Here is a 57,671-nt window from a genome sequence, read left to right on the forward strand (position 1 = left end):
CAGACAGGGCACTGGAGTCGAGGCCCCCTGACAGAAGGGAGCAGACTGGAACATCTGAAGCGAGCTGACGCTCGAGCGTATCCTGCAGCAGACGTCTTACCTCTGCGGCAGTCTCATCCAGATCATGCTCGTGAGGCTGGCTATCCAACTTCCAATAAGCGTAGGTTCGGATTCCATTCCGGTTGAAGATGAGCGCATGTGCTGGTTTGAGTTCATTCAACGAGGAATAGACACCGTGTCCAGGCGTCCTGGCTGGACCTACGATAAATACTTCTGCCAGGCCCTCGGGGCCCACAGCAGCTTCGACATCCGGGTGAAGCAAAAGTGATTTGGGTTCGGAGCCGAATACGAGAGCGTCTTTTGCATTGCTGTAAAACAATGGTTTGACGCCAAGGCGGTCACGTGCCATGAAGACCTGTTCGCGTCCTCCATCCCAGATGGCAAAAGCAAAAATGCCATTAAAACGGTCTACACATGCCGGTCCCCATTCGATATAAGAGGCGAGCAGAACTTCCGTATCACATTGCGTACGGAAATGGTGCCCCCGTTGAAGCAGCTCTTTTTTCAATTCGGGTGCATTGTATAGTTCTCCGTTATACACGACGGTATAGGAGGTGTCTCCCTGTAACGCATGCATGGGCTGAGCCCCGTTCTCCGGGTCCATTACGCTGAGCCGGCGATGTCCAAATGCACAAGGATTGGAGATCCATGTACCTGAAGCGTCGGGCCCCCGGTTCGACAAACTGTCCGTCATTCGGAGCAGCAGTTCCGATTCCTGGGTCAAATCCCGATTCCACTGTATGAAGCCGGTTATACCGCACATGGTTGTTCATCCTTTCTTAGTCGATTCGTTGATCCTGTTGAGTGTTGCATGGCATGGAGCCAGCGAATGTTGTCTTTTTCGTCAGAAGTCGTAACAAATATATGCCGAAAGCAGGCATAAAATGTCTGTCCTCTTCGGAAACTATGTCTAGGAACAACGGCCTCAGCATGCCTGTGAAGGAGAGAATGGACTGTGGACAAAACAACCTATTATGTTTCTGTGGGTGGACGTTCCGTTTTACAGGATCAGCACGCAGCTGCTTATGAATGGGTTATTCAGGCGACACCTCAGGAAGTTGACCATTTAATGGGATTCCTCAACCTGATGCAGGAAAAAGAGGAAGAGGCCTTTCCAGGAATGGTATTCCCGTGGCCGGATACACCTGAAGAATCGGTGAATCGGGCATATGAAGCTGCTATACAGCAGGTGTATCAAGAGATTTACCGTTTGGGAACACCGGAGACAAGACGAGAGATCGAACAAAGTATATGAAATGATAAGGAGCGATAACAATGTATGCAATTCAGGATGCCAAGATCCGTAGATTAACCGAGGTGGATGGATTGTCTTGTGCAGAAGTGGAGGTACAGCCAGCAAACGCAGGAGATCCTTCTTTATTAGTATATGTAGCGGCAACACAGCCTGGAAGCACATTGGAAGTGGTAAGAATTGTACGCAACCATTCGGATGCTGTTCTGGATTGGTACAACAACAATATGCACACTGCCTTTGAGGATGCAACGGAGACAGCGTTTCAGAACAGTGAAGGTATAACCGCAGGAGAGGATAAAGCCCGATTCCAAAGTGAATTGTTTGCGTTTGGGCTGCTCGGTCCAACCCTTCAACGTTACTTAGTTGGTCAGGCGTAATCATCTTCCAGCATGGATAATGGAGCTAACCCGGAGCATACTACAACCAAGTTCCGGGGAGGTGATAGCAATGGCTTCCAAGTTCAAGAAAAACAAAGGAAACCTTTACGCGCATCATACCGAGTTTGCCGGGGAAGTGCTCGCCGTTAACAGCAAGCGTCCTACGCTTAGAAATCCATGGCGTAAGGGAAACAAGTAACCGGAATGAAGAACCCGCCGTTTTTTTGGAAACGGCGGGTTTCTGCATGTAATCTAATGGTAAGGATGGTGTAGAAGTCACGCATACTCACGAAGGACTTGAATCCCTTTGACGATATTATAAATAAAGCTTAATCCATAAATAACAAAGAACAGAATGACATAACCGATGGCGCCTCCAATGCTCTGAGAGGTAACGAAGAAATAAAAGAGGGGAATGGCAGCGAGAAACGGGAAAACGTGTGAAAACAAGGCCCGTTTGGCGTGTCCCTCAATATAATTGTCCCGCGCAACAATCCAAATGATAATCGGGAACAGAAAAGGAGCGAAGAAAATACTGAAATAGGATAAGGCGGACAAAAGCTGTCTCATAACAATTCTCTCCTTCTTTGAATGAATTTAGGTGTAAAGGTATGTATGCAAAAGATTACCCAGCCAAGCTGACAATGAATAGTCTATGTTCCGTATGGTGTATATGGGGTATAAACCCTGCCATCAACAATATTGCCTGCGAATCCAGATCGTATTCGATCGGTTGAGCAGCGTATGAAATTATACGTAAATGAATGTAACTGGATGCAACTTATTAATTTTTTTATAAAAGTATTGAAAAATATAGAAAACCGAGTATAATAGAAATCGCGCCAAAAATTTTATTTATACATACTTGTCTCAGTAGCTCAGCAGGATAGAGCAACGGCCTTCTAAGCCGTCGGTCGGGGGTTCGAATCCCTCCTGGGACGTTCAAGAAAGCTTCCTACGGGAAGCTTTTTTTACGTTCAGGGGATGAGAACCCCCATGGTTCGTCGGAGGATAAGCATCGGGAGGATTCCTTCGCAGTCTCGACTGGAAGGAGAGTATCCCTCCTGGGACGTTCAAGAAAGCTTCCTACGCGAAGCTTTTTTTACGTTCAGGGGATGAGAACCCCCAGAGGTTCGTCGGAGGCTAAGCTTCGAGAGGATTACTTCGCAGCCTCGACGAGAAGGAGAGTATCCTTCTGGGACAGAGGTTTATAGGTTATAACTATTAATGGAATAGAAATTATATATTTAAATAATAAGTCCGGATGTGCCACAATAAACTTATCATTACGAAAGCGACGGTGGTATCAATGAAATCAATCAACCAATGGCAGGCAGAGGAGTATGATCACAAATTGGCCTTTGTATCGGGATACGGAAAAAGTTTAATTTCATGGCTTCAACCTCAAAAGGGAGAACGGATTCTCGATTTAGGCTGTGGGACAGGTGATTTGACACACGAAATCGCCTTGTCACAAGCAGAGGTGGTTGGCATGGATGCCTCTCCGGACATGATACAGCGGGCAAGAGAGAAGTTCCCAGAAATCACATTCGTGGAAGGGGACGGACACCGATTCGAGGCCAGCAAACCCTATGATGCTGTCTTCTCCAACGCGGCATTACACTGGATGAAGTCCCCTGAACTTGTCGTAGAAAGCATATGGAATGCACTAAAGCCTGGCGGACGCCTCGTCGTGGAGTTTGGTGGAAAGGGTAACGTTCAGACCATAGTAACTGCACTGGAGACGGTGCTCGAACAAAAGACAGGAATTCATGCTGCAGATCGCAATCCCTGGTACTTTCCAACAATCGGTGAGTACAGCTCCCTCTTGGAAGAGAAGGGATTCCTGGTTCGGCAGGCCTATCATTACGATCGTCCTACCCAGCTTCAAGATGGGGAGAAGGGTATTGAGGGGTGGTTAGCTCATTTTGGAGGGGACTATTTTGCTGGTCTAAGCAAGGAACAAATTGAGGAAATTTGCCTTGAAACGAGTAAAATGGTAGTACCCAAGCTCTGGAAAGGTGATGCCATCTATGCGGATTATAAGCGTTTGCGAGTGGAGGCTGTAAAACTGGATAAGTAAAGTGAATGTATCATTTACTTTGTTAAATGAAATTTAAAAGGTCATTACTCTTTAATGTCTGTATCTTGCAGAGATCATGATTCTCATGCTTCAATGAGGATTGTGGTCTTTTTTCCTATGAACTAGTTTAAAATTCAATATCTTCATCGACAAATAAATACAATTTTCTTATTTTCCTCTTACTCAAGAACCATATAAGTAATTTTTATATCATATCTGTAATTATTTAGAAGGGAATTGTGATGATTTAGTAGAATAATTTACCATGGGTCAAACTTCTTGCGGAAGGGATGGTGACATTATACAAGTATTGCAGTACTTGTTCGGGACAAGACCCCAGTGATTGGTGAGGTATTCATATTAAGAAGGAGGGGCATCGCCTTGAATAAACGATTGATATCCATGCTATTAAGTGTCCTTATGATCTTTTCCATCATCATGCCTGCGGCTGGAGCCGCTCCAGCAGAAGTACAGCTTGACAGGAATTTGCCTACCAAGGCTGAAGCCGAGCAGTGGAGAGAGATTCTCGACCAGCGGGAAGAGAAACTTGCCGCAAAACCTTTTTTGGATCAGAGGCTGGAAGGTCTAGGTGGAGAGAAAACAAGAGTGATCGTTGAACTCTCAAACAAACCCGTAGCTGTAGCGCAAGGCGAATCAACCCTCTCAGGAAAGTCATTTACCTCCTCTATGGAAACAAATGCTGTGACGAAGGTCGAACAACAACAACAGTCATTTGTACATAGCCTCACTCAGAACAAAATCAATCACGAAGTATTGGAAAAGTACGCATATGCCCTGAATGGTGTAGCCATTGAAGTGAATGGAAGCCAGATGGGACAGTTGCTTCGCATACCAGGTGTGGTCAGTGTGTATCCTAACCTTGAAATCGCGTTAACGCCAGAGAATGATGAAGTTAATCCCTATATGAAGGATACAGCTCCGTTTATTGGTGCCCCGGAAGTATGGGATTTGGGTTACAAAGGAAATGGTATCAAAGTCGGCGTTATTGATACAGGGATCGACTACAAGCACCCTAATCTAACAGAAGGTTATAAGGGTGGATGGGATTTTGTGGATAATGATGAAGATCCTTATGAAGCAACAAGAGAAGAGTGGAAGGTGTCTGAACAGCCCGAGTTTAACGAAAAAGGCAGTTCCTACTATACATCCCACGGTACTCACGTAGCAGGAACAATTGCCGCTCGTGAAGCTGGAGATTATGGGGTGATTGGTATTGCTCCTGAAGCTGAAATCTATGCTTACCGCGTATTAGGGCCTTATGGCAGTGGACAAACCGCTTGGGTCCTGGGCGGAATTGATCGCTCGGTCAAAGATGGTATGGACATCATCAATCTCTCACTGGGGAATTTAGCAAATGATCCAAGTTACATTACTTCGGTTGCCCTCAATAATGCCATGCTGTCAGGTGTGACTGCAGTGGTAGCAAGTGGTAACGAAGGCCCGAACCGTTACACCCTAGGTTCTCCGGGAGCATCGGCTATGGCAATCACGGTCGGTAACTCTACGGGCCCTAGTCAGATGATCACAGCCGACACACATTTTTGGATCGATGAGGAAGGTGAAGGTACACTACCTGAAGAATTGCCTGCACCTGAGGTTGAGCAATCACCTGAACTTGGAGTAGCACCAGGAACTGAAGCTCCAGAAAATCCAGAGGAAGACATTCCTGCTAGCACACCAGATGAAGAAGAGCCAACCGTTGAAAAGCCTGAATCATTAGGCGAAGATGCGTTGCCACAAGTAGAGCAAGCAGAGACTACTTTGGAAACAACACAAGATACAACTATTCCTAGTACGGAAGAAGCAGCACCTGCTGAAGAGGAGGAAGTCGCAGCTCCAACTGAAACGGACACCAATCCACTAACCGTTACAGAGTCAGTCTATCGCCTGGATGTGATGGGCTGGAATCTAGCGGAGGATCCGGAAACGGTTTTGAATGGACAATACGATTTGGTGTACGCCGGCTTGGGCAAACCAACTGATTTTGAAGGAAAAGATATGAACGGCAAGGTTGCTTTCATCCAGCGCGGGGAGCTGGCTTTCGTTGATAAGATTGCCAATGCCAAAGCGGCTGGGGCGATTGCTGTTATTGTTTACAATAACATTCCTGGGCCAATTGGCGTTAGTTTGGGCGATGATTTTGAATTTATCCCTACCCTGAGCATGAGCAAGGAAGATGGAGAAGCTATCAAGGCGCAGCTCGACGCTGGTCAAGGTGTTGAAGTCAGCTTCAGTGATTTCGTCAAAGACATGACAGAGGGAGATGAGATGAACTCCTCAAGTTCCCGAGGACCAGCCAAGGTAACACTGGACATTAAACCGGACATTGTTGCACCAGGAACTAGCATCCTGTCAACCATTCCTGCGTATGGCAAGGATGAGCCTGAAGCGGATTACGATCAAGCGTATGGACGTAAATCAGGAACAAGCATGGCGACTCCGCATGTAGCCGGGCTGATTGCATTGCTGATCGAAAAACATCCGGATTGGACACCTTTCGATATCAAAGTTGCCCTTATGAACAATGCCAAAGTACTGAATACAGAGAATTATGATGTGTTCGATCAAGGTGCTGGACGTATACAGGCCACAGAGACGATTGATCCTGAGACTTTTGTTAAAGTCATGGATGTCACGAAATATACTGAAAACGGCGAGGCAGTAGAAAAAGAAAACATTACAGGTAGTGTCAATTTCGGCAACTTCCTAAGTACAGACGAAAAAACGGTCAGCAAAACGCTTAAAGTTCAGTCACTAAAAGGAACAGGCGGGGAATATTCTGTATCTGTTAATCCTACTCGTACCATTAATGGTGTCTCGGTTTCCGTTGATAAGGCATCCTTTGAATTGAATGGAGAAGAAGAGGTAACGGTAACGATTACGGTTCCAAAAGGCGTGACTACTGTTGGAGAAGCCCAAGGGTATCTTCAGTTAAGTCATGGAGCGAAAACATACAGCTTACCGTACGTGGCTCACTTCAATGTTACAGAGGCTGGCGTTAAATACATTGAAACGAAGTATGGTAATGAGACAAATCCATTCCATTATCCATTGAAGGAAGATGGCACGCTGGATACGCTTGATGTATTTATGGAATTCCATAATCCAATGAATTTTGCACTTATTGAAATTTTTGATGGTCTCAACCCAGAAGGTGGTTTCTATCAGGATGGGTACATTGGAAGTATCTTTGGAAATTACTACAACTTTAATGCCAATACCCGATATAACCTGGCTTGGACCGGAAATTACTTGGATTACGAAACAGAAGAAGCAACGAAAATACCAGATGGTTTGTACACCGTTGATATCACTGTTTTAGGTACAGACGGAAAAACGTATGTAGAAGATACTCCTCCTTTTTTGGTGAAAACAGAAGCACCAGTGGTAACTGCTCCAGAGAAGCTGGAATTTAAAAACGATGAGTCTGCAGTTATTAACGGAAACGTGGAAGATTTGTACTTCGTTGTCGCTCCTGCGCTCCAAGAAGGGTGGAACATTGAGTTTGACCCTGCAGCATCCCTCGAAGCATCGTATGTTGTGAAAAAAGAGGATGATTCGATTGTTAAAGAGGGTGACTTTGAAATACAACAGGATGGTAGCTTTGGTCTTGGTTTAGAGGACATTGAATCCGGCGAATATGTCGTTGAACTGACGGTGAAGGACCAGCAGGGGCTTTTAGGTACAGCCAACACATTGTTGAGCTTGGAATCTACGGAGCCTGAACCGGAGACTCCAGCTACCAAAGCACCTGGCACGCCTGTACTTTCTCACAATAATGGACATGCTAATGGTCTGCTCGAAGGCTCCTATACCGTGAGCATGAACTTATGGTGGGGCGAAAATGCGACCAGCTATAAACTTTATGAAGACGGAGTATTGATTGACACGCAGAAGTTGACATACAATGCGCCTATGGCACAGTTTGCTCAGACGAAGATTACAGGAAAAACAAACGGCACATATACGTATGTAGCTGAGCTAACGAATGACAAGGGAACAACACGGAGTCAAACGCTGACTGTGAGGGTTACCAATGCATCTCCTGGCAAGGCAGTACTTTCTCAGGACAATTGGGATGGCGATGGTAATTATAAGGTCACCATGAACTTATGGTGGGGAACCAACGCTACGGAGTACCGCCTTTACGAAAATGATCAGTTAATTGATACCCAAGCACTCAATGCGGCTACACCATATGCGCAAAGTGCGGTTAGTACGATATCTGGACGCTCTTCAGGCACGTATAAGTATCGTGCCGAGTTAAGTAACTCAGCTGGTATTACCAGTACCGAAACGATTACTGTAAAGGTCAAGTAAGTCCAATTATAAGATTCATGTAAGATAGCAGGCTTAATAAACTATCTATACACGTTGAGTGAAGTATATGTATAGAACTTTGTTCTTTCTCTTAAGAGGCCTTCATCCTGATTTAGTAGGGTGAAGGCCTCTTGTTTTGGATTTTTTAATAAACTGTTGGTTACCTGAAGTATTTATTCTGATTGGCAATACTGCATATACTTGTTGATATAAAAGACTCTCCTTACAGTGACTGGTGTTTTATCCTGTCATCACAAGGAGAGCAAAACCAAAAAGATCTGCACATCGAATCAAAATTTTATTTTGAATCACCAATTAATCGATTTTTACTGGCCATGATACCTGTAATCAGCAATACGATGGCGAGTGCAACCTGCAAAAGCAATGGAATGGTCCAGCCATGCGTCCAGTCATGAATTAGTCCGAACAACAAGGGGCCTCCCGCTGCCAGCATATACCCGAAGGATTGAGCCATTCCCGATAATCCTGCTGCTTGTCTGGCGTCCGCAGTCCGAAGCACAAAGAACATCGTAACCAGACCGAATGAAGCTCCGCCACCAATACCAGCGAGAACCACACCAACAGTAACCAGTGAGGAGATGCCGCTTAAGAGGAACGCATACCCCAATATGAGACACGTACAGGTGATAGCTGTCAGCACGCGTTGATCCTTCATCCGCCCAGCCAGGATGGGGATAACGAACGTCACTGGAACGCTGACCATCTGCATCATGGATAACATCAATCCTGCAGAAGATGGGTTAAAACCCTGCGTAGACAAAATTTCGGGCAGCCAGGTAATGGTCGAGTAAAAAATCAACGATTGTAATCCCATAAACAGCGTGATATACCAAGCGAGTGAAGAGGAGATGAGTCGTACCGGTTTCTCGGTATTCCGAGATGCTACATAGACTTCTCCGCGGCGTCCGTTACGAACGTGAGGCAGCCACAAGATAAGAGCCAGGATGGAGAGCACAGCCCACATTCCAAGTGAAGCATGCCAACCCATGGAGGTGAATCCTGCTGCCGGAACGCTAATTCCCGAGGCGATGGCACCCCATATATTCATGGATACGGAGTATAGACCAGTAACCAGTCCTACGCGTAATGGAAAATCCCGTTTAATCAAACTGGGGAGTAAAACGTTACTTAGTGCAATTCCACATCCGAGGATGGCTGTGCCTGCAAAAAGTGCAGGGACAGACGGCAAAAAACGCAGTGCAATACCACACGTTACAATAATGATAGCGGTCAGAAGTGCGGCCTCCAAACCGAATCTTTTTGCCAACTGCGGAGCAAAGGGGGAAATTGCAGCAAAAGCAAGCAGTGGCAGTGAAGTGAGCAATCCCGCCATCGTATGACTTATCCCTGTATCGGCACGAATTAAATCAACGATAGGCCCAGCCGCTGTAATGGGCGACCGCATCGTGGCTGCAATCAGGATGATGCCTGTAAGGAGAAGTCCGAGTTTCACGGACGCTGTAGAGTTATCCGCAACTGCATGATCAGGCGAATGTTGATGTAAAGAGGATGGCATAGTTAATCTCCTGTTATTTATTTTTTCTAATATGTATACTTTGATACATACGTGTACCAACAAGCATAACATTCGGTGTCAACATTGAGCAACGAAGTTGGGCGAGCATATCCCCTGAACGTAAAAATAGCTTCCCGAAGGAAGCTATTTTTTAATACGTCCCAGAAGGGATACTCTCCTTGCAGTCGAGACTGCGAAGTAGTGCTATCGAAGAGGATGCTTCGACGAACCATCCCCAGAACGCAAAAAAAAGCTTCCCGAAGGAAGCTCTTTCTTAATACGTCCCAGAAGGGATTCGAACCCCCGACCGACGGCTTAGAAGGCCGTTGCTCTATCCAGCTGAGCTACTGAGACATGAATTTTTTCAAGCAAAAATGATTTTATCATAAATAATGATGAATATCAAACATTTTATTTAAATAACTTATTCGTATATGATGTTTGGCGACAGGGGACGTTTTTTTCATTATATTTAAGGTTATGTTAGAATATCAGGAGAACTCAGAAAATAGATCGACATTCGTTTAATATACATCTATTTATGGTTGATTCCGACGGAGATTGAGGATATAGAGGAGGTGCTCCTATCAAGGAATCCACGACCCCGGAAAACGAGCACAGTAACAATATTGTTCTGTTTCCTAAGACGCTGGACTATTACCAGATTCAATTAACTGTCATGCTTGAAAACGAGCGATATGGGGAAGCCATGAATCTGCTCCGCTTCTTGCTGCAATGTCAGGGACAGGAAGAACGTCATTATGATGAATGGCGGGCTCTGCTGGAGTGGCTTGAAGCTGCGTTCCCTCATTATGCGGAAGATTCCTCTATTGCCCCAGATGTACAAGAAGAAGAGGAAATCAGTGAGGAAGATATGGCACGTCAGCACGCCAGGTCCAAGCTGGAGCAGGATAAAGGATATGCGGATAAGCTGCTTCGAACAGTAATGGAAGAACCACTATCCGAACAAACGATGCTTGCATTGGAGCAGCTGGCCTATCTTGAACTACCGGAGATCGATGAGGCACTCAGTAGCTGGTTGACCGATAAGTCTCTTCATCCACTGTTGCAGTTCCGGGTGTTGCAAACCTTGCGACGTCGCGGTACGCATGGCTTCATCACGTTTACAAGAGGGGAAGAGCAGGTTGAAGTGGAGATTGATACGGTCCCTCTGCGCCCGGAGGATTTTCCGCTTCAGATCGTGCGCATTCTCGAGCGAGTGGCCGATCAGACGGAAGTTCACGAACCGACACTCTTTTATTTTGCACAGGAACTTTGGATACAATTTGTCATGGCGGTGTATGGAACACGAGACTACGATTCCATGCTGGAAGATAATGATTCCATGACAGATATATGGGCAGCAGCACTACATATGACCGTTGCAGACAGTCTGGGAGGCTCCCACGACGAAGAAGATACCCGTTCAATGTATGCTGTAACTGGAGCGATGCGCTTCCGTTTGGAGCAGGCATATCGTTCAATGAAGCAGTTTGTTTCTGCAGGTTTGGGGGGCCAATAAGGGCCGGAAACGTTTACCTCAAACCGCATCAAGGGATTCCCCTTGAAAAAGAATGTAATCTTGTTTATACTAAAATGGTTATTTTGTACGTGATCGCCTACGTGAACATGTGAATTTTGGAGGGGAAAGTATACAATGAAAGCAACTTGGGAAAAGATAGAGAAGAACCTTGGGGTTCTTGAAGTTGAAGTTGGTGCAGATCGTGTAACTGCAGCACTCGACAAAGCTTTTAATAAAGTAGTAAAACAAGCGAACGTGCCTGGATTCCGTAAAGGTAAAGTGCCACGTCCAATTTTCGAAGCTCGTTTCGGTGTAGAGAGCTTGTACCAAGAAGCAATCGACATTTTGCTTCCTGAAGCTTACACAGAAGCTATTGACCAAACGGATATTTTCCCGGTAGATCGTCCGGATGTAGATATCGAACAATTCGCTAAAGGACAAGCATTCAAGTTCAAAGCGAAAGTAACGGTGAAACCTGAAGTTACCCTGGGTGACTACAAAGGAATCGAAGTTGCTGTAGCTAAAGGCGAAGTAACAGACGCAGAAGTAACTGAAGAGCTTGAGCGTCTTCAACAACGTCACGCTGAACTCGTTGTAATCGACGAAGGTTCTGCACAAAACGGTGACGTTGCAGTTATCGACTTCGATGGTTCCGTTGATGGTGTACCATTCGAAGGTGGACAAGCTGAACGTTATTCCTTGGAACTGGGTTCCAACACATTCATCCCAGGATTTGAAGAACAAGTTGTGGGTCTGTCCACAGGCGACTTCAAAGACGTTGAAGTAACTTTCCCAGAGAGCTACCACGCAGCAGAACTTGCTGGCAAACAAGCGGTATTCAAAGTGAAAGTACACGAAATCAAACGCAAACAACTGCCAGAACTGGATGATGAGTTTGCGAAAGATGTCAGCGAATTTGATACTCTGGAAGAGTACAAAGCTGATCTGAAAACACAACTCGAATCCCGCAAAGCAGATGAGTTCAAAGCAGCTCAAGAAAATGCGGTAGTAGAAAAAGTAGCAGAAAATGCTGAAGTGGACATCCCTTCTGCAATGGTTGACAGCGAAGTGCAAAACATGATGCGTGATTTTGACAACCGCCTGCGTAACCAAGGCATGAACCTGGAAATGTTCCTGAGCTTCTCCGGTCAAACACAAGCTGACCTGAGAGGACAAATGCAAGAAGATGCTTCCAAACGTGTTCGCAACAACCTCGTTCTTGAAGCTGTAGGTAAAGCGGAAAACATTGAAGTATCTGACGAAGAAGTGAACCAAGAACTCGAAAAAATGGCTGAATCCTACAAGCGTCCTGCTGAAGAGATTCGTGGCATTCTGGAGGGCAATGGTTCCCTCGACAGCCTTCGCGATGAAGTTAAACTGCGCAAAACGATCGATGTTCTCGTTGAGAACAGCAAAGTTGTAGAGCCAGTTGAAGCTCCTGTTGAAGAAGCTGCTGCAGAATCTGACGAAAAATAAGACAAGCTGTAAGGCAACAAGCAGCTGAATAAAGGATAAGGCACGTGAATCATTGCGTGCCTTATTTTTAAATTATGGCATCCATTTTATAGATGATTCAGTAATAATATGGATGGTTATAATGTTGGGAAGGGTTATTGCTGTTTCAAGCTCCTATGTACTTATGCAAATAAAATAAGGTTAAACGGCATAGGATTCCTTCGATTTGCACATACATAGAAAACATGGTTAAATATGATCAGGCTAAAAAGTAAACTAACTTATGCTTGACACTACTTGTGAAAAATGACATTGTCACAGGAACGTGTTAGAATGAATTTGGGTTTGCTTTACAGGTAGCCTATGTCTAATTACATGTAGAAAAGAGGTTGGTCTCATGAGTCTGGTGCCAATGGTTGTGGAACAAACCAATCGAGGCGAACGGTCTTACGATATATATTCGCGTTTGCTGAAGGATCGCATCATTTTTCTAACCAGTGCGATTGATGACGATGTAGCCAATCTTGTCATAGCACAGCTTTTATTTTTGGCAGCCGACGATCCTGAGAAGGATATCAGCTTGTACATTAATTCACCTGGTGGTTCTGTCACCGCAGGGATGGGTATATACGATACGATGCAGTATATCAAGCCGGATGTATCTACCATTTGCGTTGGGATGGCAGCAAGCATGGGTTCGTTGTTGTTAACGGCCGGTGCGCCTGGTAAACGATATGCGCTGACCAATAGCGAAGTGATGATTCACCAACCGCTTGGCGGCGTTCAAGGACAGGCTGCGGATATTAAAATCCACGCCGAATGGATTATTAAAACACGTCAGAAACTGAATCAAATATACGTCGATCGTACAGGTCAGCCCCTTGAGAAAATTGAGCGGGATACGGACCGTGACTTTTTCATGAGTGCGGAAGAAGCCAAAGCGTACGGCATTATTGACCAGGTGCTCAGCAGACCGATCAATTCCTAAAGGGGTGGTTTCATGTTTAAATTTAACGATGAGAAAGGGCAACTGAAATGCTCTTTTTGCGGTAAATCTCAAGAACAGGTGCGCAAGCTGGTCGCTGGACCAGGCGTGTACATTTGTGATGAATGTATCGAACTTTGCACCGAAATCGTTGAGGAAGAGCTCGGTCATGACGAAGAACTGGACCTCAAAGATATACCGAAACCAAAAGAAATCCGCGATATTCTGGATCAATATGTTATTGGACAGGATCAAGCGAAGAAGTCTTTGTCTGTAGCGGTTTACAATCACTACAAACGGATTAATACTCAAAGCAAGATTGAGGACGTTGAACTGCAAAAGAGTAACATTTTGCTTCTCGGACCTACAGGTTCCGGTAAAACGTTGCTTGCGCAAACGATGGCCAAAATCCTCAATGTTCCTTTTGCTATTGCTGACGCGACTTCATTGACTGAAGCTGGTTATGTCGGTGAAGACGTTGAGAACATTCTGCTCAAGCTCATTCAAGCTGCTGACTATGATGTGGAAAAAGCAGAGCGCGGTATCATTTATATCGATGAAATTGACAAAGTAGCCCGCAAATCCGAGAACCCGTCCATTACACGTGACGTATCGGGTGAAGGGGTACAACAAGCGTTGCTGAAAATCCTGGAAGGAACGGTTGCTTCTGTACCACCACAAGGTGGGCGTAAGCATCCACATCAGGAATTTATCCAAATTGATACAACAAATATCCTGTTCATTTGTGGTGGTGCCTTTGATGGTCTCGAGCAAATGATCAAACGCCGGATCGGTAAAAAAGTTATTGGCTTTAATACCGTTGCGGAACAAAAAGACCTCAAACCGGGTGAATACCTGGGTATGGTCCTGCCGGAAGACTTGCTGAAATTTGGTCTGATTCCGGAATTTGTAGGCCGTCTACCAGTCATCTCCACTTTGGAGCCACTGGACGAAGATACATTGGTACGGATTCTTTCCGAACCAAAAAACGCCCTGACCAAGCAGTATCAAAAATTGCTTGAACTGGACAATGTAAATCTGGTGTTTGAACCAGGTGCGTTGCTCGCGATTGCAAAAGAAGCAATCAAACGTAACACAGGTGCGCGGGGCTTGCGTGCCATCATTGAGGGTATCATGCTTGAAATCATGTATGAAGTGCCTTCACGTGATGATGTTACGAACTGTGTGATTACCGAAGAAGTCGTTGAGAAAAGAGTTGTGCCTGAACTTGGCCAATCGAAGGACGATAAGCAGGAAGAAAGTGCGTAACTGAAGGTAGCACTCTTGCTCAGCTCTGAAATATAGACTTGTCAGTTCTCCACTTTGGCAGAAGGCGAATTCATGTCTCTGTCAGGGTGGAGCTTTGACGTTGTGGGGAGAGAAATCACTCATGTATTTAAGACAAGATACACGTCCCGTAAAAGTAGGGAATATAACGATTGGTGGCAGTAATGAAGTCATTATCCAAAGTATGTGTACTACAAAAACGGCAGACGTTGAGGCTACCGTTGCAGAAATTCTGCGATTGGAAGAGGCAGGATGCCAAATAGTACGTGTAACCGTAAATAATGAGGAAGCTGCTGCAGCCATTAAAGAAATCAAGAAACGCATCCACATTCCGCTTGTAGCAGATATTCACTTTAACTATAAACTGGCTCTTCTTGCGATAGAGAACGGCATCGATAAAGTCCGGATTAATCCAGGCAACATCGGTAAACGTGCTAAAGTGGAAGAAGTCGTGAAAGCATGTAAGGAACGTGGTATTCCCATTCGGATCGGGGTTAACGCCGGTTCACTGGAAAACCATTTGCTTGAGAAGTACGGATATCCAACAGCTGATGCTATGGTAGAAAGTGCATTGTATCACATTGGTATTCTGGAAGAACTCGATTTCCATGATATTATCGTTTCACTGAAAGCGTCGGATGTACCGATGGCGATTGAAGCGTATTCCAAGGCAGCTCAGATCATTAAGTATCCGTTGCACTTGGGAATCACAGAAGCGGGTACGCTGTTCTCGGGCACAATTAAGAGCTCGGCAGGTATGGGTGCTCTGCTCTCTATGGGTATTGGTTCAACCATGCGGATCTCGCTCAGCGCAGACCCGGTAGAAGAAATCAAGGTTGCACGCGATCTGCTCAAAACCTTTGGGCTCATTTCGAATGCCGCTACGTTGATTTCCTGTCCGACCTGCGGTCGTCTGGACATTGATCTCTTCTCTATTGCGAACGAGGTGGAAGAGTATATCTCCAAACTCAAGGTGCCGATTAAAGTGTCTGTACTGGGATGTGCGGTGAATGGTCCTGGTGAGGCAAAAGAAGCGGATATCGGAATTGCCGGTGCTCGTGGAGAAGGTCTCTTGTTCCGTCACGGTAAGATGATCCGTAAAGTGCCTGAGGAAATTATGGTAGAGGAATTGAAAAAGGAAATCGATAAAATCGTCGAAACCTATGAAACAACAGGAGTAATTCCTGGACGCTCGCACTGATCGTTTCATATATGCTTAACCAAGAGCCCGTCAGCAATGACGGGCTCTTGGTGTCTTAACATCCATAAATTCTGCCTGGACCGTTTACCTGTTGGTGAAACGGCTATACTACCATGTATTAGTATGATTCCGTAGGGAACAGTCAGAAGAACAGGAGGATGTTGAGATATGGGTGATTTAGGCATGGTCTTCATGTTGATACAGTTATTTTTTGGTGTGGTGATTGGTTTGTATTTCTGGAATCTGCTTCGGGGCCAGAAAACCAATCGCAGTGCCGTCGAGCGTGAGTCTCGCAAAGAGCTGGAGAAACTGCGTAAATTGCGTTCGATTTCACTTACGAAACCACTCGCAGAGAAGACAAGGCCAGCTACCATCAATGATATCGTGGGGCAAAAAGATGGCTTGCGTGCTCTCAAGGCTGCCTTGTGCAGTGCAAATCCGCAGCATGTAATTATTTATGGGCCTCCCGGAGTTGGGAAGACAGCAGCAGCCAGGGTGGTCCTGGAGGAAGCCAAAAAAAATCCATCATCACCGTTCAAGCCAGATGCCAAGTTTACGGAGCTGGATGCGACAACCGCCCGTTTTGACGAGCGCGGGATTGCCGACCCCTTAATCGGTTCAGTACATGATCCGATATATCAGGGGGCAGGTGCCATGGGGGTTGCGGGCATTCCTCAACCGAAACCGGGAGCCGTGACCAAAGCCCATGGGGGCATGTTGTTTATCGATGAGATCGGTGAATTGCATTCCATTCAAATGAATAAATTACTCAAAGTACTGGAAGATCGCAAGGTCTTTTTGGAAAGTGCGTACTATAACTCGGAAGACACGCATACTCCTGCTTATATCCACGATATTTTTCAAAATGGCCTGCCAGCGGATTTCCGTCTTGTCGGAGCGACGACACGTTCGCCTCATGAACTGCCTCCAGCGCTTCGTTCGCGCTGCATGGAAGTATACTTCAGACCATTATTGCCGGAAGAGATCGGGAAAATTGCTGAGGACGCTGTTCAAAAAATCGGCTTCAGCCCTTGTCCGGATGCTGTTGAAGTGGTCAAGCGATATGCCACGAACGGACGCGAGGCAGTGAATATTATTCAGCTTGCTGCCGGACTGGCACTCACTGAAAAAAGAGAGACCCTTCAGGCCTCGGATGTCGAGTGGGTTGCTGGCAGCAGCCAAATCCAGCCGCGTCCGGATCGCAAGGTGCCTCAGCAGCCACAGATTGGTTTTGTTAATGGCTTGGCCGTATACGGTCCGAATATGGGCACCATACTTGAGATCGAAGTGTCTGCCGTGCCTGTACTCAGAGACCAAGGCCGAATCAATATTACGGGCGTGGTGGATGAGGAAGAGATTGGAGGCGGTTCGCGAACACTCCGGAGAAAAAGCATGGCCAAAGGTTCGGTTGAAAATGTGATCACCGTGTTAAAAGCCATGGGACTTCGTCCGAATGACTATGACTTGCATATCAACTTCCCGGGAGGAACGCCAATTGACGGTCCATCAGCCGGAATTGCGATGGCCACGGCAATTGTCTCGGCTATTCAGGGACGTCCTGTTGATCATGAGACAGCGATGACTGGGGAAATCAGCATTCATGGCCGGGTGAAGCCGATTGGCGGTGTGCTCGCCAAAGTAGAGGCTGCTTTTCAGGCGGGAGCCAAGACCGTTATTATTCCCGCCGAAAACTGGCAGTCCATTTTTGAGAATCTGGATGGATTACGCGTCATTCCGGTAGATACGGTTCAGGATGTTTTTCGTGAGGTATTTGCCTGGGTGCCTGATTCTCAGCAGGCGGAGCAATTGAAGCACGCAGATGAGCCAGCAGCACCCGCTGCAGAGATTTTCCCTCCAGCATCTGCTTCATTTTTACGTGCTGATCTGACCCGTCCGGGACAGGTTACTGATTCGGGAAGCTGCTAAGCGCTTCCCTTCAATTGGTTTTTTATGTGAACATTTGATAGAATAATGAATGACTACAACCTGAGAGCCATTGGAGGTGCGAAAGCGATGGGACCGAGCAAAACGAAAGGTCGTCGTTTTCCTTTACTGCCTTTAAGAGGACTTCTCGTCTACCCGAGTATGGTACTGCATCTCGATGTGGGCCGGGAGAAATCGGTCAAGGCTTTAGAAAAAGCGATGGTAGAAGAACATTTGATTCTCCTATGTTCCCAAGCCGAGGTAAATATTGAAGAACCAACACAAGAGGACATTTTCAGAATCGGAACCGTAGCCAAGGTCAGACAAATGCTGAAGCTTCCAAACGGAACGATTCGTGTTCTGGTGGAGGGCTTGGAACGGGCTGAAATCATTGAATATACGGACAACGAGGAATATTACGAAGTGCTGGCACAGGAACTGCCTGAAGAAGAGAATAGTCATCCGGAGACGGATGCCCTGATGCGTACGGTTCTGAACCAGTTCGAAAATTATATTAATCTGTCCAAAAAGGTAACACCCGAGACACTTGCCGCTGTGTCCGATATTGAAGAACCCGGCCGATTGGCTGATGTGATCACGAGTCACCTGTCCTTGAAGATCAAGGATAAACAGGAAATTCTGGAGACCATCGACGTTCGCGAACGTCTGGAGAAACTTCTCGACATTCTCAATAATGAGCGTGAAGTGCTGGAGCTTGAACGCAAGATCAGCCAGCGTGTGAAGAAACAGATGGAGAAAACCCAGAAGGAATATTATTTGCGTGAGCAGATGAAAGCGATCCAGAAAGAACTGGGTGAAAAAGAAGGCCGTGCGGGTGAGGTCGAGGAGCTTCGGACTCAGATGGAAGAACTCGGCTTGCCGGACAAGGTCAAGGAGAAGGTCGAGAAAGAGATTGACCGACTGGAGAAAATGCCTGCCAGCTCCGCTGAGGGCGGGGTCATTCGCAACTATGTGGATTGGCTGCTAGCTCTGCCTTGGAGCGAGATGACAGAGGATGATCTGGATATTCAAAAAGCCGAAGATGTGCTGAATGCCGATCATTATGGTCTAGAAAAACCTAAAGAGCGTGTGCTTGAATATTTGGCGGTTCAGAAGCTTGTCAAAAAGCTTAAAGGGCCAATTCTCTGCCTGGTTGGTCCTCCAGGGGTGGGGAAAACGTCACTTGCCCGTTCGATCGCAAGATCGCTGGGCCGGGAGTTTGTAAGAATCTCCCTCGGTGGCGTGCGGGATGAAGCCGAAATTCGTGGACACCGTCGCACGTATGTAGGTGCCATGCCTGGTCGTATCATTCAGGGAATGAAAACAGCAGGCTCACTTAATCCCGTCTTCCTGCTGGACGAGATCGACAAAATGGCATCTGACTTCCGCGGAGATCCATCTGCAGCGCTGCTTGAGGTACTTGATCCTGAACAGAATAGTACGTTTAGCGATCACTTTGTGGAACTGCCTTTTGACTTATCCAACGTCATGTTCGTTACAACCGCCAATACGGTGCACAACATTCCTCGTCCGCTGCTTGATCGGATGGAGATGCTCAATATTCCTGGGTATACGGAGATCGAGAAACTGCAGATTGCCAAAAACTATCTGCTGCCGAAGCAGAAGCGTGATCATGGTCTGGAAGAAGAACAGCTGGAGATTGGCGATGACAGCCTGCTCCGTGTTATTCGTGAATATACCCGCGAGTCTGGCGTGCGGAATCTGGAACAGCAGATGGCTTCACTATGCCGGAAAGCGGCTAAAAATATCGTATCTGGTGCGGAAGGTCAGATCATTATCACACCGGATGAAATCAAGGACTATCTTGGACCTGGCAAGTTCCGTTACGGCATGGCCGAACTGGAAGACCAGATTGGCACCGTAACCGGGCTAGCATGGACCGAAGTAGGTGGAGATACGCTTGTTATTGAGGTCACGGTTGTACCTGGAACAGGGAAACTGACATTAACTGGTAAACTAGGTGATGTCATGAAGGAATCTGCCCAGGCAGCATTTAGTTATACCCGGTCCAAGGCGGCCCAGTTAGGCATTCCGGCTGACTTCCATGAGAAGAATGATATCCACATCCATGTACCTGAGGGAGCCATTCCTAAGGATGGACCTTCTGCAGGAATTACGATGGCTACAGCTTTGATTTCTGCATTGACGAACAAACATGTGTCGAAAGACATTGCGATGACGGGTGAGATTACGCTGCGTGGTCGCGTGCTACCTATCGGCGGTTTGAAGGAAAAATCACTGGCAGCACATCGCGCCGGTTACAAAAAAATATTATTGCCCAAGGATAACGAACGGGACCTGCGGGACATTCCGGACAGCATCAAGGAAGATGTGGAATTTGTCCCAGTAGCCCATATGGATCAGGTGCTGCAGCATGCACTCGTGGAGCAGACAGGAATTCACCTGTAGATCCGGTTAACCAAGGGAGCGTATGAAGAATGAACCGTTCTGCGGAAGCTTCGGCGTCCGCTGGAACGGTTTTTTTGGTATGATAGAACAATGATCCAAGGCATAATACGTTTATTGGCTTCTAATGCAAGAACAAGAGATCCAGAGAGGATAGATATATGATGAAAGTAAACCAATCCGAATTTATTATCAGTGCCGTTAGGCCTGAACAATATCCCGATGATGGCCTGCCGGAGATTGCTTTGGCGGGACGTTCAAACGTGGGCAAATCATCTCTGATTAATCGTTTGATTAGCCGCAAAAATCTGGCACGAACAAGTTCGACACCGGGTAAAACGCAGCAGCTGAACTATTATAAAATTAATCAGGATTTATATTTTGTCGATTTTCCGGGTTACGGTTACGCCAAAGTTTCCAAAGAGCAGCGCTTTGCCTGGGGTAAAATGATGGAGAAGTACCTGCTCGGCCGCAAGGAATTGAAGCTTGTCATGCAAATGGTGGATATGAGACATGAACCCTCCAAGGATGACAAGATGATGAATGAATGGCTTCGCCATCACGGATTGCCATTGGTAGTTGTAGCAACCAAAATGGACAAGATTCCAAAGACACGCAGAGCCAAACATATCAAAGTCATCAAGCAAGCGCTCGATCTGCGTCCAGGAGACTTGTTTGTACCGTTTTCATCTGAATTAGGACTGGGTAAAGATGAATTATGGGAGATCATCACACGCCACGCAGGTATTGGACAATTTGCTTCGGACGAATCTGAACCAGAAGAAATCAGCGAAGTGAATGAATGAGCAACAGATTGTGCCATGTTAATGCGGAAAAGTGAGTAAGCTGGCTGAATAAAGAATGAATGATCGATTATATCCGTATTTTCATGGGATTTTATGAGAATTCACTGTTTTGTTCTGGAGCATATTGGTTTGGCGGTGGTGTATAATGAATGTAGGTGCGTTTATGCCACAGGAACAAAAATACCGGCTTTGCCGGCCTGAAGAATTTTGAGATGACTGCCCATAAGCAGGAAGGCAAAACAATCGGGAAGAATTGAGGAGATTTGTATGGCTCAGCGGTTAGCCACAGAGTATGTTAATGCCACTTTTAAATTGTCAGAACCCCAGATGCATCAGTTTTTGCGCATGTCGGACGATGGCCGGATTCATCACCGGATTAAGGTGCTTGATAATGGTTGTCAGGAAATTGTGCTTGCAGATGTCAGTGGAGAGGAAGTTCATTTTCCCTTTGACCGTCAGAAAGGGTTTTACATCTGTGAGTTGTCTTGCCGTCTGGTAAACCATCATCTGACCAACGTTGTCCGAAAACTCTTTATGACCTTTAAGGGTGACGGCGTTGTTCATCGGATTTATGAAGAATTCACCATGACGTATGTTTATGCTCAAGGCTCTGTTCGTAAAATTGTAGAACAAAACGGGGAAAATACCCGACTGATCTATGAATACAAAAACACATTGCTTGAATTACAGCGTCAGTTCCAGGCTCGAGATGTTGAGCGTGAAATTAACCGATTATATGCAGAGGTGGACACACTTCTCGATACTAGGATTCATACATCAGCTCCTGAAGAGCTTCATCAGATTGATGCAAGACTTGCTCGACATCAAAAACGGCTCTTTGAACTTGAGGCTTAACGAACCTTAAGACGCCCTTTATACAACTATAAATGCTTTATCCATCCCCTTATTGATTCTGATCACCGGCACTTGCCGGTTCAGGTTCCGAAGGGGATTTTTTGTGAATAATGCGTTCATTTAGGCTGGCAATAATTTATTTGTTTAACTGTAAAAAAAGGGTTGCATTCCTTTAAAATAGATGTTATTTTTATTCTCGTTGAAAAGAATATAGGAACCAGGATTCACTCAGGACATTATATGTTGCGAGAGGTTTTTCCCTCGGGAAGTGAATGACGTAGGTCCTAGCGGATGAAATTTTCAAACATTTTATTCCTAGGAAGGGGGAACCGAAGGATGGAATATTCAACTTTCGGAAGACACGTTGCTGTTGATGTTTGGGGTGTCGACTTTGATCTACTGAACAGTGCAGAGTATCTGCAAGCCCAACTGGTTGAAGCTGCAGAGGCATGTGGTGCGACAGTAATGTCCGTGCAATCCAAGCAGTTTGAGCCACAAGGAGCGACAGTGCTTGTGCTATTGTCAGAGAGCCATCTCTCCATTCATACGTATCCTGAAAGAGGGTTTGCGGCGATTGACTGCTACACTTGTGGTGAAACGGTAGACCCACAGCTGGCCATTGACTACCTGGTATCCGTTTTGAAACCGGAGAAAACGTACGCTAAGAAACTGGTGCGTGGATTGGGTGAACTGCAGGTCGTAACACCGACGATGCAACCCATCGAACTGGTCTAAGTGATGTAGATAAACATGAGCAATGTTCACATATGGGGAATGAAGCAATTATCCCGAATTATAAATAGTCATGGAATTATTCCATGACTATTTGTTTTAATATTTTGAAGAACGAATAACGGAGAAGATTGGTGAGACACTACAATAAATGACAATGCATAGGATAATCTACATGGGGATTTCATAAACATTTCATAAAAATGGCCCGGTCACGGTCATGATGTGTGATATAATTAACCATGTCAAGCATAAATGGATGGAGATATGTAGAAAACACTTTGATTGGAAATTTATTAGGCAGGTGAACTTGCAATGCACATCGTTGTAGTTGGTTTGAATTATCGCACGGCGCCTGTAGAGGTTAGGGAACGATTCACATTTGCAGAAAAAGACTTGTCTGAAGCGCTGCAGCAGCTCAAGCTGACCAAGAGTGTATTGGAAGGTGTAATCGTAGCCACATGTAACCGTACCGAGTTGTATGTTGTGGTAGACCGTCTTCACATGTGTGGTTATTTTATTCGTACGTTTATGGAACAATGGTTTAATGTTCCGCGGGAAGAATTTACGCAACACTTATATATATATGAAGATGATCAAGCCATTCGCCATTTGTTCCGTGTCATTTGCGGATTGGATTCCATGGTGATTGGTGAAACACAGATTCTTGGACAGGTGAAGCAGGCCTTTTTCACTGCCCAGGAAGAGAAATCGACAGGCACCTGGTTTAACATGTTGTTCAAACAGGCGGTAACTCTGGGCAAGAGAGCACATTCGGAGACTTCCATTGGAGAAAGTGCAGTCTCGGTCAGTTACGCAGCTGTTGAACTGGGGAAACGTATTTTTGGCATGTTTACGGACAAGAAGGTACTCATTCTTGGAGCGGGCAAAATGAGTGAGTTGACGGTCAAGCATCTGTACGCCAATGGAGCCTCAGAGGTCATTGTAGCGAACAGAACTCTTGCAAGGGCTCAGGAGCTGGCTGCCAAGTTCAGGGGAACCCCTTGTACGATGGAGCAGGCTTTGGAGAGACTGAGTGAGGTTGATATTGTCATCAGTTCAACAGGTGCAGAGCGATATGTTCTGGATGCTTCCGTTGTCCGTGAGAGCATGAAGCGTCGTCAATCACGTCCATTATTCCTGATCGATATTGCAGTTCCTCGGGATATTGATCCGGCCATCGGAGAGTTATCCAACGTATTCCTTTATGATATTGATGATCTGGAAGGGATCGTGGAGAGCAATCTGGAGATGCGCAAGGTGGAAGCGGCCAAAATCGAAAAAATGATTGAACTGGAGATGGAAGACTACTATCACTGGCTCAAAACATTAGGTGTTCGCCCGGTGATTCGGGCATTGCAGGAGAAAGGAGCTTCCATTCATGAAGATACGATGGAGAGTCTCTTTAATAAACTGCCTGAGCTCGACGAACATCAGCGTAAGGTTATCCGTCGTTTGACCAAAAGCATCGTGAATCAAATGACGACAGATCCGATCAACCGGATCAAGGAAATGGCTGGCGGCAAGCATGGAGATGAAGCACTACGCATGTTCACCCAAATTTTTGCCTTGGAGGATGCAGTGGAAACGGCAGCAGAAAAAGTAAACCAAAGCGATGCCTCGGCCTTGGGTAAACCGGCCGCCGTTCATCTTAAAGACAACCGGCAAGATGCAATGCCGGCTTATGCTCCGGCAAGTGTATAAGGGCGGGTGAACAGCTTGACCCTTTCTGAACAAATCTATGAAGCTCTGATCTATATGTATGCCCTGAGCCTTCTGTTCTATTTCTCGGACTGCATTCGACGGAATGCGGGGGCGAAGCGAACGGGCACAGGGTTTCTTGTTGTTGTCTGGCTGCTTCAGGTCGTTCATGTGATTTTGCGAATGTGGACCGAGGGCCATTTTCCGATCTATACAACGTTTGATTTTCTGTTTATCTTTTCGTTTAGTATCGTATTGATGTCCCTGGGGATGATACGTGTCCAGCGTTCGGAATTTGTCATCCTGCTATTGAATATTGTGGGCTTCTCAGTTACCGTACTGAATCGATTGTGGTTTACAGCTGGGGAGATCTCGCTGCATAACTGGCAGACCGTTCACGGGCTGCTGATCATGCACATTACGCTGGCAAATTTGGGCTTTGCAGCACTCACGGTAGCTGCGGTCTTCGCCATGTTGTATCTGTTCCTGCACCGTAAATTGAAAAACAAAAAATGGAATGATACGATGCGGCGGATGCCGAGTCTTGAAGTCATTGGCAAATACATGGATGGCGCAACATTGATCGGAACACCGTTACTTGGCGTCTCCGTGGTGCTGGCCGTATTATCCATTGTCGCTGAGACCAGGTGGTATCTGCTTCTGGATCTGAAAGTCATTGCAACAGGTCTCGCTATCGCGATCTATATCGGTTATTTCGTTTCTAAGCAGAGAAAACAGTTTTCCAACATCATCATGGCAAGATGGACATTGATTGGATATGGTTTTGTCATTATGAGCTTTTTAACCAATGCGTATTCAGCGTTTCATCGTTGGACAGGGGAGTGAGGACTATGGATCGCTATACGCCGTTATATGTAAATACTTCAGGCAAAACCTGCTGCGTTGTTGGGGGCGGACGTGTTGCCGAACGTAAGATTAAAGGTTTGCTACACGCCGAAGCGCATATTAAGGTGTTTAGTCCGGAAATCACATCGGAGCTGAAACAACTGCATCAGGATTCCCGAATTGAGTGGATAGCCCGGTCCTACCGCAAAGGTGATTTGCGGGGGGCCTTTCTCGTATATGCAGCAACGGATCACGTTGAAGTCAACGCACAGGTAGTACAGGAAGCTAACGATGCGGGCATACTGGTGAATGATGCGATGTCTTCCGAGAACAGTGCTTTCATCACCCCCAGTGTAGTCAGGCGTGGAAGATTGAGCATTGCGATCTCAACAGCTGGAGCAGGACCGGCAGCTGCCGCAGAGATTCGGTCTACACTGGAGCAGCAATTTGGCGAAGAATACGAGACGTATATTGAATTTCTACATCAGATGAGGATTCAAGTGAAGTCACGTGTGTCGTCTCCGCGTGTACGAAGCATTTTACTGCGGCGGTTGACTGAAATGAATGTGCTGGAGGATATCCGTGCAGGGCAATTTCGGTGGTGGACAGAAGAAGAAATCGGGAACTGGATATCCCGTAATCAGGAGGAGCTGTAGATATGCGTACAATTAAAGTGGGAAGCAGACAAAGCGCACTGGCTTTGACACAGACAGGACATGTAATTCAGGATTTACGAAGCATTTGTGAGCGGGAAGGTTTAGCATTTGACTTTGAAGTACATAAGATCGTTACGAAGGGAGACTTGATTCTCGATGTAACGCTGTCCAAAGTCGGTGGCAAAGGACTGTTTGTCAAAGAGATCGAACAGGCCATGTTGGATCGTACCATTGATATGGCTGTGCACAGCATGAAGGATATGCCGTCCGAACTGCCGGAAGGATTAATCAATGGTGCTGTTCCGCGCCGTGCCGATCCGCGTGATGCCCTGATCTCCAATGGGGGGCTATCTTTGGATCAATTGCCGGAAGGGGCGAGAGTGGGGACAAGCAGTCTCCGTCGTTCCAGTCAGTTAAAGGCATACCGCCCGGATCTGCAGCTCGAATCCCTGCGTGGTAACATTGACTCACGTCTTCGCAAGCTGGAGACGGAGGGTCTCGATGCTATTATTTTAGCTGCTGCAGGATTATATCGAATGGGCTGGCAGGATCGGATTACCGAGTATCTGTCCGAAGAGGCTTGCCTTCCTGCCGTTGGCCAGGGTGCACTGGGTATTGAATGCCGTGAGGACGACGAGGAGCTGCTTCATCTGTTGAAGCTGTATAATGATCCGGAGACTGCTTCTCCCGTTTTGGCAGAACGTAAATTCCTCAGTGTATTGAATGGAGGCTGCCAGGTGCCTATCGGTGCTCATGCCGTCTGGAATCGTCAGCAAGATACAGATTCCCCGAATGGGCAAAACACGTTACAATTAACGGGTATGGTTGGTACGCCGGATGGCGGACTGATCCTTAAAGAAGCTCTGACCGGAACAGATCCGGTACGTCTTGGAGAAGAAGTAGCATGGAGATTGATTGAACGGGGAGCAGAGCAGATACTGGCAGAAGTTAGGGGATGAGGACATGGTGGGAAAGGTCTTTTTGGTAGGAGCAGGTCCAGGGGATGCTAAGCTGATAACGGTAAAAGGATGGGAGTCTATCGGCAAAGCAGATGCTGTAGTCTATGATCGTTTGGCCAGTCCGAGATTGTTGAAACAGATGAAGCCTGGCGCAGTGAAGATTTACGTAGGCAAGCGGCCTGACCGTCACACGATGAAACAGGAAGAGATTAATCAGCTGCTCGTCGATCTGGCCCTTGAGGGGAAAGTGGTTGTTCGGCTGAAAGGCGGAGATCCAACGATATTTGGACGCGTCGGAGAAGAGGCAGACCTGCTGCACAAAAACGGCGTTCCTTTTGAAATCGTGCCTGGGGTTACCGCAGCCATAAGTGTGCCTGCTTATGCCGGAATACCGGTGACTCACCGCGATTATGCATCATCCATTTCCATTATTACAGGGCATGAAAGCCCGGACAAGCTGGATCGCAGCATTCATTGGGATAAAGTAACGAACGCAACGGGAACACTGGTATTTATGATGGGTGTAGCCAAGATCGGCTATATTAGTGAACAGCTCATCCGTCATGGCCGTCCGGCACAGACACCCGTCGCACTGGTTCGTTGGGGAACAAGAGCTGAGCAGGATACCCTTGTGGGTACGCTTGAAAATATAGAAGCCAAGGTCATTGCTGCCAACTTCCAACCGCCTGCAGTCATTGTTGTGGGGGAAGTGGTGAATCAACGTGAGCAATTGAAATGGGCTGAGGTACTACCGTTGTTCGGTAAACGAATTCTGGTGACGCGCGCTCGCAGTCAGGCGAGTGAACTGGTGAACCGCATCGAGGAACTTGGTGGTGAACCGTATGAGTTTCCAGTTATCGAAACCGTTATGCCTTCGAGTGAAACTGCAAAACAAAGTGTCAAGGATGCCTTCGGTGCGTTAAATACATTTGATTGGGTATTTTTCACGAGCGTAAACGGTGTGGAGTTTTTCTTCCGTCACCTGGAAGAGCAAGGCAAGGATATCCGGGCCATGCATCAAGCAAGAGTTGCTGCAGTCGGACCTACAACTGCCGAGGCCTTGCGCAAGCACGGTATTGTTGCCGAAGTGGTCAAAGGGCCTTTTCAGCAGGAAGGTATGCTGGAGGCTTTTGAGAGTCAACTGAAAAAAGGTCAGAAAGTGCTGCTTCCCCACGGTGATCTGGCACGATCCTGGTTGCCTGACCAGTTGAAGGAACGCGGACTTGAGGTCACGGAAGCGATCATCTATGACACCGTACTCGCGGGAGAGGATGATGATGAACTTCTGAAGCTGCTGGAAGAAGGCGGTATTCACGCGGTGACGTTCACGAGCTCTTCAACGGTTACGAACTTCATGGAGATGCTTAAACGGATGGGGCTCCAAGATCCATTACCGTTGTTAAAAAATGTCGAGGTTGCTTGCATCGGGCCAGTGACTGCCAAGACGGCAGAAGCGGCTGGGTTGAAGGTGACACTGATGGCCGCAGAAGCAACGATCGAAAGTATGATCTCTGCGCTGATTGAATGGAAACGGACGCCTTCTCCAGAAGGGGCTATGCCTCGTTGATTTAGGAATTGTATCGCTATTGTAATAGATTGTATCCATATACCAAAATGCAGATTGATGAAGCGTGCTGAATTCGTTAGGATACCGGCGCGCTTCCCTTTTTGCTCTACTTTACTCTAAGAGAGGATGTATCTATATGAGTTTCCCAATTATACGACACCGTCGCTTACGTCAATCCGCAGGCATCCGCAATATGGTTAGAGAGACTCATCTGACCGTGGATGATTTTATCCAGCCCATCTATGTAACTTACGGTGAAAACGTAAAATCCGAGATCAAATCTATGCCAGGCGTATTCCGTTTTTCTCTTGACCGTCTGCAGGAAGAGGTAAAAGAGATTGCCGATCTGGGAATTCCGGCCGTGTTGTTGTTCGGTATTCCTGAGACAAAGGATAGTATTGGTTCTTCTGGTTTCGCTGAAGATGGTATTGTGCAGGAAGCAACGAAATTGATTAAGTCCTGGTATCCCGACCTGCTGGTTGTGGCAGATACCTGCCTGTGTGAATTTACGGATCACGGCCACTGCGGTATGGTGCATACCGTGGAAGTTGACGGACATATCTGCGGAGATGTTCTGAATGATGAATCACTGGATTTGCTAGTGAAAACAGCTGTATCCCAAGCCAAAGCAGGCGCGGATATTATTGCCCCATCCAATATGATGGATGGATTCGTTCAGGCCATTCGGGCAGGACTGGATGAGAATGGTTTCAGCCATATTCCAATCATGTCATACTCCGTTAAATATGCATCTGCTTTTTATGGTCCCTTCCGTGAAGCAGCGGATTCCACCCCACAGTTTGGAGATCGCAAATCATATCAGATGGACCCGGCTAATGCCCGCGAGGCACTGCGCGAAGCTGAAACGGATGTGCTTGAGGGAGCAGACATGCTGATGGTGAAACCGTCACTCTCCTATCTGGACGTGATGCGCACAATCAAGGATCAATTTGACCTCCCGCTTGTGGCCTACAATGTAAGTGGTGAGTATGCCATGGTGAAGGCTGCAGCAATACAGGGTTGGATTGATGAGAAAAAGGTCGCCATGGAAATTCTGCTCAGCATGAAACGCGCGGGTGCGGATATGATCATTACGTATTACGGAAAAGATGCCTCCCGCTGGTTGGCTGAGAAGTAATAGTTCTATGTAATTACACGTTTGCTAAGAGCGTCGTTATCAAATGATCAACATATAGCAAGGCCCTGCACGACCCTGTTATGTCGCTTGTATAGATCAGTTTACTGTTCATATAAGGAGCGGGGCCTTCATATTAAGGAGGATGTTCATGACTGCACAATCAGGAAAAAGACGAAACGATGAGCGCTCACGCAGCGCATTCGAGGAAGCCAAGCAGTACATACCTGGAGGCGTAAACAGCCCCGTTCGGGCATTCAAATCCGTAGGACTTACCCCGATCTATGCAGAACGTGGAGAAGGGTCCAAAATTTACGATATTGATGGCAATGTATTTATTGATTATGTGGGCTCATGGGGACCACTTATTATGGGACATGCCCATCCTGATGTCGTTGAAGCACTGCGTGAAACAGCTCTGAAAGGAACGAGCTTTGGTGCTCCAACGCTGCTGGAGACCGAGATGGCTAAACTTGTTTGCGAACGCGTACCTTCCATCGATATTGTGCGGATGGTCAACTCGGGTACGGAAGCAACCATGAGTGCCATCAGATTGGCGCGCGGTGCAACGGGCCGCAGCAAAATTCTGAAGTTTGAAGGTTCATATCACGGACATGCGGACAGCTTGCTGATCAAAGCGGGCTCCGGTGTCGCTACCCTTGGATTGCCAGACAGTCCTGGAGTTCCTGAAGGGGTTGCTACCAATACGATTACTGTGCCATACAATGATCTGGAATCGGTTAGTCTTGCCTTTGAACGTTTTGGTGAGGAGCTGGCTGCTGTCATTGTTGAGCCTGTGGCTGGGAATATGGGCGTTGTACCTCCGGCAGCGGGCTTTCTTGAAGGTCTGCGCAGCCTGACGAGCCAGTACGGCAGCCTGCTCATCTTTGATGAAGTCATGACCGGTTTCCGTGTTGGCTTGAACTGTGCACAGGGGCGGTATGGTGTTACGCCCGATCTGACATGTCTCGGTAAAGTTATCGGCGGCGGCCTTCCGGTCGGAGCATATGGTGGTCGTCGGGATCTGATGGAGCAGATCGCTCCAACCGGTCCGATCTATCAAGCGGGAACACTGAGTGGTAACCCACTGGCTATGGCAGCAGGCTATACCACCCTCAAACTGTTGACACCGGAAGTCTATGATCGTTTGGAGACGTTGTCGGCTCGTTTGCAGGCTGGCTTCGAAAAGAATGCGGCAGAGGCGGGTATTGCAGTAACGATCAATCGCGTTGGTTCCATGGTATGTCCGTTCTTCAGCAGTGTACCTGTTACCAATTACGATATAGCCAAAGGAAGCAATTTGGATCAGTTTGTTCGCTACTTTGCAGCAATGATTGATGAGGGTGTAAGCGTGGCACCTTCCCAATTTGAGGGCATGTTCGTCTCTGGTGTGCATACAGAGCAGGATATTGACGATACGATTGAAGCAAACCGCAAGGCTCTACAATCTCTATGACGATCAAAAGTTGGAAGCGTCGTGGGGAATGGCTGGAGCTGATGCCAGGCAAAGTGGTAACAGGCAGTCCAGACAGACAGCTTGCGGCAGAGCAATGGCTGCTCACTGAACTTTCGTTTCCAGAAAAGCTGTTTCGTCAGCTCAAGGCAAATCACGGAATTCAACTCGCAGGGGACCGGCTTCGGCTGGCCCTTTTTGCATCTCAGCCCATTGATGTTGAACCCCGGTGGGCAGAGATTGAGGTGCTGTACGAGGATGATTTTAGTCTGGTTGTACATAAACCTGCGGGTATGAAGCTGCATCCGGATGGATCTCGTGCCGATCATGCCATTACGCTGGATCACGCTGTCGCCTCTTATTATGAGATCAACGGTATCGACACCAGCGTGCGCCATGTGCATCGCCTCGATGAAGATACAACAGGCCCTGTTCTCTATGCCAAGAATGCTTTTGCTCTGGCAAAATTGGATGAGGCAATGCGTCGCAAAGAAATTGGGCGTCAGTATGTAGCCATTGCTGAAGGGCAGGTATCTCCGGAATGCAGCAAAATTGATGCGCCCATCGGTAAGGACAGGCATCACAAGCAGCGCAGACGCATTTCCGAGAGTGGGCAGGACGCAGTAACACATGTAGAGATTGTAGAAGTGTGGGAGCGTGCTACACTTGTGCGACTAATACTGGATACAGGACGTACGCATCAGATCAGAGTGCATCTGAGTTATGCCGGACACCCGCTTGTTGGCGATCAGCTGTATGGAGGAAAGCCTGATGCCATTGGGCGCCAGGCACTTCATGGTGAAGTGTTAAAATTTAATCATCCGCTCACGGGAGCGCTGATTGAAGTTCGAGATCCGTGGCCTTCTGATTTGGAACAGCTAGCCGAGCGGGAACGAACAACCTAATAAAAAGGCAAGCTTTGAACAAAGGTGGCATGCTCATCTCATCGATGGCATATAGATGGGGTAACGAAGGATTTGGACCATGGATCAGTCCCATGAGAAGGATCATGGTGAACATATGCCGAAAGGAGGACGCCACCTTTGTTGAATCAACCTTATGGTTTACGGTTCGATATTTATGAGCGCGTTCATTTGTCCGAGGGAGTCCCTGCCATTGAGGAACTGGAGGAAATTGAGTTATACCCGCGTATTCAAGTCATCGGTCAGGATGATCATGCAACGTTGCGAGGCCATCTTTTACTTACAGGTGCGTATCGGGGAGAGAACGAGATATCGGAGGAACTGAAACATTTTATTCCGGTTGAGATCACGGTTCCCCTGAATCGGGTAAGATCGCTTGAGGATATCTCGATTGAGATTGAAAACTTTGATGTGGATTTATTATCCAGCCGAAGCTTGAATATTACAGGTGTGTTGTCACTGCGTGGCATTGAGGGCTTTCCTGTTGAAGAGCCGCAGGCCTGGTCAGCGGAAGAATTTACTGTGGTACACTCGCCTGATCCGCAGCAGGTTAACCGCGCTCCGGAGGCAGAGGATGCAGATGCCGGGTTGAACACTTTTGCTCAGGAATATCTGCTGCAGCGCAGTGAAGAGGAAGGTCTGCCTATAACGGCCGAGTCTCTATACGCAGCAGAAATCCCTGGGTATCCACAGCAAGCCGCTGAAGAAAGCATCCGTTATGAAGAAGATGCGCAGCCGGAAGAACAGTTAACCCCTGCACCGCAACAGATCTATGCTGATACGCTCGAGAATCAAGATGAAGAAGAATATCAGAAAAGACCTGCTGAAGATAACGCTCCTTCATTAATCACCCAAGAAGATGAAGTAGCCGATAATGAAGTACCCGCCTCACCTTCACCCGTCTCATCTTTTATGGCGGAGACTGCAGACCGGTTGGCTTCTTATCCGGAGTCAGAGCCATTGCTACCTCTGGCTGAGGAATCACCATCTGTCTGGGCCGAGCCTTCCGTGGAGACCTTACATACAAACACGGAGCTGAACCAACAACCATCGGAAGACTTGGCTGTTTCGAATGTCTGGAACTTCGAATCTTCCAGGTCAGGTTCACCGCAGGAAGATCAGACGGAGGCTGAGAAGCCAGCAGAGAATTGGCAGGATGTGTTTGCAGCGTCTGAACTGGAATCTGCCGAGGGGGAAAGACCTTCTGCACCGGGAGCAGTGGATGCAGATGAATCTTCAGAGCCTGTTTCGTTCATTCCTGAACCTGTGGCTGAGACAGAAGACAAGCCAGAGCTCAAAGTAGCGTTTGGCAGCAAGAGGGAGTCTTCACCAAGACAGGAAGAAGGGGTCGGGATCTCGTCCCTGTTGTCCTCGGGTAGGTCGGTGCGGGATACAGAAACGGATCGGGAGGACGAGTCGGTCGCTGGCTCCGTACAGGAAGAAGCCTACCAGGCAGAAGATGTTCAGTGGAAGAACCTGTTTTTGGGCACGATTGTGGATCAGACACCATTCCGCAAAGTTAAACTGTGCATCGTCCAGCGGGAAGAGACCTTGGATAGCATTGCTGACCGCTATCAATTGAGTACCCGGGAGCTCCAGTTGTACAATCGTTTAACTGAACAAGTCGTTGAAGAAGGGCAGATTCTATACATCCCCTGACCTCTGACTTGTAAAATAACGTCCATATCAACCTGCAATCCAATAAGGATTGCAGGTTTTTGCTGCTTTTTGGCTTAAGATGCAGGGCTGCCGCCCGTTTCCGCTGTTGTCAGGTTGACTATCGGGCACGGTCAGGGTATGATGTGTTTAGGTTTTTTAAAGAACAACGTCGAATGGGAGTAGTAGACAGCAAGGCCTTTCAGAGAGCGGGATTGCAGCGCTGAGAAATTCCGCAGGAACCTACTGATCGAAGTCGCCCGGGAGTTGCCTGTTTGAATATGAGGAACGATGAAACATGTCATTGTGATTTGTTTGTTCCTGAAGTAGGATGGGCCGGTAGCAGCCGTTATCTGCTTGAAGTGTCACGATAGCCTCAGAAAGGCATGGTGTTTCTTTCTGTCTGCGTGAAACAAAGGTGGTACCGCGAAAGCTAACCTTTCGTCCTTTGATGGATGAAAGGTTTTTTTGTTTTTTGGCGATGATGATTAAGTAACGGAGGAATGACACATGTCTGAAGAAAAAAAATCAGCGGCAACAGAAATGCCGACTACGTATGATCCGAAAGCTGCGGAGCAGAAATGGTATTCTACCTGGACAGAACGTGGATATTTCAAGGCTGGTCAGCGCAAGGATGCTGAACCGTTTACCATTGTAATTCCACCCCCGAATGTAACCGGTATGCTTCATATCGGGCATGCACTGGATTTTACACTCCAGGATATTCTGATCCGAACCAAACGGATGCAAGGATATGACGCTTTGTGGCTCCCAGGTTCCGACCATGCAGGTATTGCGACTCAAACCAAAGTAGAGCAAAAGCTGCGTGAAGAAGGTTTGACCCGCTATGATCTTGGACGCGAGAAGTTCCTGGATAAAGTCTGGGATTGGAAAGACCAATACGCGACAACGATCCGTCAGCAGTGGGGTAAAATGGGACTCTCCCTGGATTATTCACGTGAACGCTTCACGCTCGATGAAGGGCTTTCCCAAGCGGTGCGCAAAGTGTTTGTTCAACTATATGAAAAAGGCCTGATTTACAGAGGCAAACGCATTATTAACTGGGATCCGGTGAACCGTACTGCATTGTCTGACATTGAGGTTGAGTACAAAGAGGTTCAGGGACACCTGTATCATCTGAAATACCCACTTAAGGACGGAAGCGGTTATGTTACGGTAGCAACGACTCGTCCGGAGACGATGCTCGGTGATACTGCAGTTGCGGTTCATCCAAAAGATGAACGTTATACAGACATGATTGGCAAAACGCTGATCCTGCCAATCATCGGCCGGGAAATTCCGGTTATTGCAGATGATTATGTAGATAAGGAATTCGGAAGCGGTGCTGTAAAAATTACACCTGCACATGATCCGAATGACTTTGAAGTGGGTCTTCGCCACAATCTGCCTCAGATCATAGTAATGGATGAGACAGGTACCATGAATGCGGAAGCAGGCAAATATCAGGGTATGGATCGCAGTGACTGCCGCAAACAGATCGTTGCAGATTTGCAGGAACTGGGTGTTTTGATCAACATTGAGGATCACACACACCAGGTTGGACACAGCGAACGGACGGGAGCTGTGGTTGAGCCTTATTTGTCCACACAATGGTTTGTTGAGATGAAGCCTCTCGCCGAAAGAGCCATTCAAAAACAGCAAAACGGGGAAGGCGTAAACTTCGTTCCCGATCGTTTTGAGAAAACGTATTTGAACTGGATCGAAAATGTTCGTGACTGGTGTATCTCACGTCAGTTGTGGTGGGGACATCGTATTCCTGCCTGGTACGACGATGAGACTGGTGAAATTATTGTATCGGCTGAAGATCCAACAACACTGCCAGAGTACGCGGGTCGTAAGCTGAGACAGGATGAAGATGTTCTGGATACGTGGTTCAGTTCGGCATTGTGGCCTTTCTCCACGCTCGGCTGGCCTGAAGATACTGAAGATCTGAAACGTTACTATCCGACAAGTGTGCTTGTAACCGGATATGACATCATTTATTTCTGGGTTGCACGGATGATCTTCACAGCTCTGGAGTTCACGGACGAAATTCCATTCAAAGATGTTCTGATGCATGGGCTGGTTCGTGATGCGGATGGCCGCAAAATGTCCAAATCACTCGGTAACGGTGTGGATCCGCTGGATGTTATTGAGAAATACGGTGCAGACGCAATGCGTTATATGATCTCCACCAGCAGCACGCCTGGCCAGGATCTTCGTTTCCGCTGGGAACGGGTAGAACAGGCACGTAACTTTGCTAACAAAATCTGGAATGCATCACGTTTCGCACTGATGAATCTGGAAGGCTTTACTTACGAAGATCGCGACATCAGCGGAGAGCTTGGAACAGCCGATTATTGGATTCTTCACCGTCTGAACGAAACTTCCCGCGATATTACGCGTCTAATCGAAGCATACGAATTTGGTGAAACAGGACGATTGCTGTACAACTTTATCTGGGATGACCTCTGTGACTGGTATATTGAATTTTCCAAGTTGTCCTTCTACGGTGAAGATCCGGTTGCCAAGAAAAAAACACAATCGGTACTCGCTTATGTCCTGGACCACACCATGCGCCTGATTCACCCGTTTATGCCTTACATCTCGGAAGAGATCTGGCAGCATCTGCCTCATGAAGGCGAGACGATTACACTTGCATCTTGGCCAGTGTATGATCCTGCGCTGGAGAATCCGGAAGCCGTTGCCGAGATGAACCTGCTCATGGATACCATTCGTGCCGTACGTAATATTCGTGCAGAAGTAAACGTGCCGATGAGCAAGAAGATTGAATTGATGGTAAAAGCGAACAGCGCCGAGACATTCAGCATTATCGAACGCAACAGCCATTACATTCAACGATTCTGCAATACATCCGAGTTCGACAGCGGACTTGATCTGAGTTCACCGGATAAGGCCATGAGTGCTGTAATTACGGGAGCTGAACTTTACTTGCCGCTGGCTGGACTGATTGATATTGAGCAGGAAGTGGCTCGCCTGGAGAAAGAGTTGCAGAACCTTGAAGGCGAAGTACTCCGTGTAGAGAAAAAGCTGGCGAATGAAGGCTTCGTAGCCAAGGCGCCAGCCAAGGTTATTGAGGAAGAACGCGCCAAACAAGCGGATTATTCGGATAAACGGGATAAAGTCATCGCCCGGATCAAGGAACTGAAAGGTTAATGTTTCTGGGTCGGATGGAGAGCAAGCATGCCATCCGGCCGCTTTTTTCAATCAAACTCGGGACCGAAGGTGAAACATATGACGGAACTTAATGGCACGGGCGTAGATGCCCCTCTGCATACCTATGACGAGGCTGTGGACTGGATCAATGGCCTTATTCCTTTTGGCATCAGACCCGGATTGGAACGAATCACGGAGCTCATGTCATTGCTCGGTAATCCTCATCAGCGTCTCAAATTTATTCATGTCGCGGGAACGAACGGAAAAGGTTCGACTTGCGCTTTTTTGACGTCAGTGCTGCTTCAGGCGGGGTACGATGTAGGAACGTTTACGTCTCCGTATATCACGAAATTCACGAATCGTTTTCAATACAACGGCGAGGATATTCCGGAAGAGACACTGCTGAAGTTAGCGAATCGACTCCATCCGCTGGTCACAGATATGGCCACTACTGTTCTTGGATCACCTACGATGTTCGAAGTGTCTACAGCCCTGGCACTCTTGTACTATGCAGAAGAGTGTTATCCGGATGTAGTAGTATGGGAGACTGGACTGGGGGGAAGGATGGACGTAACGAATATCGTTACACCCGTGGTTTCGGTTATTACGAATATTGGTATGGATCATACGGATGTCCTGGGTGATACCATTGAAGCGATCGCGGGAGAAAAAGCAGGCATTATTAAACCAGGCGTACCTGTTGTCACCTGTGTTACGCAGCCAGAGGCTGTTAAGGTGATTCAGGAAAAGGCCCAGCAAGTCCGATCAACTGTGTATTTGTCTGGAGAACAATTTTCTTACCATAGACTCCATAGTGATGAGAACGGTCAATCCTTTCATTTTGCAGGACCGTTCCGTGAGCTCGATGCTCGCATTCGAATGCAGGGCATCTATCAGATGGATAATGCTGCGGGTGCTCTTATGGTGCTTGAATTGCTCAGACAGTACATGGCATTCATTCTGGATGACAGAGATATTGCCCTTGGATTGGAGAATGCCTTTTGGGCTGGCCGATTCGAGAAGGTCGTTCACGAACCCCGAATTGTACTGGATGGTGCGCATAATCCGGAAGGGGCAGAGTCACTGGCCAAGAGCATTGTCGACGTATATCCTCACAACAAGTTAAATTTGATGATGGGCATGCTGGCGAATAAGCATCACGAAGCGTATTTGCAGCATATACTGCCACTAGTGGATACGCTGATCCTGACCGAGCCAGATTTCCGACGCAAAATGGATGCAGCCGAGTTGCTGCAGATCGTCGAGCGGTTACGTCCCGCCATTGCGAAAGAGAATCTGGAAATCATCGTCGAGCCCGATTGGGCGAAGGCACTTGATCTATTGAAGTCACGGACGGAAGCGGAAGATCTGGGGGTGGTGTCCGGCACACTGTATCTCATTGCAGATGTGAGGGCAGCCCTTTTGCATCAAACCGATTCTGAAAAAGGTTGGTGAAAGTTTTGTTAAATACATCAGAACACGTTCATTTTATAGGGATTGGCGGATATGGCATGAGTGCCATCGCACGAGTTATGCTGGAGATGGGATACACCGTTACCGGATCGGACGTCGCTTCACAGGAGTTGACTGAGAAGCTGGCAGCCAAGGGAGCGAAAATATATATCGGACATACGGCTGAACACGTAAATGGAGCAGATCTCGTGGTCTACTCTACAGCAGCTCCGGCGGATAATGTGGAGCGAGTGGCAGCGGAGCAGCTTAATATTCCGATTCTTCACCGTGCACAGATGCTGGCGCGCCTGCTCAATGAGCGCAAAGGTGTTGCGGTTGCAGGTGCCCATGGCAAAACGACGACTTCCTCAATGATTGCACTTGTCATGGACAAATGCGATACTGACCCGACGTATATCATTGGCGGAGAAATCATGAATTTGGGAACCAATGCCAAGGCGGGCCAGGGCGACTGGGTCGTGGCTGAAGCAGATGAGAGTGATGGATCGTTTTTGCAGTATCATCCATGGCTAGGTATTGTGACCAATATCGAAGCCGATCATTTGGAGAATTACAACAGCGACTTCGAGGAGCTCAAAAAAGCGTATGTACAGTTCTTGAGTCAAATTCGTCCGGAAGGAACAGCCATTGTCTGTGCGGATGATGAGAACGTTCAAAGCATTTTACCTGAGCTGAAATCCCGAATCACGACATACGGCATTGATCAGAAGGCCGATTATATGGCATCGGATATCGTACTGGGGGACCGCAGGATCTCCTTCACCATGAGCCATCAGGGTAACGCACTGGGTACGGTAGAGCTCTCTGTTCCAGGCAAACATAATGTCTACAACGCCATGGCTACGGTCATTACCTGTCTGGAAGCAGGCATTCCGTTTGAGAAGATCACGGCAGCCATTATTCAGTTCCATGGTGCCAAACGCAGATTCCAGGTGCTGGGTGAAGCACGGGATATTCTGGTCATCGATGACTATGCTCATCATCCGACTGAAATTGAGGCAACCATCAGTGCAGCGAAAGCGACAGGGAAACGTATCATCGCGGTGTTCCAACCGCAGAGATATACGCGTACCTTCTTCCTGCTGGATGCGTTTAGTCGTGCTTTCGCGGAAGCAGATGAGGTACTTATTACCGACATCTATTCTCCGGCGGGAGAAAAACAGATTGAAGGTGTTCACTCCGCTAAGCTGGTTGAACTGATTGTTCAGAACAGTAATGCTGCTGCTCGTTATTTGCCTACCAAGGAAGAAGTGGTAGCAGATTTGCAGAATCGTCTGCAGCCAGGAGATCTTGTCCTCACGATGGGAGCAGGGGATATCTGGAAGGTTGGCGACACACTGGCCAAAGGACTGAAATAGTCCACTTTATGACCCGCTTGTCTTCGAAAAGAAGCAGGCGGGTTTTTGAATTTCTAGGAATCTTTCATTGTCTCTGGGCATATAGCTGATATAAATGGGACAAAGGAGAGGGTACGGGGTGAGCAATGCTAGAATGACGTTTCGTTTCGGGGAGAACGAGTCGGACAAGCCGAATCATAAGGATGAGAAGGTGATTGGAACCTTTCCATCCTTATCTGATGAGATATCGCACAGTGCTCCGCGGATCGATGTCGCGCCTTCATGGACACCGGAGGATATCCCTGGAGATTGGGGAGAGACCACCTTGACCGGGACAAGTATACTGGAGCAGGATCAGAGAAAGGACCGGAATCTGGATCCTGTACAGTCGCAGTATGTTTATTCGGATCATACAGTGTATCCTGACGAAAATGAGAAAGAGCTTCCTGAAGACAGCAATTATGTGGGTCATGACTGGATGGCGGATCGTGATCATTACTCCTACAAGCGAAATCGCCCTCCGAGGGGCTGGAAGATGATTGGTTCGGTTACGGGAGCACTGGTCACCGGTGCCCTTTTCGGTATGGTTATTCTCTCTTTTTTTAATCGGGAAGGAACAGGTCCGGACGTACTTCCCCAAACCAATCAACCAGTATCGAGTGTGACGGGAGTACAGAGTACTTCCGGGACGGACCAACAAGCACAGTCAGCGCTTAGCGGAGGCAGTTACTATGCGCTTCAGTACGGTGTTTTTAGTTCGCCTGAACGTGCTGAACAGGCCAAGCTTGAACTCTCACAAGCTGGAATCGCTGCAGGAACGGATCCGGACGATGGGAATCGGGTGTATGCGGGCATCTCTTCCGACCGTGAGGAAGCCAAACTGCTGAGCTCCCGTCTTAAGGCGGAGGGTGTGGAATTGTATGTCAAAGAGATCGCATATCCTGCTGTGGACTCTGCAGCTCTCGGTATGAATGAGGAAGATGTTCAGCTCTTCTTCAGCAGCAGCAATGCATTGGTGGAACAACTATCCACATTGTCCATCGGCCAGCTTGGTCAAGCAAATCCAGAGCCTGTAGCCTCGGAAACGATGACAGCATTACAGAATCAGCACCAGGCCTGGATAACAGGTGTGGGTAAACTCTCGGCAGGTCTCGGACAAGAAGCAGCGCCGATCGTTTCAGCCATGGGAAAATCGATGAACAGTGCAATTACGGCAGTTGCCGAGTATAACAAAAATCCCTCCGATGTACACATGTGGGCGGTACAAGCGGATCTGATGGATTATGTTCTGCAGCAGAAAAAATGGCTTGAAGGGATAAAGCAATAAGTTTTCCTTCCCCTAACACAGCCCCGAAATCCCTGTCCGGCAAGGAACTGGAAATAGTTCCCCTTGCCGGATTTGTGTTTGTATTGACGTACAAAACCCCGTATAATAATGTGGGTGTCAAAAAATGGCGAGGGAAGATAACCGATGAAAAAAAACTTCGGCATGTTAATACTGTTTCTTCTGCTCGGCTGGATGGCCGGAGCGTGGATCGCCAAGGCACTGCAGCCAGTCAAGGCTGTAGCCATTCTAACCAAAGCCACGACCATACGTTGGTCACCGCAGGCTGATCTGGATATTATCAGTTATGACATTTCATTTCAATTTCAAATGAGCCTCCTCAGTTTGATTGGTATTATTGCGGCTGTATGGCTGTATCGCAGACTGTAGGAGAATGACGATTTTTGACGACGAAACTAAGCGAATGACATCTACTATGGTGATACGACAGATGTCGCCGTAGCATAAGGAGCCGTTTATTTTGAATAAATTACAATCGCGCCCTATTATTCTGGCCTCCACTTCGCCGCGGCGCAAGGATCTGATCGCTTCACTTCAACTAGCTTTCAAAGTAATACCGAGTCACGCAGATGAAGACACGCCGCCGGAATGGACTCCTGAACAGACGGTTCAGGAGCTTGCCATGCGCAAAGCAATGGCTGTCTATCGTGGGCTTGAAGGTCAGGAACAGGACGCTATTATTGTTGGCAGTGACACTGTCGTTGTGCTGGATGGAGACATTCTGGGCAAACCTGTGGATCAACAGGATGCTGAACGTATGCTCGCCAGACTTCAGGGACGTACACATCGTGTATTCACTGGTGTTGCATGTATTGATGCTGGAAATGGACAGTCCGTTGTGCACTATCGGCAGACAGAGGTAACGATGAAGGAACTGTCCGAGGCAACGATCGGGGCATATGTTCAGACAGGCGAGCCTATGGACAAAGCAGGGTCGTATGCAATTCAAGGAATTGGCGCTTCACTGGTAGACCGCATTGAAGGATGTTACTTTAATGTCGTGGGCTTGCCTCTTTCCCTGCTCAGCGACATGTTGGATGGATTCGGAGTTCATGTGCTGCCACGAGCCTGATTGTGGGAAATGATTGATGTGAAAAGAGGGAATATATGGAGTCGCCTCAGTACATGATGCGCGACATCCCCCATGAAGAACGCCCGAGAGAACGCATGATGGAATATGGGGCGGGCGCCTTAAGCCATGCAGAACTGCTGGCTATTTTACTTCGGACAGGTACGAGGCAGGAATCGGCAGTGCACATGGCACAGCGCATTCTCACTGAAGCAGGTGGCATTCGTTCACTAATGGATATGAGTCTGAACGAGTTGACTGCCATGAAAGGAATTGGTATGGCCAAGGCTGTTCAGCTCAAGGCTGGTATTGAACTTGGTCACCGGATTGCGCAGAGCAGACGGGTACAGTCTCCTTCAATCCGTACACCTCGTGACGCAGCTGATATTTTACTCGAGCAGCTGCGTTACTTACAGAAGGAACACTTTGTGTGCCTTTTCCTGAATAGCAAAAATCATATTATTGCCCAGGAAACACTCTCCATGGGCAGCCTTAATGCTTCAATTGTACATCCACGTGAAGTGTTCCGTGCTGCCATCAAATGCAGCAGTGCCTCGATCGTATGCGCACACAATCATCCTAGCGGTGATCCTACGCCTAGTCCTGAGGATATTCAAATAACCAAGAGACTGATCGAAGCAGGTTCAATCGTGGGCATAGATGTGCTGGACCACATCATTATCGGCGATGGAACATACGTAAGTTTGAAGGAGAAGGGCTTAGTATAATATAATGGTTGGCGTTGATGTTTTCCTATGAATATTGACGGCGTTGTCCGTAGAAGATAGGTTCACTTTACAGATGCAGTACATTCCAATGAATGATGAACCCTGCTGGATGGCAGAGGAAATGAAAATGAAACGCTCTGAACGTTAATAGGGCGGCAATATGAGGCAGAAAAGGAGATTACGTCATGTTTGGTGGTTTTACGAAAGATTTGGGTATTGATTTGGGGACAGCGAATACGCTGGTTTATGTACGAGGAAAAGGTATTGTGGTGCGGGAGCCTTCGGTGGTTGCTCTGCGGACAGATACCAAGAGCATTGAGGCTGTTGGGGAATCTGCCAAAAAAATGATCGGACGTACTCCTGGTAACATTCGTGCAATTCGTCCGATGAAGGACGGCGTTATTGCTGATTTTGATACGACGGCAACGATGATCAAATACTTTATTCGCCAGGCGCAAAAACAACGCTCGATGTTCCAACGTCACCCGAACGTTATGGTATGCGTACCATCCGGAATTACAGCGGTAGAACAACGTGCGGTTGAAGATGCAACAAAACAGGCCGGTGCGCGTGAAGCATACACGATTGAAGAGCCATTTGCAGCAGCTATTGGTGCAGATCTTCCGGTATGGGAGCCAACAGGCAGCATGGTTGTGGACATCGGTGGAGGAACGACTGAAGTGGCGGTCATTTCCCTCGGCGGAATCGTAACAAGCCGCTCCGTTCGTGTAGCTGGTGATGAGATGGACGAATCGATCATTCAGTATATTAAACGTCAGTACAATCTGATGATTGGTGAACGTACATCTGAACAATTGAAAATGGAAATCGGTTCAGCTATGCCATTGGAACAAGTGGAAACGATGGAAATTCGCGGACGCGATCTCGTAACAGGTCTGCCTAAGACCATCACGATTACATCGGATGAAATCAGCGAAGCTCTGGCAGATACGGTAAATGCTATTGTAGAAGCTGTGAAAGTAACTTTGGAAAAATGTCCTCCTGAGCTTGCGGCAGATATTATGGACCGCGGTATCGTGTTGACTGGCGGCGGCGCGTTGCTCCGCAATCTGGACAAGCTGCTGGCTGGTGAGACAGGTATGCCGGTCATCGTAGCAGAAAATCCACTCGATTGTGTAGCAATCGGAACAGGTAAAGCTCTGGAGAACATCCATTTGTTCAAAAGCAGAAGCAGTTCGGCAGTTCGTTCCAAACGTTAATCCGGCACTGATTGCTTAATGTCACGTTTGAGTTAAGCGTCAGTCGCCAACGAAGAGGACCCGACTTCGGTCGGGAGAGCTATTACCCGCATACCCGGGGAGATCAGCGAATATTCTCGAGGGACTATCAGTCTGAACGTCTCCCCGCCGGGCATAGCTCGGAAGAGAATATGGATGTTAGAGGGTGTTCGAACTGTTTAAGCTGCTGGGCAACAAAAGACTTTTTGTTTTGCTGGTGGGCCTTGTTACATTTATCGCGTTAATGGGCTTTACGCTCGGTCCGCGAACCGCTCTATCCTGGCCGGAAAAATTCCTGAAGGATTCAGTCGGATTTGTACAATACGTATTTTACAAGCCCGCTTCTGCTGTAGCGGGCTTTTTCAAAGATGTAGCGAACATGCGTGCGGTTTATCAAGAGAATGAAGAGTTGCGAATCGCGATGGGGCACTATACCCGGGATCGATTGAAGTATAACGAGATGGAGAAAACCAATGATCGTTATAAGGATTTGCTAAAATTTACGGCTGAACAGAGAAATCGGTATAACTACGAATATCGTATTGCTCAGGTCATCAGTGCCAATTCCGATCCTAATAGCAGAACAATCAATATTGATATTGGGGAGAATGCGGATATTAAGCCAGGCATGGCCGTCACTTCCCAGGATGGTCTGGTTGGGGTGATCAGTCACGTTAGTGCCTATACCTCCACGGTGAATTTGCTAACCTCGATGGATGCCAACGATCCCAATTCCAATGCCATAGCAGCAACGGCGGTGGGCAAGGAAGATACCGTTTTTGGCATGATCGAGAGTTTTGATCCCAAGACGGGCATGTTTAAGATGACCAAAATTTCGGAAGAGTCTGATATCAAAAAAGGCGACGAAATTATCTCATCGGGTATTATCAATAATTTTCCGAAGTACATGCGAATCGGGGAAGTCAAGAAAATTGAAGTTGGCGAATACGGACTCACGCGTACAGCAACGATAGAACCCTACGCGAGCTTCCTGGATTGGAAAGAGCTGATGGTGGTTATTCCTCCCGAGGTGAAGGAGTAATGGTGACACGCAAGCAAGTCTTGTTCCTGTTGCTGTTCGTTTTGTTCATCGCCGAAGGAACGATTTTGCCACTGCTTATTCCTTCCGGATGGCAGCTGCGCATTTCGGCCAATTTGGTCTATATCGTCATTCTGTTTATCGCTGTATATCATCATCGCCACACTGCTCTGGTGCTCGGCATCTTTTTTGGACTGCTTCATGACGTTGTATTTTATGGAGAGATGATCGGACCTTATGGATTTGCAATGGGGTTATCTGCTTATATGATGGGACTTATATTCCAGGCACCGCGTGCACCGCTTCCAGTTATGGTTACAGTCGTCATTTTGGGAAGTCTGCTTAACGACACCATGTTGTTCTTTTTATATAAGCTCTTCCGCCTCAATCACGTGACCTTTGACTGGGCTTTGCTTGAATATATGATTCCCAATCTGTTCATTCATTTTGTGTTTGCTCTGATCATTTATACTCCGCTGCGGAAGCAGCTGGAGCGTATCGGCAAAAGAAAGAGCAAGGTGCAGGAGGCATCCTGATACATTTTATAGAGTGAAAAGCAGGAACTTCGAGGCCCGGGCACGAAATGTAATGAGATGGGAGGGACAGGCTTATGACGGTAAAATCGAATCACGTAACGATTAAAGGCATCCGAGACGGCTTGGTTTTCCTGTTGGACGATCAATGTGAATTCGAGGAATTGCTCTATGAGCTCCGCTATAAGCTGGAACACAGCCATCAAAATATTTTGACCGGACCGATTGTTCATGTGGATATCAAACTGGGCAGCCGCGAAGTGACAGAGGACCAAAAAGAAGCGATATTAGACATATTGAAGCAAAAAGGGAATCTGCTCATTCGCTCCATCGATTCACCAGCCCTTAAACCAGAGGTTAAAGGGCCACCGCCAATTGTTACGATGTGTGGCATGGTGCGTTCAGGTCAAGTGCTTCATCACGAAGGGAATCTCCTGTTTCTTGGGGATATCAATCCGGGGGGCACGGTGACGTGTACCGGAGATATATATGTTTTGGGTTCACTCAGAGGCATGGCCCACGCTGGGATCGGCGGGGACGACGAGTCAATCATTGCCGCATCGGTATTTGCACCGACGCAGCTTCGAATCGCTGATATCATCAGCCGTCCCCCTGACGAATGGGAGAGCCGGGATACCGGGATGGAATTTGCTTATTTACAGGACAATCAGATGCAGATCGACAAGATGAGCAATATCGTTCGGTTGCGCCGAGATTTTAATGTGTTTAAAGGAGTGTAGCTCATGGGAGAGGCGATCGTGATCACTTCGGGTAAAGGCGGCGTTGGTAAAACAACCACCTCAGCAAACATCGGAACAGCGCTGGCGCTGCTCGGAAAAAAAGTTTGTCTGGTAGATACCGATATCGGCCTTCGCAATCTGGATGTCGTGATGGGACTCGAGAACCGGATCATTTATGATCTGTGTGACGTGGCAGACGGGCGTTGCCGTCTGAATCAGGCGTTGGTGAAAGACAAACGCTTCGAAGAATTGTATATGCTGCCTGCAGCGCAAACAAGAGATAAAAACTCTGTATCACCGGAACAGGTTAAGGACATCATTTTGGAACTGAAAAAAGATTTTGAATATGTCATTATCGATTGTCCTGCCGGGATTGAACAGGGATTCAAAAATGCGGTCGCTGGAGCAGATCAGGCCATCGTGGTGACTACACCTGAGAATGCGGCTGTACGTGATGCGGATCGGGTCATCGGCCTACTTGAAAGCTCGCATATTCAATCACCGAAGCTGGTTGTAAACCGTATTCGGAACAACATGGTCAAATCGGGCGATATGCTTGATATTGATGGTATTTTGCAAGTCCTCAACATTGATCTGATTGGCATTGTGCCAGATGATGAACTTGTCATCAAAGCGGCTAACTCTGGAGAACCTACAGTCATGAATCCAGACTCGCTTGCAGCGATTGCCTATCGGAACATTGCTCGTCGCATTCTGGGAGATACGGTTCCACTGATGCAGTTAGAGCAGAAAAAGGGCGCATTCTCACGATTTAAAAAGTTTTTTGGTATGGGTTAAATGGGTTAATACAAACGTCCTTATAGATATGAATACTTACCGCCGCGGCCTTTGCAGCCCGGCTTTTTTAATGTTTTCAGCACAGAAATCCCTATCTTTTTTCTCCACATTAAACTCCACTCGGCAGGTTGATCTCACCTGGGTGGAGTTATTTTGCTTTGACCCGGAAGCTTGTTCATATTATGAAAGAGCTCTTCATAGGATGTATTAAACAAGCCTCGGCGGGAGGATATTCCATGAATACGAAACTTCGAATCAAGCAAAGAAGAGAAGAACGGATACGGCGGTTGCTGGATGGTGCTGCGATGGAGATTATGCAGGAAGCGAATTCGGGGCCGAGCAAGAAGATTGCCGAGAGGCCAAGACCTACTTCTTCTTTTGATATACAGGATCAGACAAAACATGTTGGATCACTACTGGCAGAACAGGAAAGGGATCCCGAATGGCTGTGGAAAAAAGAGAACGGACATTACGGTTCAGGTGGCCATACACGTTTTAACCTGGTGAAATCGTTGGTGCGTAGAACAGTAGTCAGTGCATTGGTTTTTGGAGCCGTATGGGGACTGTTTCAACTCAATGCGTCATGGGCATCTTCACCCAAAACGGTAATTGCAGATGCGCTGCATCGGGACATGGACTTTGCCTCGGCAGCGCTCTGGTATGAACGGCACTTTGGCGGGACACCGTCTTTCCTGCCTGTGCTGGGCCATACCACAGATGCAGTTAATGGTTCGGGGGTCAGATCATTGCTGGGTAAACCGCTCTCTGGGACAATCGTCCAACCCTTTGCACTGAGCATGAAGGGCATAGAGATCGTCCCGGAAGCAGAAGGAACTGGATTTGTACAGGTCGTCAGTTCGGATGCAGGACGAGTTCTGCAAGTTCTTGGCGATGCAGAGAATGGGATAACCGTAGTCATCCAGCATACTGGCAACTTGACTGCGATATATGGCCGATTGAACGAGAGTGAAGTCGAAGTAAATGACTGGGTGGAGGCCGGAAATGTCGTTGGCAGCCTCAAGTCCACAGGCGGAGAACAACCTGCCACGCTATATTTCGCTGTAAAAGAGGGCGAAGAGTATGTAGATCCTGCGGAAGTGGTTGCCCTTGATTAGGTTGTGGGGTGTACGCATTTCGCTTCATCCGTTTTTTGTCATTATTATGCTGGCCTCCTTGGCTACAGGACATTTCATAGAACTCATCACCCTGTTTGCAATCGTATTTATTCATGAATGTGGACATGCTGCGGCGGCAGCCCTTCTGGGCTGCCGTGTCCTGTCAATTCAGATGCTTCCTTTTGGCGGTGTGGCTGTTATTGAAGACGGGGGCCGGCTTACGGCTGGGCGGGAAATCATCATTGCGCTGGCCGGTCCTCTGCAAAACATTGTGATGGTCGGGATCACCATGCTGCTGCAGTACGCCAACCTGGGAGATCCAGTATTCTTGGCGTACATTATCCAAGGGAATCTGCTGATTGCCCTGTTTAATCTGCTGCCCGTACTTCCGCTGGATGGCGGTAAAATAGTACAGGCACTCGTCAGTTTAATTGCTCCCTACTATACAACATTAATGTGGACCTATCGGATTAGCATCTTATGCAGTACAGGGGTTATTCTGTTTGCCATCAGCAAATGGATCACTGGAGACTACGGGCTCCCGCTGAATATCTTGCTCATTGGTCTCTTTCTGTTCTATTCCAACGTGACCGATTATCGAAACGTACCTTATCGCTTTATCCGCTTTTTGATGAATCGGGAAGGCGCTTTTGCCCATCATGCGTCTACAGGCAGTTTGGCACAGCCGATAATCTCATTTCCGGCGAAACCTTTGGACACTATTCTGCGTCTATTAAAGAGAGAGAAATATCATATGGTATATGTGATGAACAGACAGGGACGAATTATGGCCGTTTTGCCTGAACAGCGAATTATCGGTTCCTATTTCAAGCAGAACACAGATAAACTGTAATAAGGTTGGTGAACTCGTCCAGATTTGGGGTAATACATATACATTGAGAATTGCAAAGACACAGAATGGATGTGGATGAATTGAATTGTCTTCTAGAGGTCAAGCCATGAAACAAATGATCGTACATAATGAACACAACCTCATGCAAATGGCGCTTCTGGAAGAAGGCAAAGCTGTGGAATTTACAGCAGAACGTACACGCGAACGCGGACTGCTTGGTTCGTTTTTCAAAGGACGAGTCGTCAACGTGCTACCGGGTATGCAGGCTGCTTTTGTGGATATAGGTCAGAAAAAAAATGCCTTTCTATATGTGGATGATGTCCTGCACCCTCATTTGGAGAAACAACCCAAGGTGAAACCTTCAATCTCCGAATTGCTTCGTCCAGGTCAGGATGTCATCGTTCAGGTTCTGAAAGAGCCGGTAGGAAGCAAAGGAGCCCGGGTGACGACACATTACTCACTACCGGGCCGATGGCTTGTCTACATGCCGATAGCGGACTACATAGCCGTCTCGAAGAAGATTGCCCGCGAAGGGGATCGCTCCCGTCTTAAGGCATTGGGAGATCAGCTCAGACGTGGGGAGGAAGGGCTGATCATTCGAACCGTATCCGCAGAAGAGCAGCGGGAGGCCATAGAGGCTGACTTGGAATCGTTGCGTGAGCAGTGGCGTTTGATATGCGAAAAAGCAGACAGTTTGCCTTCACCGAGCCTGTTGCATCGGGATCACAGTATGGTTCAGCGAATTATTCGGGATGTGTATACTCCAGGCAGCGATGAGGTTATTACAGATAGTGAAGGACAAGCCCGGGAGGTGAGGGCTTTGCTGGAGGAGATCTGTCCGGGTCATCAGCCGAAGGTACAGGTTTACCGGGGCGCAGAGTCCATCTTTGCTGCGTATGGTGTTCAAGAGCAGCTCAATAAGGATTTTGCACGCAAAGTATGGCTCCCCGGCGGCGGTTACATCGTCATTGATCATACAGAGGCACTTACCGTGGTGGACGTTAATACAGGCAAATTCACCGGAGGCGGCGGGGATAGTCTGGAAGAAACCGTAACAGAAACCAACATGCAGGCAGCCGTCGAAATTGCACGATTAATGCGTTTGCGGGACATTGGTGGCATGATCATTGTGGACTTTATCGATATGGAGGAAGCAACCAATCGGCAGGAAGTTGCTGCAGCGCTGGAGGCTGAACTCAAAAAAGATCGAACCAAGGCTTTTGTCATGGGCTGGACCAAGCTTGGTCTGCTTGAACTTACACGTAAAAAAGTCCGGGAAGAAAGTACACTTCCTTATGTGGAGCCCTGTTCTTCTTGTCACGGGACAGGTAAAAGATATATTTCACCATTGCATTGATTTTTACTTGGGATGATGATATAATCATCAGGTATGTGTTTAGCCTATTGGTCTTGCACATGCTGTAACCGCACTGGCCGGGTACAAGAACAGCTCCGCAAGGAGGCTGTCACCTGAGACCGGGCGAGTCTGAGACATGAGGAGGTGCAAGGCAAATGTACGCAATTATTGAAACAGGCGGCAAACAGTACAAAGTCCAAGAGGGCGATGTTCTGTTCATCGAGAAATTGACTGCGAACGATGGCGAAAGCGTAACGTTCGACCGTGTCCTGGCTGTATCTAACGATCAAGGTTTGACAGCAGGTACACCATTGGTTTCCGGAGCTACTGTAACGGCTAAAGTGGAGAAACATGGCAAAGGTCAAAAGGTTGTTGTATACAAATACAAACCGAAAAAGAACTACCATGTGAAGCAAGGTCACCGTCAACCGTACACTAAAGTAACTATCGAGAAAATCCAAGCGTAAGAGGGTGCGATAAGTGATTATCGTTCAAATCTTTCGTAACGATGACGAGAGCATCGATCGCTTTTCCATCAAAGGGCATGCCAATTATGCCAAGCGGGGAGAAGATATCGTATGTGCCGGGGTATCCGCTGTTACAGTGGGTACAGTGAATTCGATCGAAGCATTGACTGGTGTCGAGATGGATGCCAAAATGAAGAATGGCTTTTTAAGCGCTTCTTTGCCAGTGCTAGAGAGAGACGGAACTTGGTCCCAGGTGCAATTGCTGCTCGAATCTATGGTTCTTATGCTCACTGATATTGCAGAGTCATACGGGAAGTATATTAAGATAGAGCAACTCAAATAAGTAAAGAAGGAGGACAACCAATCATGTTGAAATTAAATCTTCAGTTATTCGCATCGAAAAAAGGTGTAGGTTCCACGAAGAACGGTCGTGACAGTAGAGCGCAACGCCTTGGCGTTAAGCGTGCTGACGGTCAAACAGTAACTGGTGGTAGCATTCTTGTTCGCCAACGCGGAACAAAAATTCACCCAGGTACGAACGTGGGTATCGGTAAAGATGACACTTTGTTTGCGAAAGTGGACGGCGTTGTGAAATTCGAACGTTGGGGACGCGATCGCAAAAAAGTAAGCATTTACCCTGTGGACGTTGCTCCAGTAGCAGCTGCAGTAAAAGCATAATATCGGCATTCCGCCTAAGGAGCCTTCGGCAATTTTGCCGGAGGCTCTTTGTATTTAGGGTTGGTATAGATGTTTTCGATAATGAACTGGCAGAAAAGACATGTTATACTTGGTTACGGTGGGGTTTAAAACCAACCGAGTTTTGTAGAACGGGGAGAAGCCATGAAATCTTGGAAAAGAGTGCCGTGGATTGCGGCATGTTCACTTCTGATTCCTTTGGTTTTCGTTATGCTGTATCCGGCAGCCATTTCGAGTGCTGTATGCGCATTGTGGTCCGTGGCCGTAATCTTTGTTTCAATGAATGTGATGAAGAGACAGGCGGAAGCGGAACGCAGAACCATCATACAATCTATGGAAAAGACAGCAATTGCATCACTAAATCATCATCGGCATGATTGGATGAATGATCTTCAGGTGTTATATGGATATCTTCGGCTGGGCAAACTTGATAAATCCGTGCAATGTGTGGAAAGAATAAAAGAACGGGTAACCGAGGAAAGTCGGATTTCTAAATTAGGCATTCCCTCACTCGTTTTTTATCTCCAGTCTTTCCGTGCCAGTGGCGCCGCTCTGGAATTGCATGTGGAAGTCGAGGAAGAATTGCAGCTTAGTGCTCTGATCTCTCCCGAGGATGGCGAGTCGCTTACGGGCGCAATTGCAGATGCAATCAGAGCCTATCAATACGGTGGCGGCCGGTCGTCTTGGGGAGAGGTTCGCAAACTGACCTTGAACTTCGGACAAGACCATGGGGATGTGGTTGTTCGGCTGGACGGGGATCAAACACCCGATCCGGAAACATTACGGCAGCTTAATGCCGTACTAAAAGGAAAAAAAGTCAGAACGGAGCAGCTTCCGTCTGAAGACACGTTTATACAATTTAGAATGCCGTGTGGAATATAGGAAGAAGGGGTAGCCATGTTTGTAGATAAAGCGAAGATTTATGTAAAAGCCGGAGACGGAGGGGACGGAATTATTTCGTTCCGTCGTGAGAAGTATGTACCAAACGGCGGACCTGCCGGGGGTGATGGAGGCAGAGGAGCTGACATCATTTTCCGCGTGGATGAAGGTTTGCGTACATTGATGGATTTCCGTTACCAGCGTCACTTCAAGGCCCCTCGTGGTGAGAAGGGGCGCAATAAAAGTCAGCATGGTGCGAACGCTGAGAACATGATTGTGCGTATTCCACCTGGGACTGTGATTTTGGATGAAGACAGTGGAGAAGTATTGGCAGACCTGACGCGTCATGGTCAACAGGTTGTCGTTGCACGTGGTGGCCGGGGCGGCCGGGGGAATATCCGGTTTGCCACACCAAATAATCCAGCTCCTGAACTTGCCGAAAATGGTGAAGAGGGCGAAGAACGCTATATTGTGCTAGAGCTTAAAGTTATGGCGGATGTGGGTTTGGTTGGTTTTCCGAGTGTCGGGAAATCTACCCTGTTGTCCGTTGTATCGGCGGCGAAGCCGAAGATCGGAGCCTATCACTTTACGACCATTACACCTAACCTGGGCGTAGTGGGTGTAGGTGAAGGACGCAGCTTCGTTATGGCCGACTTGCCAGGACTGATTGAAGGTGCTCATGAAGGCATCGGACTTGGACATGAGTTTTTGCGCCATGTCGAACGTACCCGCATCATTATTCACGTTGTGGATATGTCTGGCTCGGAAGGACGCGATCCGTTTGAGGACTGGGTCAAAATCAACGAAGAACTGAAGTTGTACAATCCGGTACTCGCGGAGAGACCTCAGATTGTAGCAGCGAACAAAATGGATATGCCGGAATCGGAAGAGAATCTGGAGCAATTTATGCAAAAGGTTCGTGAAGTTCAGCCGGATATTGAAATCATGCCAATCTCTTCCCTGACTCGCAGAGGAATTCAGGAACTCCTGTATCGTGCGGCGGATCTGCTTGATCAGATTCCGGACGAAGTCGTGGTGGAAGAAGTAGCGGACATATCTGAACGCAAAGTGTACAGCTTGGATAAGAAAGAGGACGAAGGTTTCCGTATTGTGCGGGAGAATGAGATCTTTGTTGTTGAGAGTGCCAAGATTGATCGCATGATGAAACGGATGCAGCTGAACTCGCATGAGGCCATCCTTAAACTTGCGCGTACATTGCGTTATATGGGTGTGGATGAAGAGCTCCGTAAACGTGGTGCTGTAGAAGGCACGATTGTGCGCATTGGCGATTTCGAATTTGAATTCGTAGAAGGCAGCAGCTACTATTAAGTTTGGTAAGTAAACTTTAATGTATGGCTGGGCAAATATAAAGAACATGTAAACGCAGAGAAGTGGGAAATGACCCGCTGCTCTGCGTTTTTTTTGTTTTTTCCTAACATGAGGCAGGGAGAACCTTGTATACTTTGAGAAACCGATTTGAAAAAATAGACATGTAACGTATTGCCCTTTTAGTATAGATCCGATATAATGTCCACTATATGAAAACATGAGTCTTTGAGGAGAGGACGTTCTGTGAACGAACGCTATTACTTAGTACGGGAAGACATTTTGCCGGAAGCCGTGGTGAAGACAATGCAGGTGAAAGAGCTGCTTGCTTCGGGGGATGTCAAAACAGTGCATGAAGCGGTAGAGCAGGTCGGATTAAGCCGAAGTGCTTTTTACAAGTATAAGGATGGAATTCACCTCATCAACCAATTGGAACGGGAAAGAATCGTCACTATATCGATTGATCTGGAGCATCAGTCTGGTATATTGTCTCGCGTGTTGGGACATGTGGCTGGATATGGAGCCAACGTACTCACGATTAATCAGAGTATCCCGCTTCAAGGAAGAGCCAATGTCGTTATATCGGTAGAGACGTCACATCTTCACGGAGAAATCGGTGAAATGTTGGATCGGATGCAGGATATGCCGGGGGTTCGGCGCACACGGATTGTAGGTCAGGGCTAACTGGATTTTATCTCATAACGTCCGGATATATGAAAAAAACTGCTTCATTGTACATTGAGAGTGTACAGAGGTGGCAGACATAAAAGACATTAGGGGGTAGATCGTTAGTGAAACCGGTAAAAGTAGGATTATTGGGACTCGGAACAGTAGGTACCGGGGTTGTTCGCATCGTGGAAGGGAACCAGGAGGATCTGAGCAGTCAGGTCGGCTCACCAATTGTTATCGAGAAGATTTCTGTAAAAAATACGGTTAAGGATCGCGTCATTGCAGTGGATCGAGCCAAACTGACAGAAGATCCGTGGGAAGTGATTCGCCACCCGGACATCGATGTGATCGTGGAGGTTATGGGTGGTATCGAACAGACGAAGGAGTACATTCTTGAAGCGCTGGAGCGGGGGAAACATATTGTCACGGCCAATAAGGACCTGATGGCTCTCCATGGCTCCGAGATTTTGGCGAAGGCACAGGAGAAGAAATGTGATGTCTTCTATGAAGCCAGTGTAGCCGGTGGGATTCCCATTATCCGCACCCTGATTGAAGGTTTCTCCTCTGACCGGATTACCCGTATTATGGGTATTGTGAACGGAACAACGAACTTTATTTTGACCAAAATGAGCCAGGAAGGCGCTTCTTATGAAGAGGTTCTTGCAGAGGCACAGGCTCTGGGTTATGCAGAAGCCGATCCAACTTCGGATGTGGAGGGACTGGATGCCGCGCGCAAAATGGCAATACTGGGAACACTGGGTTTCCGCACCAATGTGGAGCTCCAAGATGTGGCGGTTAGTGGTATTTCTTCCGTAACCCGTGAGGACATTACGTATGCCAGAAGACTTGGGTATGAGATGAAACTGCTTGGAATTGCGGATTGCCGTGATGATGAGATCAATATCAGTGTTCAGCCTACCATGGTAAGACAGAGTCACCCGATTGCCTCCGTTAATGGCGTGTTTAATGCGGTGTATGTACATGGGGAAGCAGTAGGCGAAACGATGTTCTATGGTGCGGGTGCAGGGGAACTTCCAACAGCCACTTCCGTTGTTGCAGATCTGGTAGCTGTGATCAAAAATTTGAAGCTTGGCGTAAACGGACTTAAAGCCATCGTTCCTTACAAGCAGAAGCGTCTGCAAAGCGATGGACAGATTATGTCTAAGAACTTCATTTTACTGCACGTGGACGACAAAGCGGGCGTTTTGGCGCAAATTACGCAGATTTTTGCCGAGTATGAAGTCAGCCTGGCTTCGGTCGTTCAACAGCCGAACGAGCATAACCCGGATGCCGAGATCATCATCGTTACTCATAATGCAAGCAAGGCAAGCATGGATAAAGTGTTGAAACACTTTGAATCTCTTAGCGTCATACGCCGCATCAAGAGTGTATATCGGGTTGAGGGGTAAGGTTCATTTTTCTAATTCTGTACAGTTCGAATTGCTAGGTAAAATTGAATTGCGATTTTTAATACTATAAATTCAGGTCTTCATATTCGTAATACTTAATCATAAAGGAGCTTACTACAATGAGATATCAAGGATTGCTGCAAACGTACAAAGAGTACCTTCCGGTTAATGAAAATACACCTATGCTTACGCTTCAGGAAGGAAACACCCCACTGATTCACGCCGAAAATCTGTCCAAGGAACTTGGACTGAATCTATATTTCAAATACGAAGGCTTGAATCCAAGTGGTTCTTTCAAAGACCGCGGTATGGTAATGGCTGTTGCGAAAGCAATGGAAGAGGGCAGCCGTACCATCATGTGTGCCTCCACAGGTAATACTTCTGCAGCTGCTGCAGCATATGCTGCACGTGGTGGTCTGAACTGTATCGTATTGATTCCTAACAATAACATCGCACTGGGCAAGTTGGCACAGGCCATGATCTACGGGGCCAAAGTGATTGCGATTAACGGTAACTTCGACCGTGCACTGGAAATTGTACGTGAGATTACAGCGAAGCACCCCATCACACTGGTGAACTCTGTGAATCCTTATCGCATCGAAGGTCAAAAAACAGCTGCATTTGAAGTGGTTGATCAACTGGGCCAGGCACCTGACGTACTGGCAATTCCAGTCGGCAATGCAGGGAATATCTCTGCTTACTGGAAAGGCTTCAAAGAATACAAAGAGGCGGGAAAATCGGATTCCTTGCCGAGGATGGTTGGATTTGAAGCAGAAGGCGCGATGGCAATCGTTAAGGGAGAGCCGATTCTTGAGCCTGAAACTGTGGCCACTGCGATCCGCATTGGTAACCCGGCTAGCTGGAAGACCGCTGTGAGTGCGGCTGAAGAGTCCGGTGGACAGATCAATTATGTAACGGACGAGGAAATTTTGACAGCATATCGTACAATTGCAGCACGGGAAGGGATCTTCGCTGAACCGGCATCGGCTGCTTCGGTTGCAGGAGTATATAAATTGAAGCAGGAAGGATACTTTAAAGGCGGAGAGACGGTTGTATGTGTCTTGACGGGTCATGGTTTGAAAGATCCGAACATCGCGATCAAAACGGTAGCAACAGAGCCGCTTGTAGTAGATGATTCGGAAGAAGCGGTTATGGCGGCTATTGCACAGCTGGAGCAGCAATCCGTATGAGTTTGCAGCAACGAGTTACAGTAAAAGTACCTGCAAGTACAGCCAATCTGGGTCCAGGGTTCGATACCCTGGGCATGGCATTGTCTTTGTATGCCTGGATTGAGATGAAGCCGTCCGAACAGACGGTGTTTCATCTGTATGGAGATCATCTGAATGGTTTGCCAACGGATAGATCCAATCTAATCTACGAAGTCGCACAGATGGTATTCAATGAAGCAGGCGTGTCTGTTCCTGAACTGGAGATTTCCATGTTTTCGGATATTCCTCTTACCCGCGGACTGGGAAGCAGCGCATCTGCCATTGTTGGTGCTTTGGCTGCCGCGAACGCATTAATTGGTTCTCCGCTATCGGACGATAAGCTAATGGATATGGCTACTTCGCTCGAAAAGCACCCGGATAATGTGGGGGCTTCTCTATATGGGGGTATTATTGCGGCTGCTTGGGATGGCAGTCGTGTGGATCACATCCGTATTGAGCCGCATCAGGATTTA

The 57,671-nt window shown here is 47.5% G+C and carries 51 protein-coding genes, 2 tRNA genes and 2 other annotated features (1 of these 55 running past the window's edge); of the genes, 49 read left to right on the forward strand and 4 right to left on the reverse strand.

The genetic code is table 11. The annotated features are described in order from the left end of the window. The coding region (asnB, locus tag CHH60_RS23345) for an asparagine synthase (glutamine-hydrolyzing) (protein ID WP_095361405.1) at nt 1–823 on the reverse strand (823 nt) is incomplete at its 3' end. Nucleotides 824–1,015: 192 nt separating this feature from the next. On the opposite strand from asnB, the gene CHH60_RS23350 reads away from it, so the two are divergent. From CHH60_RS23350 to CHH60_RS30390, 3 genes are all read left to right on the forward strand, one after another. Continuing rightward, entirely contained in the window at nt 1,016–1,315 is a 300-nt protein-coding gene (locus tag CHH60_RS23350) for a hypothetical protein (protein ID WP_095361406.1), read from the forward strand. Nucleotides 1,316–1,335: 20 nt separating this feature from the next. After that, entirely contained in the window at nt 1,336–1,692 is a 357-nt protein-coding gene (locus tag CHH60_RS23355) for a hypothetical protein (RefSeq protein ID WP_095361407.1), read from the forward strand. 70 nt (nt 1,693–1,762) lie between these two features. Further along, a complete protein-coding gene (locus tag CHH60_RS30390; protein ID WP_255248063.1) occupies nt 1,763–1,891 on the forward strand; it encodes a hypothetical protein in 129 nt (42 codons plus the stop codon). 77 nt (nt 1,892–1,968) lie between these two features. Here CHH60_RS30390 and CHH60_RS23360 read toward each other — a convergent pair whose 3' ends face one another. Continuing rightward, nucleotides 1,969–2,262, reverse strand: coding sequence for a DUF4870 domain-containing protein (locus CHH60_RS23360; RefSeq protein ID WP_095293284.1), 294 nt, complete (start codon nt 2,260–2,262; stop codon nt 1,969–1,971). Between the two features lie 297 nt (nt 2,263–2,559). On the opposite strand from CHH60_RS23360, the gene CHH60_RS23365 reads away from it, so the two are divergent. The 3 genes from CHH60_RS23365 (at nt 2,560) to CHH60_RS23375 (ending at nt 8,116) form a co-directional block, all read left to right on the forward strand. Beyond that, nucleotides 2,560–2,633: transfer RNA gene (locus CHH60_RS23365), tRNA-Arg, on the forward strand. A 368-nt stretch (nt 2,634–3,001) separates the two neighbouring features. After that, nucleotides 3,002–3,775 (forward strand): class I SAM-dependent methyltransferase, encoded by a 774-nt coding sequence (locus CHH60_RS23370; protein WP_095361408.1) that lies wholly within the window; start codon nt 3,002–3,004, stop codon nt 3,773–3,775. Nucleotides 3,776–4,156: 381 nt separating this feature from the next. After that, a complete protein-coding gene (locus CHH60_RS23375) occupies nt 4,157–8,116 on the forward strand; it encodes a S8 family serine peptidase (RefSeq protein ID WP_095361409.1) in 3,960 nt (1,319 codons plus the stop codon). A 298-nt stretch (nt 8,117–8,414) separates the two neighbouring features. Here CHH60_RS23375 and CHH60_RS23380 read toward each other — a convergent pair whose 3' ends face one another. Both CHH60_RS23380 and CHH60_RS23385 read right to left on the reverse strand, forming a co-directional pair. Continuing rightward, nucleotides 8,415–9,653, reverse strand: a complete 1,239-nt coding sequence (locus tag CHH60_RS23380; RefSeq protein WP_095361410.1) for a CynX/NimT family MFS transporter — start codon at nt 9,651–9,653, stop codon at nt 8,415–8,417. 280 nt (nt 9,654–9,933) lie between these two features. Continuing rightward, a tRNA-Arg gene (locus CHH60_RS23385) sits at nt 9,934–10,007 on the reverse strand. A 325-nt stretch (nt 10,008–10,332) separates the two neighbouring features. On the opposite strand from CHH60_RS23385, the gene CHH60_RS23390 reads away from it, so the two are divergent. The 43 genes from CHH60_RS23390 to thrB all read left to right on the forward strand — a co-directional run. Continuing rightward, on the forward strand, nt 10,333–11,175 hold the full coding sequence (locus tag CHH60_RS23390) for a hypothetical protein (protein WP_095361411.1): 843 nt from the start codon (nt 10,333–10,335) through the stop codon (nt 11,173–11,175). Between the two features lie 135 nt (nt 11,176–11,310). Then, nucleotides 11,311–12,651, forward strand: a complete 1,341-nt coding sequence (tig, locus tag CHH60_RS23395; protein WP_095361412.1) for a trigger factor — start codon at nt 11,311–11,313, stop codon at nt 12,649–12,651. 376 nt (nt 12,652–13,027) lie between these two features. Continuing rightward, the gene (clpP, locus tag CHH60_RS23400; protein ID WP_091001992.1) at nt 13,028–13,618 is read left to right on the forward strand and encodes an ATP-dependent Clp endopeptidase proteolytic subunit ClpP; all 591 of its coding nucleotides are present in this window, start codon (nt 13,028–13,030) and stop codon (nt 13,616–13,618) included. Nucleotides 13,619–13,630: 12 nt separating this feature from the next. Next, on the forward strand, nt 13,631–14,884 hold the full coding sequence (clpX, locus tag CHH60_RS23405) for an ATP-dependent protease ATP-binding subunit ClpX (protein ID WP_095361413.1): 1,254 nt from the start codon (nt 13,631–13,633) through the stop codon (nt 14,882–14,884). 121 nt (nt 14,885–15,005) lie between these two features. Then, a complete protein-coding gene (gene ispG / locus CHH60_RS23410; RefSeq protein WP_095293293.1) occupies nt 15,006–16,103 on the forward strand; it encodes a flavodoxin-dependent (E)-4-hydroxy-3-methylbut-2-enyl-diphosphate synthase in 1,098 nt (365 codons plus the stop codon). Nucleotides 16,104–16,271: 168 nt separating this feature from the next. Further along, the gene (gene lonB, locus CHH60_RS23415; RefSeq protein ID WP_095361414.1) at nt 16,272–18,029 is read left to right on the forward strand and encodes an ATP-dependent protease LonB; all 1,758 of its coding nucleotides are present in this window, start codon (nt 16,272–16,274) and stop codon (nt 18,027–18,029) included. Nucleotides 18,030–18,116: 87 nt separating this feature from the next. Then, complete coding sequence (gene lon / locus CHH60_RS23420; protein WP_095361415.1) at nt 18,117–20,456, forward strand: endopeptidase La; 2,340 nt, start codon at nt 18,117–18,119, stop codon at nt 20,454–20,456. 161 nt (nt 20,457–20,617) lie between these two features. Continuing rightward, nucleotides 20,618–21,259 (forward strand): ribosome biogenesis GTP-binding protein YihA/YsxC, encoded by a 642-nt coding sequence (gene yihA, locus CHH60_RS23425; protein WP_095361442.1) that lies wholly within the window; start codon nt 20,618–20,620, stop codon nt 21,257–21,259. A gap of 267 nt (nt 21,260–21,526) precedes the next feature. Further along, nucleotides 21,527–22,114: a non-ribosomal peptide synthetase module gene (locus CHH60_RS23430; protein WP_095361416.1), complete on the forward strand. Its 588-nt coding sequence runs from the start codon at nt 21,527–21,529 to the stop codon at nt 22,112–22,114. A 336-nt stretch (nt 22,115–22,450) separates the two neighbouring features. Further along, nucleotides 22,451–22,849 carry an adenosylmethionine decarboxylase gene (gene speD, locus CHH60_RS23435; RefSeq protein WP_095293297.1) on the forward strand — a complete coding sequence of 133 codons (399 nt, stop codon included), beginning with the start codon at nt 22,451–22,453 and terminating at the stop codon, nt 22,847–22,849. 312 nt (nt 22,850–23,161) lie between these two features. Next, complete coding sequence (gene hemA / locus CHH60_RS23440) at nt 23,162–24,550, forward strand: glutamyl-tRNA reductase (RefSeq protein ID WP_095361417.1); 1,389 nt, start codon at nt 23,162–23,164, stop codon at nt 24,548–24,550. 15 nt (nt 24,551–24,565) lie between these two features. After that, nucleotides 24,566–25,393, forward strand: a complete 828-nt coding sequence (gene ccsA, locus CHH60_RS23445; RefSeq protein WP_375335150.1) for a cytochrome c biogenesis protein CcsA — start codon at nt 24,566–24,568, stop codon at nt 25,391–25,393. A gap of 5 nt (nt 25,394–25,398) precedes the next feature. Then, nucleotides 25,399–26,049, forward strand: coding sequence for a precorrin-2 dehydrogenase/sirohydrochlorin ferrochelatase family protein (locus tag CHH60_RS23450; protein ID WP_095361418.1), 651 nt, complete (start codon nt 25,399–25,401; stop codon nt 26,047–26,049). 2 nt (nt 26,050–26,051) lie between these two features. Beyond that, the gene (hemC, locus tag CHH60_RS23455; protein WP_095361419.1) at nt 26,052–27,008 is read left to right on the forward strand and encodes a hydroxymethylbilane synthase; all 957 of its coding nucleotides are present in this window, start codon (nt 26,052–26,054) and stop codon (nt 27,006–27,008) included. Nucleotides 27,009–27,012: 4 nt separating this feature from the next. Then, entirely contained in the window at nt 27,013–28,575 is a 1,563-nt protein-coding gene (gene cobA, locus CHH60_RS23460) for a uroporphyrinogen-III C-methyltransferase (RefSeq protein WP_095361420.1), read from the forward strand. 136 nt (nt 28,576–28,711) lie between these two features. Continuing rightward, nucleotides 28,712–29,713 carry a porphobilinogen synthase gene (hemB, locus tag CHH60_RS23465; protein ID WP_095361421.1) on the forward strand — a complete coding sequence of 334 codons (1,002 nt, stop codon included), beginning with the start codon at nt 28,712–28,714 and terminating at the stop codon, nt 29,711–29,713. Nucleotides 29,714–29,861: 148 nt separating this feature from the next. Beyond that, a complete protein-coding gene (hemL, locus tag CHH60_RS23470) occupies nt 29,862–31,166 on the forward strand; it encodes a glutamate-1-semialdehyde 2,1-aminomutase (protein WP_095361422.1) in 1,305 nt (434 codons plus the stop codon). Then, on the forward strand, nt 31,163–32,068 hold the full coding sequence (locus CHH60_RS23475) for an RluA family pseudouridine synthase (protein ID WP_095361423.1): 906 nt from the start codon (nt 31,163–31,165) through the stop codon (nt 32,066–32,068). Before hemL ends, CHH60_RS23475 begins: the two co-directional genes overlap by 4 nt. A 138-nt stretch (nt 32,069–32,206) precedes the next feature. Next, entirely contained in the window at nt 32,207–33,745 is a 1,539-nt protein-coding gene (locus tag CHH60_RS23480) for a LysM peptidoglycan-binding domain-containing protein (RefSeq protein WP_095361424.1), read from the forward strand. A gap of 160 nt (nt 33,746–33,905) precedes the next feature. After that, nucleotides 33,906–34,194: a binding site (T-box leader), on the forward strand. A 58-nt stretch (nt 34,195–34,252) separates the two neighbouring features. Beyond that, a complete protein-coding gene (locus tag CHH60_RS23485) occupies nt 34,253–36,919 on the forward strand; it encodes a valine--tRNA ligase (protein WP_095361425.1) in 2,667 nt (888 codons plus the stop codon). A gap of 78 nt (nt 36,920–36,997) precedes the next feature. Continuing rightward, a complete protein-coding gene (locus CHH60_RS23490) occupies nt 36,998–38,374 on the forward strand; it encodes a bifunctional folylpolyglutamate synthase/dihydrofolate synthase (protein ID WP_095361444.1) in 1,377 nt (458 codons plus the stop codon). Between the two features lie 56 nt (nt 38,375–38,430). After that, nucleotides 38,431–39,750: a UDP-N-acetylmuramate--L-alanine ligase gene (gene murC / locus CHH60_RS23495; RefSeq protein WP_255248065.1), complete on the forward strand. Its 1,320-nt coding sequence runs from the start codon at nt 38,431–38,433 to the stop codon at nt 39,748–39,750. Nucleotides 39,751–39,868: 118 nt separating this feature from the next. Next, nucleotides 39,869–41,056, forward strand: a complete 1,188-nt coding sequence (locus CHH60_RS23500; protein WP_176476181.1) for an SPOR domain-containing protein — start codon at nt 39,869–39,871, stop codon at nt 41,054–41,056. 144 nt (nt 41,057–41,200) lie between these two features. After that, nucleotides 41,201–41,443 carry a DUF4321 domain-containing protein gene (locus CHH60_RS23505; protein WP_095293309.1) on the forward strand — a complete coding sequence of 81 codons (243 nt, stop codon included), beginning with the start codon at nt 41,201–41,203 and terminating at the stop codon, nt 41,441–41,443. A 91-nt stretch (nt 41,444–41,534) separates the two neighbouring features. Beyond that, nucleotides 41,535–42,146 carry a Maf family protein gene (locus CHH60_RS23510; RefSeq protein ID WP_095361428.1) on the forward strand — a complete coding sequence of 204 codons (612 nt, stop codon included), beginning with the start codon at nt 41,535–41,537 and terminating at the stop codon, nt 42,144–42,146. A 35-nt stretch (nt 42,147–42,181) separates the two neighbouring features. Continuing rightward, nucleotides 42,182–42,871 carry a RadC family protein gene (radC, locus tag CHH60_RS23515; RefSeq protein WP_095361429.1) on the forward strand — a complete coding sequence of 230 codons (690 nt, stop codon included), beginning with the start codon at nt 42,182–42,184 and terminating at the stop codon, nt 42,869–42,871. 185 nt (nt 42,872–43,056) lie between these two features. Beyond that, nucleotides 43,057–44,091, forward strand: coding sequence for a rod shape-determining protein (locus CHH60_RS23520; RefSeq protein ID WP_095293312.1), 1,035 nt, complete (start codon nt 43,057–43,059; stop codon nt 44,089–44,091). A gap of 184 nt (nt 44,092–44,275) precedes the next feature. Further along, nucleotides 44,276–45,151: a rod shape-determining protein MreC gene (gene mreC / locus CHH60_RS23525; protein WP_095361430.1), complete on the forward strand. Its 876-nt coding sequence runs from the start codon at nt 44,276–44,278 to the stop codon at nt 45,149–45,151. Beyond that, on the forward strand, nt 45,151–45,684 hold the full coding sequence (gene mreD / locus CHH60_RS23530) for a rod shape-determining protein MreD (protein WP_095361431.1): 534 nt from the start codon (nt 45,151–45,153) through the stop codon (nt 45,682–45,684). Before mreC ends, mreD begins: the two co-directional genes overlap by 1 nt. A gap of 74 nt (nt 45,685–45,758) precedes the next feature. After that, on the forward strand, nt 45,759–46,421 hold the full coding sequence (gene minC / locus CHH60_RS23535) for a septum site-determining protein MinC (RefSeq protein WP_095293315.1): 663 nt from the start codon (nt 45,759–45,761) through the stop codon (nt 46,419–46,421). 3 nt (nt 46,422–46,424) lie between these two features. Further along, nucleotides 46,425–47,219: a septum site-determining protein MinD gene (minD, locus tag CHH60_RS23540; RefSeq protein ID WP_024633965.1), complete on the forward strand. Its 795-nt coding sequence runs from the start codon at nt 46,425–46,427 to the stop codon at nt 47,217–47,219. Nucleotides 47,220–47,455: 236 nt separating this feature from the next. Continuing rightward, nucleotides 47,456–48,334: a M23 family metallopeptidase gene (locus tag CHH60_RS23545; protein WP_176476182.1), complete on the forward strand. Its 879-nt coding sequence runs from the start codon at nt 47,456–47,458 to the stop codon at nt 48,332–48,334. Beyond that, nucleotides 48,327–49,187 carry a M50 family metallopeptidase gene (locus CHH60_RS23550; protein ID WP_095361433.1) on the forward strand — a complete coding sequence of 287 codons (861 nt, stop codon included), beginning with the start codon at nt 48,327–48,329 and terminating at the stop codon, nt 49,185–49,187. Before CHH60_RS23545 ends, CHH60_RS23550 begins: the two co-directional genes overlap by 8 nt. Before the next feature lie 106 nt (nt 49,188–49,293). Continuing rightward, nucleotides 49,294–50,544 carry an Rne/Rng family ribonuclease gene (locus CHH60_RS23555; protein WP_095361434.1) on the forward strand — a complete coding sequence of 417 codons (1,251 nt, stop codon included), beginning with the start codon at nt 49,294–49,296 and terminating at the stop codon, nt 50,542–50,544. Between the two features lie 56 nt (nt 50,545–50,600). Further along, nucleotides 50,601–50,685: a sequence feature (ribosomal protein L21 leader region), on the forward strand. A gap of 14 nt (nt 50,686–50,699) precedes the next feature. Beyond that, on the forward strand, nt 50,700–51,011 hold the full coding sequence (rplU, locus tag CHH60_RS23560; protein WP_095293319.1) for a 50S ribosomal protein L21: 312 nt from the start codon (nt 50,700–50,702) through the stop codon (nt 51,009–51,011). 13 nt (nt 51,012–51,024) lie between these two features. Continuing rightward, nucleotides 51,025–51,354 (forward strand): ribosomal-processing cysteine protease Prp, encoded by a 330-nt coding sequence (locus CHH60_RS23565; RefSeq protein ID WP_095293320.1) that lies wholly within the window; start codon nt 51,025–51,027, stop codon nt 51,352–51,354. A gap of 23 nt (nt 51,355–51,377) precedes the next feature. Further along, nucleotides 51,378–51,689, forward strand: coding sequence for a 50S ribosomal protein L27 (gene rpmA / locus CHH60_RS23570; protein WP_095293321.1), 312 nt, complete (start codon nt 51,378–51,380; stop codon nt 51,687–51,689). 162 nt (nt 51,690–51,851) lie between these two features. Further along, complete coding sequence (locus tag CHH60_RS23575) at nt 51,852–52,589, forward strand: Spo0B domain-containing protein (protein ID WP_095361435.1); 738 nt, start codon at nt 51,852–51,854, stop codon at nt 52,587–52,589. Between the two features lie 15 nt (nt 52,590–52,604). Beyond that, on the forward strand, nt 52,605–53,915 hold the full coding sequence (obgE, locus tag CHH60_RS23580) for a GTPase ObgE (protein ID WP_095361436.1): 1,311 nt from the start codon (nt 52,605–52,607) through the stop codon (nt 53,913–53,915). 243 nt (nt 53,916–54,158) lie between these two features. Beyond that, a complete protein-coding gene (locus CHH60_RS23585) occupies nt 54,159–54,596 on the forward strand; it encodes an ACT domain-containing protein (protein WP_024633956.1) in 438 nt (145 codons plus the stop codon). Between the two features lie 107 nt (nt 54,597–54,703). Beyond that, nucleotides 54,704–55,990 (forward strand): homoserine dehydrogenase, encoded by a 1,287-nt coding sequence (locus tag CHH60_RS23590; RefSeq protein ID WP_095361437.1) that lies wholly within the window; start codon nt 54,704–54,706, stop codon nt 55,988–55,990. A 119-nt stretch (nt 55,991–56,109) separates the two neighbouring features. Next, nucleotides 56,110–57,180 carry a threonine synthase gene (gene thrC / locus CHH60_RS23595; protein ID WP_095361438.1) on the forward strand — a complete coding sequence of 357 codons (1,071 nt, stop codon included), beginning with the start codon at nt 56,110–56,112 and terminating at the stop codon, nt 57,178–57,180. Continuing rightward, nucleotides 57,177–57,671, forward strand: the 5' portion of a protein-coding gene (thrB, locus tag CHH60_RS23600) for a homoserine kinase (protein WP_095361439.1). Its footprint extends 474 nt past the window's final position; the window shows 495 of its 969 coding nt (coding positions 1–495); the start codon lies at nt 57,177–57,179; its stop codon lies beyond the right edge, outside the window. The genes thrC and thrB overlap by 4 nt, the downstream gene beginning before the upstream one ends.

The organism is Paenibacillus sp. 7523-1 (genome assembly GCF_002276415.1).
In the GTDB taxonomy this organism is placed as follows: Bacteria; Bacillota; Bacilli; order Paenibacillales; family Paenibacillaceae; genus Paenibacillus; species Paenibacillus illinoisensis_A.

Coding starts and splice junctions, on each gene's coding strand:
- CHH60_RS23355 (WP_095361407.1), top strand. CDS start 1,336: ATGTATGCAATTCAGGATGCCAAGATCCGTAGATTAACCGAGGTGGAT.
- CHH60_RS30390 (WP_255248063.1), top strand. CDS start 1,763: ATGGCTTCCAAGTTCAAGAAAAACAAAGGAAACCTTTACGCGCATCAT.
- CHH60_RS23360 (WP_095293284.1), bottom strand. CDS start 2,262: ATGAGACAGCTTTTGTCCGCCTTATCCTATTTCAGTATTTTCTTCGCT.
- CHH60_RS23370 (WP_095361408.1), top strand. CDS start 3,002: ATGAAATCAATCAACCAATGGCAGGCAGAGGAGTATGATCACAAATTG.
- CHH60_RS23380 (WP_095361410.1), bottom strand. CDS start 9,653: ATGCCATCCTCTTTACATCAACATTCGCCTGATCATGCAGTTGCGGAT.
- CHH60_RS23390 (WP_095361411.1), top strand. CDS start 10,333: ATGCTTGAAAACGAGCGATATGGGGAAGCCATGAATCTGCTCCGCTTC.
- tig (WP_095361412.1), top strand. CDS start 11,311: ATGAAAGCAACTTGGGAAAAGATAGAGAAGAACCTTGGGGTTCTTGAA.
- clpP (WP_091001992.1), top strand. CDS start 13,028: ATGAGTCTGGTGCCAATGGTTGTGGAACAAACCAATCGAGGCGAACGG.
- clpX (WP_095361413.1), top strand. CDS start 13,631: ATGTTTAAATTTAACGATGAGAAAGGGCAACTGAAATGCTCTTTTTGC.
- ispG (WP_095293293.1), top strand. CDS start 15,006: ATGTATTTAAGACAAGATACACGTCCCGTAAAAGTAGGGAATATAACG.
- lonB (WP_095361414.1), top strand. CDS start 16,272: ATGGGTGATTTAGGCATGGTCTTCATGTTGATACAGTTATTTTTTGGT.
- lon (WP_095361415.1), top strand. CDS start 18,117: ATGGGACCGAGCAAAACGAAAGGTCGTCGTTTTCCTTTACTGCCTTTA.
- yihA (WP_095361442.1), top strand. CDS start 20,618: ATGAAAGTAAACCAATCCGAATTTATTATCAGTGCCGTTAGGCCTGAA.
- CHH60_RS23430 (WP_095361416.1), top strand. CDS start 21,527: ATGGCTCAGCGGTTAGCCACAGAGTATGTTAATGCCACTTTTAAATTG.
- speD (WP_095293297.1), top strand. CDS start 22,451: ATGGAATATTCAACTTTCGGAAGACACGTTGCTGTTGATGTTTGGGGT.
- hemA (WP_095361417.1), top strand. CDS start 23,162: ATGCACATCGTTGTAGTTGGTTTGAATTATCGCACGGCGCCTGTAGAG.
- CHH60_RS23450 (WP_095361418.1), top strand. CDS start 25,399: ATGGATCGCTATACGCCGTTATATGTAAATACTTCAGGCAAAACCTGC.
- hemC (WP_095361419.1), top strand. CDS start 26,052: ATGCGTACAATTAAAGTGGGAAGCAGACAAAGCGCACTGGCTTTGACA.
- cobA (WP_095361420.1), top strand. CDS start 27,013: ATGGTGGGAAAGGTCTTTTTGGTAGGAGCAGGTCCAGGGGATGCTAAG.
- hemB (WP_095361421.1), top strand. CDS start 28,712: ATGAGTTTCCCAATTATACGACACCGTCGCTTACGTCAATCCGCAGGC.
- hemL (WP_095361422.1), top strand. CDS start 29,862: ATGACTGCACAATCAGGAAAAAGACGAAACGATGAGCGCTCACGCAGC.
- CHH60_RS23475 (WP_095361423.1), top strand. CDS start 31,163: ATGACGATCAAAAGTTGGAAGCGTCGTGGGGAATGGCTGGAGCTGATG.
- CHH60_RS23485 (WP_095361425.1), top strand. CDS start 34,253: ATGTCTGAAGAAAAAAAATCAGCGGCAACAGAAATGCCGACTACGTAT.
- CHH60_RS23490 (WP_095361444.1), top strand. CDS start 36,998: ATGACGGAACTTAATGGCACGGGCGTAGATGCCCCTCTGCATACCTAT.
- murC (WP_255248065.1), top strand. CDS start 38,431: ATGAGTGCCATCGCACGAGTTATGCTGGAGATGGGATACACCGTTACC.
- CHH60_RS23505 (WP_095293309.1), top strand. CDS start 41,201: ATGAAAAAAAACTTCGGCATGTTAATACTGTTTCTTCTGCTCGGCTGG.
- radC (WP_095361429.1), top strand. CDS start 42,182: ATGGAGTCGCCTCAGTACATGATGCGCGACATCCCCCATGAAGAACGC.
- CHH60_RS23520 (WP_095293312.1), top strand. CDS start 43,057: ATGTTTGGTGGTTTTACGAAAGATTTGGGTATTGATTTGGGGACAGCG.
- mreD (WP_095361431.1), top strand. CDS start 45,151: ATGGTGACACGCAAGCAAGTCTTGTTCCTGTTGCTGTTCGTTTTGTTC.
- minC (WP_095293315.1), top strand. CDS start 45,759: ATGACGGTAAAATCGAATCACGTAACGATTAAAGGCATCCGAGACGGC.
- minD (WP_024633965.1), top strand. CDS start 46,425: ATGGGAGAGGCGATCGTGATCACTTCGGGTAAAGGCGGCGTTGGTAAA.
- CHH60_RS23545 (WP_176476182.1), top strand. CDS start 47,456: ATGAATACGAAACTTCGAATCAAGCAAAGAAGAGAAGAACGGATACGG.
- CHH60_RS23555 (WP_095361434.1), top strand. CDS start 49,294: ATGAAACAAATGATCGTACATAATGAACACAACCTCATGCAAATGGCG.
- rplU (WP_095293319.1), top strand. CDS start 50,700: ATGTACGCAATTATTGAAACAGGCGGCAAACAGTACAAAGTCCAAGAG.
- rpmA (WP_095293321.1), top strand. CDS start 51,378: ATGTTGAAATTAAATCTTCAGTTATTCGCATCGAAAAAAGGTGTAGGT.
- CHH60_RS23575 (WP_095361435.1), top strand. CDS start 51,852: ATGAAATCTTGGAAAAGAGTGCCGTGGATTGCGGCATGTTCACTTCTG.
- obgE (WP_095361436.1), top strand. CDS start 52,605: ATGTTTGTAGATAAAGCGAAGATTTATGTAAAAGCCGGAGACGGAGGG.
- thrC (WP_095361438.1), top strand. CDS start 56,110: ATGAGATATCAAGGATTGCTGCAAACGTACAAAGAGTACCTTCCGGTT.